The organism is Gemmobacter caeni, from assembly GCF_003054195.1.
In the GTDB taxonomy this organism is placed as follows: Bacteria; Pseudomonadota; Alphaproteobacteria; order Rhodobacterales; family Rhodobacteraceae; genus Gemmobacter; species Gemmobacter caeni.
The window spans coordinates 55,817-113,487 of sequence record NZ_QBKP01000015.1; the positions used below are offsets into that span (position 1 = coordinate 55,817).

The following is a 57,671-nucleotide window of genomic DNA, read 5'->3' on the forward strand; positions in this document are numbered from 1 at the left end:
GGTGGCGCTGGTCCTTCTGGTGCTGGCGGCTTGCCAGCCCGAGGCCGAAGCGCCACCGCGTCCCAGCATGTCGGTGGCCGACAAGGCCGATTGCATCGCGAAGGGCGGGCAGGTCGGTGTCGCGGGCCTTCTGGGCGGCGAGTTCTGCGTCAAGCGCGCGCCGGATGCAGGTAAGTCCTGCACAAGGGCCAGCGACTGCGCGGGTGACTGCCTGACGGCCAGCCGGACCTGTGCCCCCACGCTCAACCCCTTCGGCTGCCGGGATTATCTGGACGAGACCGGCCAGCCGCAAAGCATCTGCGTCGATTGACGCGAACCCATCAGGACGAGGACGAACATGGCGCGCAAGGCGGCAATCATTGGCGGCGGGGTGATCGGGGGCGGCTGGGCCGCGCGCTTCCTGCTGAACGGCTGGGATGTGGCGGTTTTCGACCCCGATCCGCAGGCGGAACGCAAGATCGGCGAGGTTCTGGCCAATGCCCGCGCCGCGCTGCCGGCGCTGTCGGATGTGCCGATTCCTGCCGAAGGGAAGCTGAGCTTTGCGGGCACCATCACCGAAGCGGTGGAAGGGGCCGAATATATTCAGGAATCGGTGTCCGAACGGCTTGAACTGAAGCACCGCGTCTTTGCGCAAATCCAGCAGTCCGCGCCCGAGACGCTGATCGGATCGTCCACCTCGGGCTTCAAACCCTCGGAATTGCAGGAACATGCGGCCAATCCCGGCACGATCTTCGTGGCGCATCCGTTCAACCCTGTCTATCTGCTGCCGCTGGCCGAAGTGGTGCCCAGCCCGAAGAACGCAGCCCGGGACATTGAACGCGCCAAGGAAATCCTGCGTGAGATCGGCATGTTCCCGCTGCATGTCCGCAAGGAGATCGACGCCCATATCGCCGACCGCTTTCTTGAAGCCGTCTGGCGTGAGGCACTGTGGCTGGTGAAGGACGGCGTAGCCACCACCGAGGAAATCGATGAGGCCATCCGAATGGGCTTTGGCCTGCGCTGGGGCCAGATGGGGCTTTTCGAAACCTATCGCGTTGCGGGCGGTGAAGCCGGGATGAAGCATTTCATGGCGCAGTTCGGGCCCTGCCTGCAATGGCCCTGGACCAAGCTGACGGATGTACCGGAATTCAATGACGAGCTCGTGGACCTGATCGCCGGCCAGTCCGATGCGCAATCCGGCCACCACACGATCCGCGAGCTGGAGCGCATCCGCGACAGCAACCTGATCGGCTTCCTGCGGGCGCTGAAGGATCGCAACTGGGGCGCGGGCAAGGTGCTGCGTGACCATGACGCCCGCCGCGCCGTGGCCTTCCACGATGCGGCGCCGACGGGTGCACCGCTGGTCATGGCACAGATGCAGGTGCTGCCCGGCTGGATCGACTATAACGGCCACATGACCGAAAGCCGCTATCTGTTCGCGGCCTCCGAAACTTCGGATGCCTTCCTGCGGCTGATCGGGGCCGGGATGGATTACGTTGCCGCCGGACACAGCTATTACACTGCCGAAACGCACATCATGCATCTGGGCGAATGCAAGCTGGGCGACCGGCTGACCGGCACGCTTCAGGTGCTGGGCGCCGATGAAAAGCGGCTGCATGTGTTCATCCGTATCCAGCGTGGCGACGAGGTGGTGGCGAGCCTTGAACAGATGCTGTTGCATGTGGACATGAAGGCCAACAAGACCTGCGCCGCCGCGCCCGAGGTGCTTGCGAAGCTGGAACCCATTACTCAGGCCCACAAGGCGCTGCCCCGGCCCGAGGCCGCCGGGCGCTTTGTCGGCCAGCGCAGGGCCTGACGGGCCGCTTCTTTCCTCAAGACCCGAAGGGCGAACAGATGGATTTCGGACTGACCGAAGAACAGCGCATGATCGTGGAAACGACCCGCGCCTTCGTCGAGAACGAGCTTTACCCGCATGAGGCCGAGGTGGAACGCACCGGCCATCTGCGGATGGACCTGATCCGCGAGCTTCAGGCCAAGGCGATCGAGGCCGGGCTTTATGCTGCCAATATGCCCGAGGAGGTCGGCGGCGCCGGTCTCGATACGCTGTCATGGCTGCTATACGAGCGTGAACTGGGCCGGGCGAACTATGCCCTGCACTGGACCTGCGTGGCGCGGCCCTCGAACATCCTGCTGGCGGGAAGCGCCGAACAGCGCGAGAAATACCTCTTTCCCTGTATCCGGGGGGAGAAGTGGGATTGCCTTGCAATGACCGAACCCGGTGCCGGGTCGGACCTGCGCGGCATGACCGCCAGTGCAAAGCGCGAGGGCGGCGACTGGGTACTGAACGGCACCAAACATTTCATCAGCCACGCCGATCTGGCCGATTTCGTCATCGTCTTCATGGCTTCGGGCGAGGAAGACACCCCGCGCGGCAAGAAGAAGCTGATCACCGCCTTCTTCGTCGATAAGGGCACACCGGGCTTCACCGTCCGCGATGGCTATCGCAATGTCAGCCACCGCGGTTACACCAATTCGGTGCTGGAATTCGACAATTGCCGTTTGCCGGATGCGGCGGTTCTGGGCGAGGTGCACAAGGGCTTCGAGGTGGCGAACACCTGGCTGGGCGCGACGCGGCTGCAAGTCGCCTCCACTTGCCTCGGTCGCGCCGACCGGGCGTTGCAGCACGCCATCAGCTATGCCGCCGAACGCAAGCAATTCGGCCAGCAGATCGGCAAGTTTCAAGGGATCAGCTTCAAGCTCGCCGATATGGCGATGGAGCTGAAGGCGGCGGAGCTCCTGACCCGCGAGGCAGCCTGGAAGTTTGACCAGGGCTCGGTGACCGAGGCCGACATGTCCATGGCCAAGCTGAAGGCGACCGAGGTGCTGGCGATGATCGCCGATGAGGCGATCCAGATTCACGGCGGCATGGGGCTGATGGATGAACTGCCACTGGAACGGATCTGGCGTGACGCCCGCGTCGAACGGATCTGGGAGGGCACCTCCGAGATTCAGCGGCATATCATTTCGCGCGAACTTCTGCGTGCGGTTGGCGGCTGAGACCACGGCAGGGGGGCTGTCTGCCCCCCTCGGCGCATGCGCGCCTCACCCCCCGAGGATATTTTCCGACAGAAAATGAGCCTGATCTTGCGCGTTAACCACTTCTTCATTGGATTCGGCCAGTGTGGCCTTGCGGAACAGGCGGGGACGCCGATGGCCGTGACAGGAAATGGCACCTCGTTTGCCAAGGGCGAGCGGGGTGCTTCCATTTTCTGTCAAAAAATATCCTCGGGGGACCGGGGGCAGACAGCCCCCGGCCTCGGGCACGGGGCGGGGGGCCGGGTATGACGCGCCTCCATCGCCTGTTGCGCCCGCGCTCCATTGCGGTTCTCGGTGCCGGATGGGCCGAGAATGTCATCGAGCAATGCCGCAAGATGGGGTTTGATGGCCCGGTCTGGCCGGTACACCCCAAACGCGAGACGATCGGCGGATTGAAAGCCTATCCCTCGCTCGCTGACCTGCCTGAACTGCCCGATGCCACCTTCATTGGCGTCAACCGTTTCGCCACGGTAGAGGTCGTGCGCGAACTTGCCGCCATGGGCGCCGGTGGCGCCATCTGCTTCGCCAGCGGCTGGGAAGAGGCGGGAGAGGCCGGTTTGCAGGCCGATCTGGTGACGGCCGCGGGGGACATGCCGATCCTCGGGCCGAACTGTTATGGCGTCATCAACTACCTTGACGGCGCGCTGCTGTGGCCCGACCAGCACGGCGGGCAGCGGGTGGAGCGGGGCGTCGCACTGCTTTCCCAATCGTCGAATATCGTCATCAACCTGACGATGCAGGCGCGCGCCCTTCCGGTGGCCTATGTTGCCTGTCTGGGCAATGCCGCGCAGGTGGGGCTGGCCGAACTGGCCGGGGCGCTGCTGGTCGATGAGCGGGTCACGGCGCTGGGCCTTTACATCGAGGGCATAGACGACGCCCCGGCTTTCGCTGCACTGGCAGAAGCGGCGCGGGTGGCGGGCAAGGGGATCGTTGCGGTGAAATCCGGCAAGACCGAAGCATCGCGCGCCGCTGCGGCCTCGCATACTGCCTCGCTGGCAGGGGGCGGGGCTGCCTCCAGCGCCTTCCTGCGGCAATGCGGCGTCGCCGAAGTGGCCAGCCTTCCCGCGCTGCTGGAGGTGTTGAAAGTATTCCACACCCACGGCCCCGGACTGGGTGAACGGCTCTGCTCGCTCTCCTGCTCGGGCGGTGAGGCAGGGCTGGTCGCCGATCTGGCCGATCCCGCCGGGATCACCTTTCCGCCGGTGCCCGAAACGACCCGCACCCGGCTGGCCGATATTCTCGGCCCGATTGTCACAATATCCAACCCGTTGGATTATCATACCTTCATTTGGGGGGACGGGCCGCGCACCACCGATGTGTTCAGCACGATGCTGTCCGCTTATGACGCTGGTATCTTCATCATCGACCCGCCACGCCCCGACCGCTGTGACCCATCCAGTTTCCGGCCCGCGCTTGAGGCCGTGGCGGCCGCGCAGGCGGCGACCGGCCGCCCGGCCTTCGCTGTCGCCTCACTGCCCGAGAATTTCGACGAGGCACTGGCGACGGATTTCATGGCGCGCGGCGTCGTGCCAATGATGGGCCTTGATACCGCGCTGGAGGCGCTGAAAGCGGCACAGGTTGCGCCGGGTCAGCCCGGCTGGCGCCCGGTCCCGGCGCTCGCCACAAGGGAGACCCGCCTGCTTGACGAGGCGGCGGCCAAGGCCCTGCTGGCGCAGGCGGGCGTTCCGGTGCCGCGCGCGGTCAGCGCGTCCCGGCTAGCCGATCTCGACACCAGCCAACTCACCGCGCCCTTCGCGCTGAAGGGCCTCGGCTTTGCCCACAAGACCGAGGCAGGGGCAGTGCGCCTTGGCCTCGCCGCGCTGGACGGCCAGGCCGAGATGCCCGGCGCTACCGGCTATCTGGCAGAAGAAATGGTGACCGGCGTTCTGGCCGAAATGCTGCTGGGCCTGCGCCGCGATCCGGTTTATGGGTTGACGCTGACCTTGGGCATGGGCGGCGTCACTGCCGAGGTGCTGGCTGATACCGCCACGCTGGTCTGGCCGGTTACCGCCGATCAGATCGACACGGCGCTCCGAGGCCTGCGGCTCTGGCCGTTGCTTGACGGCTATCGCGGTCGGCCGCGCCCCGATACCGCTGCCTTCATCGACATTGCGCTGCGCCTCGGCGCCTTTATGGCCGGCGATGACAGCATTGAGGAAATCGAAATCAACCCGGTGCTGCTGTGTGAAAGCGGGGCGGTGGCGGTGGACGCATTGATACGGAGGGCCGAATGACCGAAATGACCATGTTGACCGAGGGGCCGATCCGCACCCGGCGCGAGGGTGCGATCCTCGAAGTGACGCTCGACCGGCCGAAGGCCAATGCCATCGACCTTGCGACCAGCCGCATCATGGGCCTCGCCTTCCGCGCCTTCCGCGATGATGACAGCCTGCGCGTGGCGATTTTGCGTGCCGAGGGCGAGAAATTCTTCTGCCCCGGCTGGGATCTGAAGGCCGCCGCCGATGGCGATGCGGTGGATGGCGATTATGGCGTCGGCGGCTTCGGCGGGCTTCAGGAACTGCCGAACCTCAACAAGCCGGTGATTGCTGCGGTCAATGGCATCTGCTGCGGCGGCGGGCTGGAACTCGCGCTCTCCTGCGATCTGATCCTCGCCTCCGCCAACGCAACCTTCGCGCTGCCGGAAATCCGGTCGGGCACCGTGGCCGATGCCGCCTCGATCAAGCTGCCGAAACGTATTCCTTATCACGTCGCCATGGACCTCTTGCTGACCGGCCGCTGGTTCGACGCCGACGAGGCGCTGCGCTGGGGCCTGCTGCGCGAAATCACCACCTCGGAAGACCTGCTGCCGAAAGCCTGGGATCTGGCGCGGTTGCTCGAATCCGGCCCGCCGCTGGTCTATGCCGCCATCAAGGAGGTGGTCCGCGAGGCCGAGGCGCTGCGCTTTCAGGATGCGCTGAACCGCATCACCAAACGGCAATTCGTCACGGTGGACCGGCTTTATTCCTCCGAGGATCAACTGGAAGGCGCGCGCGCCTTTGCTGAAAAACGCGATCCGGTCTGGAAGGGGCGCTGACCGCCCCCTTTGCTTCTTGCAAAAATACTCAAAATTCCCCGGCGGCCGCCAGGCGCGCACCGCCGGGGGAGCGTCTTACAGCATCCCCGGCACCACCTGATCCGGCGGGCGGTGACCATCGGCGAAGGTTTTGATATTGATCAGAACCTTCTCGCCCATCTCGATCCGCCCCTCGACGGTGGCTGACCCCATATGCGGCAGCAGCACCACATTGTTCATCTCGCGCAGGCGCGGGTTCACCTCGTGGCCATGCTCGAACACGTCAAGCCCGGCACCGGCGATCTCGCCCGCCCGCAACCCGCGCGTCAGGGCATTTTCGTCGATCACCTCGCCGCGCGAGGTATTCACCACCACCGCCGTGGGTTTCAGCAGTTTCAGCCGCCGCGCGTTCAGCAGATGGAAGGTCGAGGGCGTATGCGGGCAGTTGACCGAGATGATGTCCATGCGGGCGATCATCTGGTCGAGGCTTTCCCAATAGGTCGCTTCCAGTTCCTGCTCGACCGAAGGGTGGACCTTGCGGCGGTTGTGATAGTGGATCTGCATGCCGAAGACACGGGCCCGCCGCGCCACGGCCTGTCCGATTCGCCCCATCCCGAGGATGCCAAGGCGACGCCCGCCGATCCGGCCCCCCAGATGCGCCATCGGTGACCAGCCGCTCCAGCGTCCGGCCTGCATTTCGGCCATGCCTTCGGGAATGCGGCGCACCACGCCCAGAATCAGCCCCATCACCATGTCGGCGGTATCTTCAGCCCCGACGCCGGGGGTGTTCGACACCAGAATCCCGCGCGAGCGGGCGGTGGCCACGTCAATGTGATCGACCCCGGCGCCGTAGTTCGCGATCAGTTTCAGCCGCTCGCCCGCCTGTCCCAGCAGGCCCGCGTCGATCTGGTCGGTCACGCAGGGCACCAGCACATCGCAGCGTTTCATCGCATCGGCCAGTTCATCGCGCGACATCCGAATGTCCGGGTCGCGCAATTCGACGTCGAACAGTTCCTTCATCCGGGTTTCGACGACCTCGGGCAGTCGTCGCGTCACGATGACGCTCAGGCGTTTGGCGGGCATGGATCCTCCCTCGACTTTCGAGACCGGCACTTCCAAATCGGTCTTCTTGCTGGCAAAGTGCCGACTTACGGGGCGGGCTACAAGCCCCGAGTAACAATGTTGCGTCGATATGCGCGAAACATGGGCAGATTATTCTGCCGGGGGCGGCCCGTCCGGTCCCGGTGGCACGAATGGCGGGCGGAACTGGACGATATGGATATGCGATCAGGTGGCGGCATGCGGCTGGCAGCGGCAGTATTGGTAACGGGATGGATGGTGCTGGGGCAGGCGGCCTGGGCGCAAAGTTCGACCGAGGGTGGACTTGAGCCGGTTGAAGGCAGCGACACTGTTGCGGAACCGGCGCCGCCCGAGCCACAGCCCGATGCGGTGCCTGCCGATGCCACGGTGCCGCAGGTCGCACTGCCGGGCCGGGGGCAGGTCACCAACCTGCCGTTGCCGCGCTATGTCACGCTCAAGACCGGCGAGGGCAATGCCCGGCGCGGGCCGGGGCTCAGCCATCGGATCGACTGGGTTTTCAAGCGGGCGGGCATGCCGCTGAAAGTCACCGCAGAATACGAGAACTGGCGTCGCGTCGAGGATCAGGAAGGCTTTGGTGGCTGGGTGCATTACTCCCTGCTGTCCGGGGTGCGGTCCGTGGTGATCGTGGCGGAGCTGGCCGATTTCCGCGCAGCGCCCGATCCGCAGGCCGAAGTGGTGGCGCGGGCCGAACGGGGCGTCGTGGCGCGGGTCCAGCAATGCGCGCCCGACTGGTGCAGGATCAGTGCCGAAGGCGAAAAGGGCTGGGTGATCAAGGCCGCGCTCTGGGGTGTGGACCCCGGCGAAATCATCGACTGACCGGACGCGCGGACCGCCTAAGGCTCAGGCGGCCATGCGCGCGGCGATCCGCTCTCCCGTGCGGCGGTAATGCGCGGCCAGCAGGGCCGGGGCCTCTTCCGCCCGCCGGGCCAGCGCCGCCTCGGCCAGTGCCGCATGTTCGCCCTGCACGTCGCGGGGCGCGGTATCGCCTGCCAGAACAGGCGCCCGGTATCGTTCTGTCGCGGCCGAAAGCTTGCGCGCGAAATCCAGTAACCAGCCTGATCCGCAGGCCACAATCAGCGACAGGTGAAACTCGGCATGGCGGGCCTCCAGCGTTTCGGGTTCGCCCCGTGCCGCCGCCAGACCCAGCGCATGCAGTGCGGCAACAACGCCCGCCTCCCAGGCGTCATCCCCGCGCAGGATCGACAGGCGCAGCGCCTCGGTTTCCACCAGAACCCGCGCCTCGATGGCCTCCCACATCTCGGGCAGCGATAGTGGCGCCACGATGAAGCCCTTCATCGAGGCCGACACCACCAGCCGTTCGGACTGCAACCTGTTCAGCGCCTCGCGCAGGGGCGAGAACCCCATGTCATAGCGCGCGCGCAGCGCCTCCAGCCGCAGGGGCTGACCCGGCGGCAGATGGCCGCGCATGATGTCGCGGCGCAGGCTGTCATAGGCGGTATCGGCGAGTGTCATGGCATCCTCCTGTCTGACATTGCTACGCTGCGGCAGTCTCCGCCACAACAAAATTTTCGAAAATTTATGTTTACATCGCAAATTTCATGCCGCAGTCTGTCGGCAGCCTTGAAGGAGGGGCTCCGCGATGAAGCACGAGAACCACCGCGAAGACGTGGCCGGTCGCGCCAATGTCGAAGACACGCCGGAACTGCTGGCCTATTACGACGATCTGAACCGTTTCAGCGCGGGCGCGCTTTGGACGGTGGCCAACAAGATCGAACCGTGGGAGCCGAAAAGCCAGTCGGTTCCGGTGGTCTGGCGCTACAATGATCTGCGGGACAAGGTTCTGCGCTCGGTCGATCTGGTGACGCCGGAAAAGGCGGGGCGCCGGGTGATCTATCTGCGCAATCCGGGGCGCGAAGATGTGGCTGCGGCGGTCGGCTGGCTTTACGCCGGGCTTCAGGTCATGCATCCGGGTGAACAGGCCAGCGCGCATCGCCATTCCGCCAGCGCGATCCGCTTCATCATGGAAGGGGCAGGGGCCTACACGGTGGTCGATGGCCACAAGATGACGCTGGGCGCCAATGACTTCGTGCTGACGCCCAATGGAACCTGGCACGAACATGGCGTCGCGGCCGAGGGCAGCCCCTGCATCTGGCAGGACGGGCTGGATATTCCCTTCGTCAATGCGATGGAGGCGAATTTCTACGAGGTCCACCCCGATCTTTCGCAGGCCGTGGGCTATGCTGTTGACGACATGACGAAAACCTGGGGAAATCCGGGCCTCACGCCCTATGGCGAGAGCTGGACCAAAAGCTACAGCCCCATGTTCAAATACGAATGGGCGCCGACCTACGAGGCGCTTCTGAAACGCGCGCAATGCACCGATGGCTCGCCCTTTGACGGGGTGATGATGGAATATGTGAACCCGGTCACCAATGGCCCGGTGATGCAGACCATGGGCGCCAGCATGCAGATGCTGCGTCCCGGCGAACACACGAAGGCGCATCGCCATACCGGCAGCTATCTTTACCACGTCGCCAAGGGGCGCGGGCATTCCATCATCAACGGCAAACGCTTCGACTGGCAGGAGCGCGACATCTTCTGCGTGCCCTCCTGGGCCTGGCACGAGCATGTCAATGCCTCGGCCTCTGACGATGCCTGCCTGTTCTGCCTGTCCGACATTCCGGTGATGCGGGCGCTCGGTCTCTACCGCGAACAGGCCTTCGGCGAAAACGGCGGCCATCAGCCGATACTGTGAGGAAAGAATGAAACTTGTGACCTACCGCGCCTCGGTCGAGGCGGCAGCCCGGCTGGGCGTGATCGACGACGGCTTCGTGGTGGATGCGGGCCGGCTTGGCCTGCCCGACAGCATGCTGGGCCTGATCGAGGCCGGCCCCGCCGCCACCGAGGCCCTGCGCGCGGCACTCCCCGCCGCGCCGTGGCAGGCGAAGCTGCCGCTGGCGAATGTGACCCTGCTGGCGCCGATCCCGCGGCCGAAGAAGAACATCTTCGGCATCGGCCTCAACTATGTCGAACATGTCGCCGAAAGCGCCAAGTCGCTGGACACGTCGAAGGATCTGCCGAAACAGCCGGTGATCTTCTCGAAACCGCCGACCACGGTCATCGCGCCGGGCGAGCCGATCCGCCACAATGGCAAGCTGACCCAGCAGCTTGACTGGGAGGTGGAGCTTGCCTGCATCATCGGCACCCGCGCCACCCGTGTGGCGCGCGCCGATGCCCTGTCGCATGTCTTTGGCTATTCGGTGATGATCGACGTTTCCGCCCGCGACAACCGTCGCGCCGGGCAATGGATCGTCTCAAAAGGCATGGACAGCTTCGCCCCCTTCGGCCCCTGCATCGTCACCGCCGACGAAATCCCCGATCCGCAGACATTGGACCTCTGGCTGACGGTGAACGGGGTTGAAAAGCAGCGCTCCAACACCCGGCACATGCTGTTCAAGGTCGATGAGCTGATCGCCGACATCAGTGCGGGCATCACGCTGGAGCCGGGTGACATCATCGCGACCGGCACGCCGGAAGGTGTGGGCGCAGGTCGCACGCCACAGGAATGGATGAAGCCCGGTGATACCATCGTGGCCACGGTGGAAGGCATCGGCACCCTGCGCCACCCGGTGATCGACGCAATCCACCTCTGATCCTTGCCCTTCTCATCTGTTCAAAAATATCCTCGGGGGGTCTCGGGGGCGGACAGCCCCCTGGCCGTTTTAACGGGAAGCACCACATGACCCTGAAAGTCGCCGTCGCACAACTTGCCTCCGATCCGCTGTCGGCGCTGAACGCCGCGGAAAAGGCCGCTGCCGCTGTCCGTGAGGCCGCGGGGCAGGGGGCTCGCCTGATCGTCTTTCCCGAAGCCTATCTGGGCGGCTACCCCAAGGGTGCCAGCTTCGGCGCGCCCATCGGGATGCGCAAACCCGAGGGGCGCGCGGCCTTCGCACGCTACCATGCGGCGGCCATCGACATTGACGGGCCGGAACTGGCGCTGCTGGCCGAAGCCTGCGCCGAGACCGGCGCCTTCGTCGTGGTCGGCGTGATCGAACGCGATGGCGCCACGCTTTACTGCACCGCCGTCTATCTGGACGGCGCGAAAGGCGTGGTCGGCAAGCATCGCAAGCTGATGCCCACCGCCGCCGAGCGGCTGGTCTGGGGCTTCGGCGACGGCTCCACCATGCCTGCTTTCAAGACCGATTTCGGCACCATCGGCGCGGTGATCTGCTGGGAAAACTATATGCCCGCCCTGCGGATGCATATGTATGACCAGGGCGTCACGCTTTACTGCGCCCCCACCGCCGACGACCGCGACACCTGGTTGCCGACCATGCGCCACATCGCGATGGAAGGCCGCTGCTTTGTGCTGACCGCCTGCCAGCACATCACCCGAGCCGCCTTCGGGCCGGACCATGAAAGCGCGCTGGGTGACGACCCCGATACGGTGATGATGCGCGGCGGATCGGCCATTGTCGGGCCGCTGGGGCAGGTGCTGGCCGGGCCGGATTTCAACGGCGAGACCATCCTTTACGCCGATCTCGACACCGCCGAAGTGATGCGCGCCAAGTTTGACTTCGACGTCACCGGCCATTACGCCCGTCCCGATGTGTTCCGGCTGGAGGTGGATACCCGCCCGAAACGCGCCGTGACAAAGGTGGAATGAATGCGCTTTGACCTCGACAAGATCGACACCGCCGTTGCCTATAAGCTGATGGCGGCGACGGTGGTGCCCCGGCCGATCGGCTGGGTTACGACATTGGACCGCGAAGGCCGGATCAACGCCGCGCCCTACAGCTTTTTCAACGTCATGGGGACCGAGCCGCCGGTGGTGGCGCTGGGTATCCTTGGCGACGCGCAGCGTGGCTTCAAGGACAGTGCGCGCAATATCCTCGACACCGGGGAGTTTGTGGTGAACCTCGTGCCCGAGGCGCTGGCGCCGCAGATGAATGTGACCGCCGTCGATGCGCCGCCGGGGGTGGACGAGCTTGAACTCGCGGGCCTCACCCCGGCGCTGTCCGCCCATGTGAAGCCGCCGCGCATTGCCGAAAGCCCGGTCAGCTTTGAATGCGTCAACCATTCAACCGTGGTGACCGGCCCGCATCAGGCGCTTGTGGTGGGTCGGGTGCTCGCCATCCATATCGCCGATGCCTTTGTAAAGGACGCCGCGCGCGGCCATGTCGACACGCCCGGCCTGAACCTCGTCGGCCGTGGCTTCGGCGCGACTTATATCCGCAGTCAGGACACGTTTGAAATGCCGCGCCCGACCTGGGCAACCTTCAAACGCTCGACATGACCTTTTGCGCGCCCAGCCAGCCCATGAGGATGGCGGGCGCGTTGGTATTGCCTGCGATCAGATTGGGGAAGCTGGAGGCGTCGATGACCCGCAGCGCCTCGACCCCCCGCACCCGAAGCAGCGGGTCCAGAACGCTGGTCGCCGCATCGCTGCCCATCCGACAGGTGCAGGAGGGGTGATAGACCGTGCCCGAACGTTTGCGGAAATCTTCGATCAGTGCCGCATCGGCGCGGACCTCCGGCCCGGGGCGCAGTTCCTCGGCGATCACCGCCGCCATGGCGGGCTGTGCCGCCAGATGCCGCAGGTATTTCACAGCCAGCAGCATCTCCGCCACATCGTGATCGGTGCTGAAGGCATTGGCGACGATTTCAGGATGGGCAAGCGGATCGGGCGATTTCAGCCGGATATGCCCGCGCGAGGTCGGACGGCAGTTCGACAGGCCCAGTGACAGGCCGGGGAAGGGATCGGGAGTCAGGATCGGGCGCTCACCGTCCCTTGGCAGCAGCGTGGAAAACGCCTGCATGTAAAGCTGCATGTTCGGGCGCGGCTCGGCGGCGCTGGTGCGAAAGAAACCGCCCGCATGGTTGATGGATTTCGCCAGTGGCCCGCCGCGCCCAAGGAAATACTGCATTCCTGCCCGCAGCTTGCCCCACCATGGGCGCAGCTCGTCATTATAGGTCGGCACCTTCATGCGGAAGGTGTAGTTGATGCCCTGATGGTCGCTCAGATGCGCGCCGACATTCGGGTTGTCATGCAGGACCGGGATGCCCAGCCCCTGCAACAATGCGCCCGGCCCGATGCCCGACAGTTGCAGAAGCTGCGGCGAGTTCACCGCGCCACCTGACAGGACGACCTCGCCTTTCGTCCGCAGGCTGCGGGTCGCATTGCCCTGCCGGTATTCCACCCCTACCGCGCGACGGTCCTCGAACAGCACCCGTGTCACCTGCGCCTTTGAGATGACCCGCAGGTTCGGCCGCTTCATGGCCGGGCGCAGGAAGGCCCGCGCCGCCGAATTGCGCCGCGCGCCCTTGATCGTCATCTGATAGACGCCGGCACCTTCCTGTGACAGGCCATTGAAATCGGGGGTGGTGGGCAGCCCCGCCTCGGCGCAGGCTTCCAGATAATTATGGACCAGCGGGTGCAGGCCCTTCCGGTTGGCGGAGATGAACAAGGGCCCGCCCCGGCCACGAAACACATCCGCCCCGGCCTCGTTATCCTCGATGGCGCGATAGGCGGGCAGGGCATCGGACCAGCCCCAACCTGGTGCTGCTTCCCCCCATTCCTCGTAATCGGCGTGATGCCCCCGGATCCAGACCATCGCATTGATCGAGGATGACCCCCCCAGCAGCCGCCCCCGCGGCCAGTGATCGCGCTGGCCCGCCAAACCTGGGTCAGGTTCGGTCTTGTAAAGCCAGTTCACGGCTGGATCATAGAAGAGCTTGCCATAACCCAATGGAAGCTGGACATAAAAACGCTGATCTGTTCCACCCGCTTCGATCAGTGTGACACGGTACTTGCCGGATTCTGTCAAGCGGTAAGCCAGCGCACAGCCCGCCGAGCCTGCCCCTACGATAATGAAATCGCTGTCGTCCATGGCGCCGTCACCCTGCCGTTTCAGGCAAGACTAACGGTTCGCCTGACGCCGGCCTTCCTTGTCTGCGACGTAAAATGTCGCAGAAGGATCAGGGTTCCACCAGGAATTCCGGTGCATGATGGACCGGGAAATTCACTGATCGCGCGATGAAACACACCTCCGGGATACGATGATGCAGGGCTTCGGCGCGGGCCAGATCGGTGCCCGCCGCAACGCGGATGCGGGGGCGCAGCGTTGCGGCGATAAACCGGCCGGCGCCGCCCGGCCCGACCTCGCCCTGGCCGACCGGATCATCCTCGTAGCCGGTCACAATAACCCCGGCTTCTGCCGCATAATGCAGATACCACAGCATATGGCACGCGCTCAGTGCGGACAGAAGCAGATCCTCCGGGTTCATTTTGCGCCGGTCACCGCCCAGAAGCGGATCGTTGGAACAATGCACCACCGGCTTGCCTGGCACCGCGATATCCCAGGTCCGGTCATAGCCGCGATAGGTGGCCGTCCCGGCACCGCGATTGCCGGTCCAGCGGATATGGCTGGTGTAGTCATGCGTCATGGTCGCTTCCCTCCCTGGTCGAATCGTGTATACATGTATACACAACGAAAGAACAGCCATGACCCTGATCGAAACCCTGCGCCGCGATATTCTCGCCGGAACGATCCCACCCGGCAGCCTGCTGATGCAGACCGAACTGGCCGCCCGCTTTGGCGTCAGCCGCATTCCGGTGCGCGATGCCTTGCAGGCGCTGGCGGCGGAGCGTCTGGTGACTGTGGTGCCGGGCAAGGGGGCGCGGGTGATCCGCCTCGGGCCGCAGGAACTGGCCGAGGTTTATGATCTGCGCATCCTGCTGGAATGTGATCTGATCCACCGCGCGGCGCGCCGCACCACAGAGGCGCAGCGCGATGAGGCTGCGCATGTGCTGGCCCGGTCAGACCTTGAAGCCGGGCGCCCGGGGTGGGAGGCGGGGGATCGCGCCTTCCACATGTCGCTTTATGCGCCCGCGGAACGCCCGCGCCAGATCGCGCTGGTCCACGAACTGCGTGACACCGCAGCGCTTCATCTGGCACAATATCAAGTACTTGCAGAAAATACCTCGCGCTGGCTGGACGACCATCACCAGATATTCAACGCATGGCAGGCCGGGCAGGCCGCCAGCGCCGCGGCCTTGCTTGCAGCGCATCTGACTGCCGCACGCGATCACCTGCTGCAGCTGGTTACCGCTCAGATGCGGTAGTAATCGCGATACCAGTCGACGAAGCGCCGCACCCCCTCGCGGATGTCGGTCCGTGGCAAGGGCCCGGTCAGCGCCTCGATCAGCGTCGCATCGGCCCAGGTTGCAGGGACGTCGCCGGGCTGCATCGGCATCAGGTTCTTCCGCGCTTCGGCTCCCGTCGCGGCCTCGATGGCTGCCACGAACTCCATCAACTGTACCGGCGCGCCGTTGCCGATATTCACTACGCGCCACGGAGCCACCGGCGACAGGCTGTCGAACGCGCCCGCGGCCTCAGTTCCCGGCACTGCCGCGATCAGCCGCTCGATCCCGATCACCAGATCGTCGATATAGGTGAAATCGCGCCGCATATCGCCATGGTTATAAACGTCAATGGCCTCGCCCGCGAGGATCGCCTTCACAAACTTGAACAGCGCCATATCGGGCCGCCCCCAGGGCCCGTAAACCGTGAAGAAGCGGAACATCGTGGTCGGCAGCCCGTAAAGATGGGCATAGCTGTGCGCCATTGCCTCGGTCGCCTTCTTGGTCGCGGCATAGAAGCTCATCTGATGGTCGGCCTTATGCGTTTCGGCATAGGGCATCTCGGTATTCGCGCCGAAAACCGAAGAGGTCGAGGCCAGCAGCAGATGCTGCGGCGGGAAAGCCCGCGCGGCCTCCAGAACCTCGAAAGTTCCGATGAGATTGGCATCAACATAGGATCGCGGTGCCTCGATGGAATAACGCACCCCGGCCTGCGCCGCGAGATGCACGATCACATCGGGGCGGAACTCCTCAACCAGGCCGCGCACCAGCCCAGGAGCCTCCAGCAGCCCTTCGACCGCCCGAAAGCCCTTATTCTGCCGCAACATCGCGTGGCGGCGCTCTTTCAGCGCCACATCATAATAATCGCTCATCCCGTCGAGGCCCAACACCTGCCAGCCCGCGTCGAGCAACCTCTGACTCAGGTGATAGCCGATGAATCCGGCCGATCCGGTGATGAAAATCTTGCCCGCCATGCCTTGCCCCTGCTTCTTGTCACAAATACTCCGGGGTCCGGGGCAGCGCCCCGGGGCCTCCGTCTCAGAACCGCGTCACCGCATAGGGCGCCATGTCCAGATCCGTCTGCCGCCCCGCTGCAATATCCGCCACGATCCGCGCCGTGATCGGGGCCAAAGTCAAGCCGATATGGCCATGACCATAGGCATGGATCACGTCATTGCCTGCGCGCGAGGGCGAAATCACCGGCAGGCTGTCCGGCATCGAAGGGCGGAAACCCATCCAGTCCCGGCTGGGCGTGCCCAGATCGGGGAAAATCGCGCGAGCGCCCTCCACCAGCCGGGCGATGCGATGGGGCGAAGGTGGTGCGGTCAGCCCTCCCAGTTCCACCGTGCCCGCCACCCGCAACCGCCCCGACATCGGACACAGGTAGAAGCCCCGCGTGGTGGGGCAGCTGGGGCGGGTCAGGCGCGGGCGCTCCATGTCCCATTCCACATGATAGCCACGTTCAGTATCCAGCGGCACCCGGTCGCCGGCCTGCGCGGCCAGTGCGCGGCTATGGGCTCCGGCGGCGATGACCACCTGTCGCGCATGCAGCCGCAGGCCCGGTCCCTGCACCAGAATCCCGTCGAACTGCCGTGAAAGGTTTTCGGCCCGGTGGTGCAGATGCGGCACTCCCAGCGCGGTCAGCCGTGCCGCCAGCCGCCGCATCATTTCGCCGGGGTCCGACAGGAAGGTGGCCTGCGGGAAATAGGCCGCGCCCCCCTCTACCACCGGCAGACCCGGCTCCATGGCGCTGAACGCCTCGGGGCGCAGCAGTTCCACCTCGATCCCCAGCGTGCGGCGGGCGGTCATGTCGCGCCCGGCAGCGCGGAAAGCGGCGGCAGTTTCGTAAAGGTAAAGGCAACCACGATGCTGCAACAGCGCGCTGCCGCCGATCTCGGCCGCGAAATCGCGCCAGCGCGCATTGGCGGACCCCACCAGCGCCGCAATTGCCTGCGCATTGCGCGCGGCTGCGCCGGGCAGGCTCTGCCGGGCAAAACGCAAAAGCCACGGTGCCAGAGCCGGCAGTGCGGCATGGCGGATCGCCAGTGGCGAATTGCGGTCAAACAGCAGGGCGGGGAGGTTTTTCAGCACATCGGGCGTGCCGACTGGCTGCACGGCGTAATCGGCGATGGTGCCCGCATTGCCGTAAGACGCGCCCATTCCCGGCGCACCGGGATCGACGATGACGACCTCGCGCCCCTCCTGCACCAGTTGCAGCGCCACGGCCATGCCGATGGAGCCCGCACCCAGGACGGCGATGTCGGTCGTGTGATGTTCGGTCATCTTCGCCCCGGAATGGCCGGGTGACGTAGGCGTCACCCGGCGCTTCCCTTACATGCAGGCGGCGTAAAGCGCACGGGTATTCTCGCGCGTCATCTCAATCGGATTGCCGCCGCAGGACGGGTCTTCCAGCGCCATTTCGGTCAGCTCGTCCAGTCGCGCGGCCTCGACGCCCATCGCGGTCAGGTTGGCCGGGATGTTGAGCTTGGTGCGCAGGTCCATCACGGCGGCGCGGAAGCCATCGAACCCGCCCGCGATGCCCAGATAGGCGGCGGCTTTCCCGATCCGGTCCTCGATGGCAGCCCGGTTGAAATCCAGCACCATCGGCATGACGACAGCATTCGTGGTGCCGTGATGGGTGTTGTAGACCGCGCCCACCGGATGCGACAGCGAGTGGATGGCGCCAAGCCCTTTCTGGAAGGCCACCGCGCCCATGGCGGCCGCGCTCATCATATGGGCACGGGCGTCCAGGTTGCCGGGATTTTTATAGACTTCCACAAGGTTTTCGAACACCAGCCGCATGCCTTCCAGCGCGATGCCCTGCGACATCGGGTGGTAGAACGGGCTGCAATAGGCCTCAAGGCAATGCGCCAGCGCATCCATGCCTGTGCCTGCGGTGATGAACTTCGGCATCCCCACGGTCAGCGCCGGGTCGCAGATCGTGACCGCCGGCATCAGCTTCGGATGGAAGATGATCTTCTTCTTGTGGGTCTGCGAATTGGTCAGCACGCCCGCGCGCCCGACCTCGGACCCGGTGCCGGCGGTGGTGGGCACCGCGATGATCGGGGCGATCTTGTCGGCATCGGCGCGGGTATACCAGTCGTCGATGTCTTCCAGATCCCAGACGCTCAGACCCGCGTCCTGATGCGCCATCAGGGCGATCATCTTGCCCAGATCCAGCGCCGAGCCGCCGCCAAAGCAGATCACGCCGTCATGGTTGCCTGCGAGATAGGTCTTGATCCCGGCGGCCATGTTGATTTCGTTCGGGTTCGGGTCCACGTCCGAAAACAGCGCCTCGCCCAGACCGGCGGCCTTGAGAATGCCAAGCGCCTCGGCGGTGATCGGCAGGCTGGCCAGCGCGCGGTCGGTCACCAGCAGGGGCCGGGTGATGCCCGCTGCCTTGCAATGATCGGCCAGTTCTGAAATCCGGCCCACGCCGAATTTCATGGCCGTCGGGTAAGACCAGTTCCGGTTCGGAACGTTATGGGTCATTTCGTCACCTTTTTCAGATGGTAGGATTTCGGCCGCGTGACCGAATAGAAGCCAAGGAAAGACAGCGAGCCACCGCGCCCGGTATCCTTGCAGCCGGTCCAGCACAGGGCCGGATCAAGGAAATCGCAGCGGTTCATGAAGATGGTGCCGGTTTCGATCTGCGCGCCGATCTCGGCGGCGGCTTCCGCATCTGCGGTCCAGATCGAGGCGGTCAGGCCATAAGGGGAATCGTTCATCAATTTGATGGCCTCGGCATCGTCCTTCACCGGCATGATGCCGACAACCGGGCCGAAGCTTTCCTCCATCATTACCCGCATGGAATGATCGACGTTCACGAGGATCTGCGGCGCGAGATAGGCGCCGCCGTCATCGGCGGGGAAGGCGGCCGGGTCGATCAGGGGCTTGGCCCCTGCTGCGATGGCCTCGGCCACCTGCGCGCGCACCGTGGCGGCGAAGCGCTTGTTCGCCATCGGCCCGAGCGTGCTGGCGGCATCGAACGGATTGCCAAGCTTCAGCCCGTCGACCCATTTCACCGCCTTTTCCACGAAGGCATCGTAAAGGCTTTCGTGGACATAGATGCGCTCGATCCCGCAGCAGCATTGCCCGGCGTTATACATTGCGCCGTCCATCAGGCTGTCCACTGCCGCATCCAGATCGGCGTCGGCGCGGACATAGCCGGGGTCTTTGCCGCCCAGTTCCAGCCCCGTCGCGGTAAAGGTGCCCGCCGCTGCCTTCTCGATGGCAGCACCCCCACCGACCGAGCCGGTGAAGTTGATGAAGTTGAACGCCCGCGCGCCGATCAGCGCCTCGGTGGTGGCGTGGTCCAGCACGACATTCTGGAACACATCTTCCGGTACGCCTGCGGCATGGAAGGCCTCGGCCAGACGCTCGCCGACCTTCAGGGTCTGGCTGGCATGTTTCAGCACCACACTGTTGCCGGCGATCAGCGCCGGGGCCAGCGTGTTGATGGTGGTGAGGTAGGGGTAGTTCCACGGCGCGATGATGAAGACCACGCCCACTGCCTCGCGCGCGAGGTAGCGGGTGAAGCGCTCACTGTCCTCGACCACCACGGGCGCAAGGGTCTTGGCCGCAATCTCGGCCATGTAGTTGGTGCGGTCGATCACGCCGCCCCATTCGCCACCGAACCGGGTCGGGCGGCCCATTTGCCAGGCCAGTTCCTCGACCAGAACGTCTTTCTTTTCCATCAGCTTGTCGACACCGGCCTTGACCAGCGCGATGCGATCCTCCAGCGGGCGCGCGGCCCAGGCCTTTTGCGCGGCCTTCGCCCGCGCGGTGGCGGCAAAGGCATCGTCCCGCGACAGTGGCTGGCGTTCCAGCCAGACCGAGCCGTCCACGGGCGAGATCAGTTGAATCGGTTTCATCCTCGTCGTCCTTCAAGCGCGCCCGCAGGCGCCGGTTGTCTCTTACGCCCGGTCAAAGCCGCGCTGGCGTTCCCAGTCGGTCACCACGCGGTTCTGTTCGTGCAATTCCCATTCGGCGGCGTGGACATAGTGGTCGACCACCTCGTCGCCAAAGGCCGCGCGCAGCATGGCCGACCCACGCAGCGCCGCCGCAGCCGCGCCCAGCGTGTTCGGGATCTCGCGCACATTGTCGGCGGCATACATGTCGCCCGTCATTTCGGGTTCCAGTTCCATCTTGCCCTCGATCCCCGCAAGGCCCGCCGCCAGCAGGGCGGCACAGGCAAGATAGGGGTTCAGATCGGCGCCGCCGATGCGACATTCCACCCGCACGGCCTTTGTATTCTCGCCGCAGACGCGGAATCCGGCGGTGCGGTTGTCGCGGCTCCAGACCGCCTTGGTCGGGGCGAACATGCCGACGACAAAGCGTTTGTAGCTGTTGACATAGGGGGCGAGGAAATAGGTCAGCTCCGCCGCATGGGCCAGTTGCCCGGCCATATACTGCTTCATCAGCGCGCTCATGCCATGCGCATCGGCCTCGTCGCGGAAGGCGGGCTTGCCGTCTTGCCACAGCGACTGGTGGACATGGCTGCTTGAACCCGCCTTGCGGTGGTCATATTTGGCCATGAAGGTGACGCTGGCGCCATGCTGAAGCGCGATCTGCTTCACCCCCAGTTTGATGATGGCGTGCATGTCCGAGGTATCGAGCGCGTCGGAATATTTCGCGTTGACCTCCTCTTGCCCGGCATCGGCCTCGCCCTTGGAACATTCGATCGGGATGCCCGCATTCCACAGCCCGTTGCGGATGTCGCGCATGATCGGTTCGTCTGCCGAGGTGCCCCAGATCGAGTAATCGACATTGTGGCGGGCCTTCGGTGTGGGAAGCGGAAAGCCGCGGTCGTGCAGATCGGCAAAGCTTTCGTCGAAAAGGAAGAACTCCAGTTCGGTCGCCATCATGGCGTCAAAGCCCATGGCCCTGGCGCGCTCCACCTGACGTTTCAGGATGGCGCGGGGCGAATGCGGCACCGGCTTGTGGGTGTGGTGGTCCAGCACGTCGCACATCACCATGGCCGTGCCCGGCGCCCAGGGCAGGCGGCGCAGCGTGGCCAGATCGGGCTTCATCACATAATCGCCATAGCCCGCCGCCCAGGAGGTGCTGCGATAGCCCGGCACGGTATACATCTCCATGTCCGTGGCGAGCAGATAGTTGCAGCAATGTGTCTCGTCATGGGCGCCGTCGATGAAATGTTGCGCGACGAAACGCTTGCCCATCAGGCGCCCCTGCATATCCACGATGCAGGTGGCAACGGTGTCGATTTCTCCGGCCGCGACGGCGGCTTTCAGGGCGTCGAAGGTGAGGTTGGCGGGCATGTCTGGCCTCGTATCTCAGAAAAGGGGGAGGGGGTTCAGGCGGGTGCGGAAGGCACCACCGCCGAACTCGGGCTTTCTGGGCCAGCAACAGTGGCGCAGCAGGGCCAAGGCCATCTCTCTCCTCCACCGGGTCACAAGGGACCGGAATTTGATCATATATAGTGCGGGCCGGGGGCGCGCAATGGCGCCCCCGGCCTGGTGTCAGTAGCGATAGGGCGGGCCTGCCTGCACCATGGTCTCGTTGTATTTCTTGATGATCTCGACGACCTTGGCCTTGGTTTCGCTTTCGGTCGCGACCTCGTCCCAGAACTTCACGGCGGCATCCTGAACGGTCTGCCATTCCGTATCGGGGATGGTGGTCAGCTTCAGCTTGCCCCCATTGATCCGCAGATCGGCCTCGCCCGCCCAATACCAGTGCTGGCGATAGTAGTGCGACTGCTCGAAACAGGTTTCCAGCAGCTTTTGCAGATGCGGCGGCACGGCATTCCAGCGGTCCATATTGGCGAAGAAATGCCCGATCCACGCGCCCGAGATATTGTTGGTCAGGAAGTAGTCGGTCACATTGGCCCAGCCCACCGTGTAAACTTCGGTGATGCCCGACCAGGCCAGACCGTCCAGCTCGCCGGTTTGCAGCGCAACTTCCACGTCTTCCCACGGCAGAGTCACCGGGACGACGCCGAATTGCGCAAGAAAGCGCCCGGCGGTCGGGAAGGTGAAGATGCGCAGGCCCTTGAGATCCTCAAGGCTGTTGATCGGTTTCTTGGTCGAGAAGTTGCAGGGGTCCCACGACCCGGCAGAAATATGCTTTACCCCGACGGCGGCATATTCCTCTTCCCAGATCTGCTTCAGACCGTATTTGTTGAACAGCGCCGGTACGTCGAGGCTGTAACGCAGCGCCATCGGGAAATAGCCACCGAACACGGTGACTTCGGTGGGCGAGGCCATGGAGTCGTCATCCGACTGCACACAGTCGATGGTGCCCGACTGCATGGCCTGAAACAGCTCTGCCGTGGGGACAAGCTGGTCTGAATAGTAAAGCTCGATCTCCATCTGGCCTTGCGCGATTTCGTTGAACGCGTCGACCGCCGGTTTCACCACATGCTCGCCCAGGGCAGCACCGGCATAGGTCTGCATGCGCCATTTGATCGGCGCCTGCGCGCGCCCCACCGAGGGGGCGGCAAGGGCCGCCGCGCCGCCAAGCGCGCCGGTGGTCAGGAACTTCCGTCTCGTCGTCATGGTGAACCTCCGTTGGGATTGTCAGGATGCGGGGGCGGTGCGGCCGCCCCTCGCCGGGTTGTTATTGGCCGTAGATCGTCTGTGGCAGCCACAGCGCGATCTGCGGAAAGATCATCACCAGCGCCAGCGCAATGGCCATCATCACCACGAAGGGCGTCACCGAACGGTAGATGTCCAGCATGGTAATCTCGCGCGGGGCGAAGGCCCGCATCAGGAACAGGTTGTAGCCGAAGGGGGGCGTCAGATAGGCGATCTGACAGGTGATGGTGTAAAGCACGCCATACCAGATCAGCACCTGATCGGGCGGCAGGCCCAGATCCAGCTGCGCCACCAGCGGCACATAAAGCGGCGCCACGATCACCAGCATGGCGGTATCGTCAAGGAACATCCCCATCAGCAGGAACGAAAGCTGCATCAGGATCAGGATGGTCCACGGGCCCATGTGCAGGCGGTCGACGAACAGGCCCTCAATGGCCTTCACCGCCCCCAGCCCGTCAAACACCGCGCCGAAGGACAGGGCCGCGAGGATGATCCACATGAACATGCAGGAAATGCCCAGCGTGTTGCGGGTGGCGACCTCGAACACCTGACGGGTGAAGCGGCGCTTGATCACGGCGGCCAGCGTGGTCGTGGCGACCCCGATGACCGAGCTTTCCACCAGCGAGGTATAGCCCTTCACGAAAGGCACCATCATGGCGGCGAAGATGAACAGCGGCAGCAGGCCGGCCCCGAGGAGGCGCATCTTCTCGGCGCTGGTGATGGCCGCGCGTTCCTCGGCATCGAGGGCCGGGCCAAGGCGCGGCGACAGGCGGCAGCGCAGTGCGATGTAAAGGATGAACAGCGCCGCCATCAGCAGCCCCGGCACGATCCCGGCAAGCCAGAGCTGGCTGACCGGCGCGCGGGCGATCATCGCGTAAAGCACCAGCACGACCGAGGGCGGGATCAGGATGCCAAGGCTCGATCCGGCCTGAATGACGCCGGTCACCATGCGCTTGTCATAGCCGCGCCGCAACAGTTCGGGCAGGGCAATGGTCGAGCCGATGGCCATGCCCGCCACCGAAAGCCCGTTCATCGCGGAAATCAGCACCATCAGCAGGATCGTCCCGATGGCAAGCCCGCCGGGCACCGGCCCGAACCAGACGTGGAACATCCGGTACAGGTCTTCTGCGAGCCGCGTTTCGCTCATGACATAGCCCATGAAGACGAACATCGGCAGCGTCAGCATCGGATACCATTTCATCAGCTTCATGGCGGCCGAAAAGCCCATTTGCTGCCCGCCGGTGCCCCAAAGCGCCAGCGAGGCTACCACGGCGACGAAGCCGATGATGCCGAAGACCCGCTGCCCGGTCATCATCAGGAGCAGCATGGTCGAGAACATCAGAAGGGCAATCATCTCCTGCGGCATCAGATCTCCTCCCCGCGCAGGGTGGCAATGTCGCGGATGAGATAAACGAGCGATTGCAGGAACATCAGGATGAAGCCCAGAAACATGGTGATCTTGATTGGCCAGAGATAGGGGCGCCAGGCGGTCGGCGACCGCTCCAGCCGGCCGATCTGCGGCAGAAGCGCGCCTTCAGGCCATTTCAGGGTCAGCGAATAGGCCAGGCTTTCCCAGGCCCCCCAGACCATGACGGCCAGATAGAACATCAGCGCCAGCACGGTGAAGGCATCAAAGGCGGCGCGGGTGCGGTCGTTCCAGCGCGAATAGGCAAGATCCATCCGCACATGGCTGCCCATCTGCATCGAATAGGGGCCACCCAGGATGTAATAGGCGACCATGATGAACTGAGCCATTTCCAGCGTCCACATCGAGGGTGTGAACGCGGCCTTGGAAATGGCCGACCATGCCAGAACAGCCATCAGCGCGAACAGCAGATACATGGCGAAGCGGCCGATGCCGTGGTTCAGCTTCTCGACCCCGTGCACGAAAGCGACGATCCAGCGCGGCAAGGCTCAGCCCTCCTTCTTCAGGTCGGTCAGGGCGGCGGCGATCACCGGCGCCAGCCGGTCGGCCATCGCCTGTTCCGCCTCGGGCGAGGCGATCAGGTCGTTGCGGATTTCCAGCATGGCATTCGCCAGGCCATAGGGCGTGGCATGCAGGCGCAGCGTATGGGTCACGTCATCGGCCGCCGAATAGGGCGCGTTCAGCCCGCAGGCCAGACCCGATGTCGCCTCGGCCCCGGCGAGGATGGCGCGGGCCAGCCGGTCGTCGGCATCATGGATCACACCGAATTCCACCGCGCGCTTCTGTCCGAAGTAAACCGGGGTGAAGCTATGGATGGTGACAAGGACGGGGCGGCGCCCCAGCGCGATCCGTTCGGCAATCAGCCCGTGCAGCGCGTCGTGAAACGGCACATAGATCGCCGCCGCCCGCGCCGCGCGCTGGGTCGGCGTGATCACCGCATTGCCCGGAACCTCGTGCACCTCGGATTTCGTGGGCATTGCGCCCGGCATGTCAGGCGCGCGGTTGCAATCATAGATCAGGCGGCTGACGGTGGCGGCAACGCTTGTTGCGCCAAGCCGCGCCGCCAGTGCCTGCATCAGCCCCAGCGCGCCAGGGTCCCAGGCGATATGCGCCTGCTGCTGTTCTGCCGTCAGACCCAGATCGCCCCAGGGCGCCGGAAAGGCATTTGCGGCATGTTCACAGACGAGGATCAGGTCGCTGCCCGCCTCGGTCTGCCCGGTGATCACCGGGGCGAAAAACGCCGGAGCCACGGCCCCGGTCTGCATGTCTGGCTGTGCAGTCATTGCTGCGAGTCATCCCTGTTGTTGCCTTCAGGGTTCACCGCCGACCCGGTTCTGTCAAGAATTTTTCTTCTGCGTAATTTCTGTTACAAATTTTTCCAAACGGGTGCAGAATGATCCCGAACCGGCAGCCGGAGGGCCGCGATGGACGAACAGATCACCATTGAGGACCGGATGCGCGCGGCGCTGCCCGATCTGACCCGCGCGGAACGGCAACTGGCCACCCATGTGCTGAAGAACTACCCTGTGGCCGCGCTGGGCTCGATCACCGCGCTGGCCAAGGCGGCAGAGGTCTCCACGCCTACGGTGGTGCGGCTCTGCCAGAAGCTGGGCTACAAGGGGTATCCCGACTATCAGTCCGCGCTGCGCGGCGAGGTGGAGGCCATGCTGATGTCGCCTATCGCCAAGCATGATCGCTGGGCGGGCGGTGTGCCGGATACCCATATCCTCAACCGTTTCGCTGATACGGTGGTCGGCAATCTGCAAGCCACGCTGGGCCAGATTGACCATGCGGAATTTGATGCGGCGGCCAGCCTGCTGGCCGATGGCGACCGCGCGATCTTTGCCATGGGTGGGCGGATCACCCATGCGCTTGCCGATTACTTTGTCACGCTGATGAAGGTGGTGCGCCCCGATGTGACGCTGCTTTCCGGCCTGTCGAATACCTGGCCGCCCGCGCTGCTGGACATGAAGCGCGGTGATGTGCTGCTGGTCTTCGACATTCGCCGCTATGAGAACACCGTGCTGCAACTTGTGGAACTGGCGGTCGAGCAGGGGGCCGAGGTCGTGCTGATCACCGACCGCTGGGTCAGCCCCGCCGCCGCCCATGCCCGCCACACGCTTGCAGCCCACATCGAGGCGCCAAGCGCATGGGACAGCATGGTGTCCATTACAGTTCTGGTCGAAACCCTGCTCGCCTCGGTGCAGACCCTGCGCTGGGACGCAACGGAGGCACGGCTGAAGCGGCTGGAAGGGCTTTACGACCGTTCCCGCTTCTTCCGCCGCCCGAGGTGAGCGGCAAAAATCTTCAGCAAGATTTTTACCGCCCCGTTCCCTGCGTCGCTACTGGTTGTCAGGCTGCGCGCGGACCGAGATCCGCCCCAGCCGGGTGATCCGGTAGGGCGCGCCGTTTTCCGAGCCGATCAGCCGCTTGCGGCGCAGGCTCTGGAATACCTGCAAGGTGCAATCGGCAAGGATCATGCCCTCGCGGGTCACGCAGAGCACGCTGTCGATCTTGCTGCCTGTGGCGCGGTCGTGTTCGATCCGGCCACCCTTGGCCAGCACATGCAGAACCCGTTGTTCGGGTCTGGAGATATTCATGGGATTGTCCGTCAGATAAGGCAAACCATCCGCGCGAGGCTTGGCCCGGCGGATCAGCTTCCCCTTGTCAGGCCAAGGGGTCAGCCCTTGCGCACAGTCTCTGACATAAACTCTCCATCATGCGCATGACGCGCGCGGCCAATATGGCCGCTTGAAGGGCGATCTTCAATAGCCGCGGGTAAGATCCACCTGATGCAGCAGGGGCTCGCCCGCTTCACCGCGCCGGATATTTTCCGCGACCACCCGCGCGGCGGAAGAGGCGCGGGTATCGGCGGCGATATGCGGCGTGACGGTAACGCCGGGGTGGCGGCGGAACGGGTGATCCTCGGGCAGCGGCTCGATGCGGAAGACATCCAGTGTTGCATGCCCCAGCGCGCCGCTATCCAGCGCGGCCAGCAGCGCGTCATCGTCGATCAGCGCGCCGCGACCGGGGTTCACGATCACCGCCCCTTGCGGCAGCCAGGCCAGACGCCGGGCATTCAGCAGGTTTTCGGTCTCAGCCGTGCGGGGCAGCAGCGTCACCACGATTTCGGCCTTGCGGAGCAGCGCCTCCAGCCCCGCCTCGCCGTGATGCGCGGGAATGTCGAGCCCGGTCTTGGCCGAGCGGCTCCAGCCCTCCACAGCGAAGTTCAGGGCTTTCAGCGCGCGGGCACAGGCGAGGCCCAGCTCGCCCAGGCCCAGCATTGCCACGACACGTTCCCGCGCCAGCGGCGGCACGATCTGTTGCCAGCCCGGGGCGCCCTTAATGTAGCGGTCCATCCCCAGATGGTGCCGCAGCACATGGCCGGTGACATATTCCACCATGCCCTCGGTCAGACCCGGATCGACCATGCGGCACAGGGGCTGCGTCAGTGTCCGGTTGCCGACGATCCGTTCGACCCCGGCCCAGAGATTCAGCACCGCGCGGCAGCGGGTGTAGGGGGTGAAATCCTGCAAGGCGCTGCCGGGGGCGTAGACGATATAGTCGACCTCTCCGGGCGTGGCCTCAGTCACCAGTGCCGCATCCAGCCCGGCCCCGGCGAAAGCCACCCGCAAATGCGGGGCATATTCCGGCCAGAGCGCCTCACCCGCCGCAAACAGCACCGTCACAGTCATCCGCTTTCCTTCCTCGCCTTGATCCGCCGTCAGCGCGGGCGGTGGACATGGGCGCTTTGCACCAGCCCGAAGCCCACCAGCAGCACCAGCATGGCCGACCCGCCGTAGGACAGCAAGGGCAGCGGCACCCCCACCACCGGCGCCATGCCCATCACCATCGACAGGTTCACCGCGATGTAGAAGAACAGGTTCGCCGCGCAGCCAAGGATCAGAAGCTGCGAGAAACGGTCGCGGTTTTGCAGGGCCGAGACGATGCAGAAGCCGATGATACCAGCGTAAAGCAGCAGCAGCGAAAAGGCGCCGACAAAGCCGAACTCTTCGGCCAGCGTGGTAAAGATGAAGTCGGTATGCTTTTCAGGCAGGAAGTTCAGCCGCGATTGCGTGCCCTGCATGAAGCCCTTGCCGGCCCAGCCGCCGGAGCCGAGAGCAATCTTGGCCTGAATGATGTTATAGCCCGCGCCCAGCGGATCGGCGGTCGGGTCGAGGAAGGTGTCGATCCTTGCATACTGGTAATCATGCAGGAACTGCCATGGGGTTCCGCGCAGGGCAAAGACGCCGTAGATCGCGCCGCCCACCAGCCCCGCAACCGCGCCGAAATACCACCAGCTGACGCCCGCACAGAACATCACCGCCGCGCCGACTGCCAGCAGCATGACCGAGGTGCCGAGGTTCGGCTGCATCAGCACCAGGATCGTCGGCATCACGATCAGCAGCACGGGCAGCAGCACCCACAGCGGACGCGAGACCTTCTTGGGATCGAGCCAGTCGTAATAGGCGGCCAGCGCCATCACGAGGGTGAATTTCATCATCTCGGACGGCTGCAACACCAGTGGTCCGAGGTTGATCCAGCGCTGCGCGCCCATGCCCACATGGCCGAAGAATTCCACCACGAGCAGCAGCCCGACAGAGACCAGATAGGCCAGCGCCGACATGTTGCGCCAGAACCAGACCGGGATGAAGGCGACGAAGAACATCAGCGCCATGCCCAGACCGAAGCGCTTCATCTGCGGCTCGGCCCACAGTTCCATTCTTCCGCCAGAGACGGAATAGAGCATCAGGAACCCGACTGCCGCCACGGCGGTCATCATCAGGATGACGGGCCAGTTCAGATGCAGCACCTTGCGCAGCCCGGTCGGGGCGGTCTTGATGCGGTATTCCAGAAAGCTCATGCCGGTCTCTCCGCCTCAGGCCCGCGACCGCGTGGTGCTGTCGGCGCCGAAATCGCGCAGCTTCATGTCCTTGAAGCGCGATTCGATCGTGCCGCGCTGCGTGGCGGGATAGGCGCTCAGCGGCGGGATGCCGCCGGTCAGGCAGAAAAGCAGCAGATCGCGGGCAATGGGCGCGGCCACAGCCGACCCGCCACCGCCATGTTCAACCACCACCGAAACCGCGACACGCGGGTTTTCGAAGGGGGCGTAGCAGACGAACAGCGCATGGTCGCGCCGGTTCCATGGCAGCTGATCGTTGCGCACCACGCCCGAGGCACGTTCCTGCGTCGAGATGTTGCGCACCTGCGCCGTGCCGGTCTTGCCCGCCATCAGCAGGGTTTCATCCGCAATGCGGGAGCCCTTGGCCGTGCCATGGGCGCCGTTCATCACCTCATACATCCCGCGCCGGACTGAAGCGAGGTGCTGGCTGCTCAGATCGAGTGGCGGCGCTTCGGGCAGGGGCACTTCCTGCGTGCCGATCATCCGCACCAGCCGTGGCTGGATGGCCCGGCCGCTGGCGATGCGCGCCGTCATCACCGCAAGTTGCAGCGGCGAGGTCAGCACATAGCCCTGACCGATAGAGGCGTTGATCGTGTCACCGATGCGCCAGTCCTGCTTGTAGCGTTCCTGCTTCCAGGCCTTGTCGGGCATCACCCCTTCGGTGATGGCGGACATGGGCAGATCGTGTCGTATGCCAAGACCCAGCTTGCGGCCCATCTCGGCGATCTTGTCGATGCCGACCTTCTGCGCGATGTCATAGAAGTAGACGTCACAGCTTTCAGCAAGGGCAGAATGCAGTGAAACGGTGCCGTGGCCCGAGCGTTTCCAGCAGTGGAACCGGCGGCTGCCGACCTCGTAATGGCCGGGGCAGTAGACACCCGTCTGGGGTGTGATCACACCCGCTTCCAGCGCCGCCAGCGCGGTGACCATCTTGAAGGTCGATCCGGGCGGATAGGCGCCCTGCACGGTCTTGTCGGCCAGCGGGCGATGGTCGTTTTCCAGCAGGACCGAATAATCCTTCTGGCTGATCCCGCGTACGAAAAGGTTTGGGTCGAAGGACGGCGCCGAGACACAGGCCAGAAGATCGCCGGTCTGCACGTCGATGGCCACCATGGCGGCGCTTTCATCGCCCAGCCGTGCCTGCGCAAAATTCTGCGCCTCGGCATCAATGGTCAGACGCAGGTCATCGCCGGGGTCGCCCTCCAGCCGCTCCAGTTCGCGCATCACCCGGCCGACGGAATTCACCTCGATCCGTTTCTGCCCGGCCCGCCCGCGCAACTCCGCCTCGGTCCAGCGTTCCACCCCGACCTTGCCGATCTGGAATTTCGGCAGCTGAAGCACGGGGTCCGGGTTCTCGATCCGCTCCAGATCCCGCTCGGACACCGGGCCGACATAACCCACCACATGCGCGAAATCCTGATCCAGCGGATAGACACGGCTGAGGCCGACTTCGGGCGTGACGCCGGGCAGCGAGGGCGAGTTGATGGCGATTTTCGAGAAATCTTCCCAGCTCAGCCGGTCAGCCACGATGATCGGCACGAAGGGAGACCGGCGCTCCACCTCCTTCAGGGTCTTTTCGATGTCGGCGGGCGGCAGGGCCACGATGGAGGCAAGCCGCTTCAGCACCATTTCCACATCGCCTGCATCTTCGCGGGTGATGACGACGCGGTAATTCTGTTCGTTTCCGGCGATCAGGCGGCCGTTGCGGTCGAAGATCTGACCGCGCGCGGGCGGGATCAGCCGGATGTTGACCCGGTTCTCCTCGGCCAGCAGGCGAAATTCCTCGGCCTGGTCGACCTGTAGATACCGCATCCGCGCGCCCAGAACGGCGACGAAGGCGGTCATGGCGCCGCCCATCAGGAAGGCGCGCCGACGCACGCCCCGCACGGAATCTTCGGTATCGCGTTGCGTCCGTTTCATAGCCGCCGTCCCATCGAATCGACCTCGCCCATCCCCGGCTTATGAACCCGCAGTGTGACATGCGACAGCCAGACGACCACGGGATAGGCAAGCACCGTCGCCACCGCCTGCGTCATGGCATAACCAAAGCCCGCCTGCGGCAGCAGGGTTACCGCAAAGACCAGATGATAGCCCAGAAACATGCCGAACATCAGCAGGCCGATGAAAATCCATTCCGTCGCAAAACTCAATTCACGGGTCAGTGCGATGCGGGACCGCAGGATTTCCGACCCGACCAGCACCAGGGCGGTCCACAGCCCCGGCGGCCGCAGCAGCAGCATGTCCTCGGTCAGCACGACCGCCACGATCAGCAGGGCGGGCATGTAATCGGGGCGGCGCTGCACCCAGGCGAGGATCAGGCACAGCAGAAGATCGGGGCCGGGCAGGCGGCCCGCCTCGGACCCGAGGGGCAGCAGGCGCAGGAAGATCAGGAACAGCGCCACCGCCACGAAGATCCCGCGATGCATCAGCACGTCGCGGCGCAGCGGATCAGCCATTGCTGTCCTCCCCCTCGGCAGGGGGCGGGTGGCCGATCTCGCCGGGCGTCACCGGCTCGGCCACCAGACCACCGGGATCGGTGATCGCCTCAAGGTCGTGGCTGCGCAGCACGCGCAGGAAATCCAGCCGCTCGTAATCGGCGGCCAGCAGGGCGCGCAGCCGCCGGTCCGGCCCCTGCGCGACCGACCCGACCAGCAGACCCGCCGGGAAAACCCCGCCATCGCCCGAGGTCACCACCCGGTCGCCGGGGCGCACCAGATCGGCCTTTTCCACAAATTCGAGCGGCGGGGCAGAGGAGTTGTCGCCCGACAGAAGCGCCTTCTGTCCCGACGGCTCCACCACCACCGGAATGCGCGAACTGGAATCGGTCAGCAGGATCACCCGCGCGCTGCGCCTGCCCACGCCCGATATGCGCCCGACCAGCCCGATGCCATCCATCGCGGCCCAGCCGTCGCGCACGCCGTCCCGCTCGCCCACGTTGATCAGCACGGATTGCCGGAACGGGCTGCCGCTGTCGGCCAGCACCACGCCGGTGATATGCGTCAGCTTCGGGTCCAGCCGCACCTGATTGAGGTCCAGAAGCTTCGCATTCTGCTGTTCCAGCCGCAGCGCCGCTTCTTTCCAGCCGCGCATCTGCTTCAGTTCCTGCCGAAGTTCCTGATTTTGCTCGTAAAGCTTGGTGTAGGACTGGAAGCCCTGCACCATTTGCACCGCCTTGGTCACCGGCAGCATCACCCAGTCGAAACTGGGCACCGTGCGATCCACCAAGGCGGTGCGGAAGCGTTCCACGCGCGGGCTGTCGATGCGCCACAGCAGGAACAACGCCAGCAAAAGCACCACCAGCGCGCCGATCAGGATGCGCCTGATCGGGCGGGCAAAATCTTCCGGGTTGGTCCGGTTCTTTGCCACGCGCGGCCCCTTTGCGATGCGCTGTGTCCTGCGGCTCAGCTATCGTAGTCGATGACGTGCCGCAGTTGTTTTTCGTATTCCAGCGCCTTGCCGGTGCCAAGCGCTACACAGTTGAGCGATTCATTGGCGACGGAAATCGACAGGCCGGTCTGTTCGCGCAGCGCCAGATCCAGATCGCCCAGCAGCGCACCACCGCCGGTCAGCATCACGCCGCGATCCACGATATCGGCCGCCAGATCGGGCGGGGTGGTTTCCAGCGCCTGCATCACCGCGTCGCAGATCTGCTGCACGGGTTCGGCCAACGCCTCGGCCACCTGGGCCTGGTTGATCTCGGTTTCTTTCGGCACGCCATTCAGCAGGTCGCGGCCGCGGATCTGCATCGAGGCGCCGCGCCCGTCATCGGGCATCCGCGCCGTGCCGATCGAGGTCTTGATGCGCTCCGCCGTGCTTTCGCCGATCAGCAGGTTCTGATGACGGCGCAGGTAGCTGATGATCGCCTCGTCCATCCGGTCGCCGCCCACACGGACGGAACGCGCATAAACGATGTCACCCAGCGACAGAACGGCCACTTCGGTCGTGCCGCCGCCGATGTCGACCACCATGCTGCCGGTCGGTTCGGTGATCGGCATCCCCGCGCCGATCGCCGCCGCGATAGGCTCGGCGATCAGGCCCGCGCGGCGCGCACCGGCTTGCAGCACCGAATTGCGGATCGCGCGCTTTTCCACCGGGGTCGCGCCATGCGGCACGCAGACGATGATCTTCGGTTTGGCGAAGGTCGTGCGCTTGTGAACCTTGCGGATGAAATGCTTGATCATTTCCTCCGCGCTGTCGAAATCGGCAATCACGCCGTCGCGCATCGGGCGGATGGCCTCGATGCTGCCCGGCGTCCGGCCCAGCATCAGCTTGGCATCCTCGCCCACGGCGAGAACCTGCTTCTTGCCGTCCTTCACATGGTACGCCACCACCGAGGGTTCGTTCAGCACGATGCCCTTGCCCCGGATATAGACAAGCGTATTCGCGGTGCCGAGGTCGATCGCCATATCCGACGAAAAGAGGCCGGTGAGTGACATGCTGGACTGCGTCCTTCGATGAGCAAAAACGGATCAGCCCGCGACTCAGGCCGTTTCCGGCGCGGGCGCCTTCATATAAAGACAGCACCCGACCGGCGAAAGCCCGGAGTCTGCGTGGACGGCACAATTCCGCGTGTTCTGTAAGGGCTTGCACTTATCGAACATTTCGCGCGGGTGGTGGCGGGTGGACTTTGGCTATCCTTGCAGACTTGCAATATTTGGTGCACCGGAATGAAAAAGGCCGCCCGGTGGGCGGCCCTTTCGCGGCTCAAAGTGCGCGTGGCGCCTTCTGCAACAGCGGCATCACATCCGCCATTTCCGGCCCGTTGGCCCGCCCGGTCAGCGCCTTGCGCAGCGGCATGAACAGCCCCTTGCCCTTGCGGCCCGTCGCCTCTTTCACCGCCGTGGTCCATTCCGACCAGGTGGTTTCGGTCCAGGGCTGGGCGGGCAGCAGGGTCAGCGCCTGCGCGACGAAATCGCGATCCTCGTCCTCGACCAGCGGCTCGGCGCCGTCGCGGAACAGTTCCCACCAGCCGGCCAGATCGTCCAGCACGGTGATGTTGTCCTTGGCCACGCGCCAGAAGGCCGCCAGCTTGTCCTCCGGCACCCCCAGCGCGCGGATGCGATCCGCCACCGCATCCAGCGGCAGCGCCTGCACATGGGCGCGGGTCAGCGGGAACAGGTCTTCCGCGTCGAATTTGGTCGGGGCGGAGCCGAAGCTTTCGACATCGAAGCCTTCTGCGATCTCGTCCAGCGAGCCTGCCAGAACCACGGGCTTCGACGATCCCAGCCGCGCCATCAGCGACAGCAGCGCCAGCGGCTCCACCCCCCGTGCGCGCAGGTCGCGCAGGGACAGCGTGCCAAGGCGCTTCGACAGTTCCTCGCCCTTGGCGCCGGTCAGCAGCGAATGGTGGGCGAAGGCCGGGGGCGTGCCGCCCATGGCCTGCATGATCTGGATCTGCGTCGCGGTATTGGTCACATGGTCGGCGCCGCGCACGATATGGGTCACGCCCATGTCGATGTCATCAACCGACGAAGCGAAGGTATAAAGCACCTGTCCATCGGCACGGATCAGCACCGGGTCAGACACGCTGGCTGCGTCGATCGAGATTGGGCCAAGGATACCGTCGGTCCATTCGATCCGCTCCTGATCCAGCAGGAAGCGCCAGTAACCATCGCGCCCTTCGGCGCGGAACTTCGCCTTCTCGTCGTCCGACAGCCGGTAGGACGCGCGGTCATAGACCGGTGGCTTGCCCATGTTCAGCAGCTTCTTGCGCTTCAGGTCCAGCTCGGTCGGGCTTTCGAAACATTCATAGAACCGGCCCTTCGCCTTCAGCGTTTCCGCCTCGGCGCGGTAACGCTCCAGCCGCAGCGACTGACGTTCCACCCGGTCCCAATGCAGGCCCAGCCATTCCAGATCGGCCATGATCGCATCAGCGTATTCCTGCTTCGAGCGTTCCTGGTCGGTGTCATCCAGCCGGAGGATGAACTGGCCGCCGGTCTTGCGGGCGATCAGATAGTTCATCAGCGCGGTGCGCAGATTGCCGACATGGATATAGCCGGTGGGCGAGGGCGCGAAGCGGGTAACGGTGGTCATTTTGTGCCTCCTGCAACCCGCGCCCTTTCGCATGCGGGCACGCATTTGTCCATATCGCGCAGGCGGGGGGGCGGGTATGCTGCCACGCCATGACCCATGCCAGCGCCAACACCATCGCCCCCGACCTCGCCCTGATCGAACAACTGGCCCATGAGGCCGTGATGAGCCTGCCCGAACCCTTTCGCAAGGCCGCGACCATGGTCCTGCTGCGGGTCGAGGATTTTCCGCCCGACGACATCCTTGATGCCATGAACATCGCCGATCCGTTCGAACTGACCGGGCTTTACGAGGGTATTCCCCTGACCGAGAAATCTGTCAGCGACCAGCCGGCGGGGCCGGATGTGATCTGGCTGTTCCGCCGCCCCATTCTGGATGAATGGATGGAGCGTGGCGACGTTTCGCTGGGCGAGTTGGTGACGCATGTCACGATCCATGAATTCGCCCATCACTTCGGCTGGTCGGATGATGACATCGCCGTGGTCGATCCATGGTGGGAATAACGCAGCCGTGAAGCGGTGAATCCTGCGGTCCGGGTTAGGCTGAGGCCTTGCAACACAGGAGAGAGTGACATGACCGCAGAAGCGACCACGCCGACCCTCACCCGCCGCGCGGCACTTTTCGCCGCAGCCGCCGTTCCCGCCATGGCGCTGGCGCCACGCGCGGCCCGCGCCGCCGCACCGATGCAGGGCGCCGCCCAGCCCGGTTTTCATCGTTTTCCCCTTGGCGAGATGGAGGTGACGACGCTGCTTGTCAGCACCCGTCCAATGGAAAATCCCAACGGCACCTTCGGCCTGAACGCCAGCCCCGAAGATTTCGCCGCCCTCGCGCAGGCGAATTTCCTGCCCGCCGACATGTCGGTGAACTTCTTCACCCCGACGCTGGTGAATACCGGGGCGGAACTGGTGCTGTTCGACACCGGCCTTGCGCCCGAAGCCATCACGGCCGCGCTGGCGGCGGCGGGCGTCACGCCCGATCAGGTGGACGTCGTGGTGCTGACCCATATGCATGGCGATCACATCGGCGGGCTTGCGGGCGAGGCGCCGACCTTCACCAATGCCCGCTACGTCACCGGCGCGGTGGAGCACAACCATTGGTCCGGCGCGGGTAACGAGGGGTTTGACACCAAGGTCAAACCGCTGAGCGACAAGATGACCATGCTCGATGACGGCGGCAGCGTCGCGCCCGGCATCAGCGCCATCGCGGCCTTCGGCCATTCACCGGGGCATATGGCCTATCGGCTGGAAAGCGGCGGCAAATCGCTGGTCATCACGGCGGATACGGTGAACCACTACGTCTTTTCCATGCAGCGCCCCGACTGGGAGGTGCGGTTCGACATGGACAAGTCGGCGGGCGCGGCGACCCGGCGCAAGCTTTTGGGAATGCTGGCCGCTGACCGCACGCCCTTTATCGGATATCACATGCCGTTTCCGGCTGTGGGCTATGTCGAGGCACAGGGCGAGGGCTTTCGCTTCGTTCCTGCAAGTTACCAGCAGATGCTGTAACGCAAAGGGGCGGCAGCGCCGCCCCCAATTTTCTTGATCAAGGAATTGCAAGAGTTTTCAGGAAAGCTCGTGGCGCTCAGCCCAGCTTTGCGGCCACATCGACCAGACGACGCGCCTGATGGCCGATGGCGGCTTTCGCATTGTCATCGAACTCTTTGCCCTGGGTATGGCTGTAGCCATAGGGGTTGCCGCCCGCCGCGAAGATCGCCTGATCGGTAAAGCCCGGCGGCACGATGATCGACCCCCAATGCGCGAAGGTGGTGTAAAGTCCGAGGATCGTCGCCTCCTGCCCGCCATGCGGGTTCTGCGCCGAGGTCATCGCGGTGACGGGCTTGCCTGCCAGCGCGCCCTTGAACCACAGACCGCCCAGCGTGTCGATGAAGGCGCGCATCTGCGACGGCGCCTGGCCAAAGCGGGTGGGGGCCGAAAACAGATAGGCATTGGCCCATTCCATGTCGTCGGGCGTCGCAACCGGGATGTCCTGCATCTTGTCCAGCGTGGCTTTCCACGCATCCTGCCCGTTCACCACTTCGGCCGGTGCGGTTTCCGCGACACGGCGCAGACGGACCTCGGCGCCCGCAGCCTCAGCTGCTTCGGCGGCGATGCGGGCCATCTGAAGGTTGGTCGAATAGGTCGAGTAAAATACGATTGCGAGCTTGACGGCGGTCATCCTGTCCTCCTGTCGGGTGCAGTTATGCAGCTAACATAGTGCGCAGGCGGCCCTGCGCCCATTCGGTGCGGCCGCAGGGCGGATGTTCGCTGATGCACGGAACCCGGTTCAGCCCGGATCGCGGAAGCGGTTGGCGATGGGGTAGCGGCGGTCCAGCCAGAAGGCGCGGGGGGTCAGCCGCACGCCGGGCGCCGACTGGAAGCGCTTGTATTCGCTGATATACAGCAGATGCTCCACCCGTTTCACAGTGGCGTGGTCATAACCCTGTGCCACAATCTCGGCCACCGAAAGTTCCTGATCGACCAGCCCCTCCAGGATCGCATCCAGCACCTCATAAGGGGGCAGACTGTCCTGATCCTTCTGGTCAGGGCGCAATTCGGCGCTGGGTGGTTTGATGATGACCCGTTCGGGGATCACCGCGCCCGCCGGACCCTTCATCCAGGGCCGATGGTTGTCATTGCGCCAGCGGCAGGTTTCGAACACGCGGGTCTTGTACATATCCTTGATCGGATTGTAGCCGCCGTTCATGTCGCCATAGATGGTGCAGTAGCCCACCGCCACTTCGGATTTGTTGCCGGTGGTCAGCAGCATCTCGCCAAACTTGTTCGACAGCGCCATCAGCATCAGCCCGCGCAGCCGGCTTTGCACGTTTTCCTCGGTGATGCCCGGTTCGGTGTCTGCAAACAGGTCGGCCAGCGCCTCGCCGACCGCCGCCTGCGCCCCGCCGATCGGCACGGTATCCAGCCGACAGCCCAGATTGCGCGCGACCTCACCCGCATCTTCCAGCGAATGCTCCGACGTATAGGCCGAGGGCAGCATGACGCAGCGCACATTCTCGGGCCCCAGCGCATCGGCGGCGATGGTGGCAACGATGGCGCTGTCAATGCCCCCCGACAGGCCCAACAACACCTTTCGGAAGCCGGTTTTCGCCATGTAATCCTGCAAACCCATGACGCAGGCGCGATAATCCGCCTCCCAGATCCGGGGGATTTCGGCGATCATGCCGGGCTCCGCGCGCCAGCCTTCCGGCCCGCGCGTGAAATCCACATGGGTCAGGCAGGTGTCGAATTGCGGCATCTGCACCGCGAGCGCACCGCCGGGATTCAGCACCATGCTCGACCCGTCGAAAACCTGATCGTCCTGGCCGCCCACCATATTGAGGTAGACCAGCGGCAGCCCGGTCTCGACCACGCGCGCCACCATCAGGTTCAGCCGCAGGTTCGGCTTGCCCCGGTGATAGGGCGAGCCATTGGGCACCAGCAGGATCTCTGCCCCGGTCTCGGCCAGCGTTTCGGCCACATCGGGGTGCCAGGCGTCCTCGCAGATCGGCGTGCCGATGCGGATCGGGCCGATCCGGTAGGGACCGGAGACATCGGCGGGTGAAAAGATGCGCTTTTCGTCGAAGACATCGCTGTTTGGCAGATGGTGCTTCAACACCTTCGCCACCACCTTGCCGCCCTGCAAAACCCACCAGGCATTGTGAAGCCTGTCGCCTACCCGCGCCGGGCCACCGATGCCGATGGCCGGGCCTTCGGCACAATCGGCGGCCAGCGCCAGGATCGCCGCCTCTGCCGCATCGGCAAAAACCCGCTTCAGGATCAGATCCTGAGTCTGATAGCCGGTGATGAACATTTCGGTCAGCGCCAGCATGTCGGCGCCTGCGGCCTTCGCCTCGGCCCAGGCGCTGCGGGCCTTGGCGGCATTGCCCGCGATATCGCCCACAACCGGGTTCAGTTGGGCAAGCGTCAGGCGAAAGCGGTCTGCGGCCATGGGCGGCTCTCCGTCTGGCAGCGGGAGCGGCGTCCCGAGGATTTGTCTTGCTTTCTAGCAGACTGACGGCCAAGGAAAAGGAGGAAGCGGCACAGGGATCCGGGGGGCGAGGATGCGGAAGCGGTTCGGGATGGGCATGGGCGCAGCGGGGCTGGCGATGGCACTGGCCTTGCCGGTCGCGGCGCAGAACACCTCCGATGTGCTGGTCAAGCAATATGATGACGGTTCGGTCTACGAGGGGCAGTTCCTCAACGGGCGGCAGCACGGGCAGGGCACCTACCGGCTGACCAATGGATTCGAATACAGCGGCGAATGGGTCGAAGGTGAGATCCGTGGCCGCGGCACTGCCCGCTATCCCAATGGCTCGGTCTACGAGGGGGATTTTCTCGGGGGCAAGCCCTTTGGCAAGGGCAAGATCACCTATGCCGACAACAGCACCTATGAAGGCGACTGGTCGGACGGCAAGATCACCGGCAAGGGTGTCGCACGCTATGCCGATGGCTCGGTCTACGAGGGCGATTTCGTTGATGCGGTGCATGAGGGGCAGGGCAAGCTGACCTCGGCCGAAGGGGCGGTTTACGAAGGCGGCTGGCTCAGGGGCATGAAGGATGGGCAGGGCAAGCTGACCTACCCGGACGGCACCGTCTATGACGGGGGTATGAAGGCGGGCAACCGCGACGGCAAGGGCAAGCTGACCATGCCCGACGGCCTGACTTATGAGGGCGATTGGGCCAAGGGACAGATCAATGGTCTGGGCAAGCTGACCCAGCCCAATGGCTCGGTTTACGAAGGCGCCTTCGTGGAGGGCGAGCGTCAGGGTCGTGGCAAGATGACCTACAAGGACGGCTCGGTCTACGAAGGTGGTTTCAGGGGCGATCAGCGTGATGGCAAGGGCGTGTTTCGCACCGCTGATGGCTACAGCTATGATGGTGACTGGGTCGCGGGCCGGATGGAAGGTGCGGGGCGCATGACCTATGCCGATGGCTCGGTCTATGAGGGTGCGTTCAAGGCCGACAAGCCCGAAGGACGCGGTCGCATCACCTATGCGGATGGTTCGGGCTATGAGGGCGACTGGGTCGCGGGCGAGATTGCGGGGCAGGGCCGGGCGACCTATGCCGATGGCGCAGTCTATGAAGGTGCCTATGCTGATGGGCAGGCGCAGGGCGAGGGTGTGCTGACCCGGCCTGACGGCTATCGCTACGAAGGTGACTGGGTGGCGGGCAAGCGCACCGGCGAGGGCATTGCGACCTATGCGGATGGCGCGACCTATACTGGCGGTTTTGTCGATGGTGCCCGGCAGGGCAAAGGCAAGATGACCATGGCCGATGGTTTCAGCTATGAGGGCGACTGGGTGGCGGGCGAGATGACCGGGCAGGGCATCGCGCGTTATGCCAATGGCGACGTCTATGAAGGCGCTTTCGTCAAAGGGCGGCGCGAGGGGCAAGGAATGTTGCGCTATGCCAATGGCCGTGAAAGCTCGGGCCAGTGGCTGAATGGGATTTTGGTGGCAGCACCGGAGCCCGCCCCGGCCGACGCCTCGACTGAGCCTGCGCCGGGTGACGCTGCCGCGCCAGCGGGCAACTGAGCCGCGCGCTTTCGGACTGGCGTGGGTGAGTGCAGCGTCAGCCATCTCTCGCCGCAATCTGACAAAGAGCAGCCAGAAGCCTTTGCCGTGAAAAGGGTTTTGCCACATGGCCGGCAAAGCCTTGCGCTGCATAAGCCTCGACCTGATGGCGCATGGCATTGGCGGTGATCGCCAGCGCAGGCACGGCGGGCCAGCCCGAGGCGCGCTCCGCCTCGCGGATCGCTCGCAAGGCGGTCACGCCATCTACGACCGGCATCGAAATATCCAGCAGAATCAGATCGAACCGCTTTTCCGATGCGCGGGCGATAGCCTGACGGCCGTCACAGACCAGCTCAACCGATATCCCGCAGGGGGCCAGCATTGCCGCAAGGATCTTGCGGTTGGTGGCATTATCATCTGCGGCAAGCACCTTCAAACCGGGCAGCAGGTCAAGCGGCAGATCTGGTGGTGCAGGCTCCGGCGGCACCATCGGCATATCCTCTGCCTCTGGCAGGGGGAGGGTCACGCGGATTCGGGTGCCGAAGCCGGGTTGCGACTGCGCGCTCACCTCGCCCCCCATCATCCCGACCAGTTTTTTGACGATGGCCATACCCAGCCCGGTGCCCCCGAAGCGGCGGGTGATGGTCGGATCGGCCTGCTGGAAATCCTCGAACATGCGGGCAAGCTGGTTTGCAGTCATACCGATGCCGGTATCAGTGACATCCAGCGTGACGGGTCGCCCCGGCGGGCAGGTCATCAGCACCCGGATCTCGCCGGTTTCGGTAAACTTGATCGCATTGCCCAGCAGGTTATGCAGGATCTGCGCCATACGATGCGGGTCGCCCAGTCGCAACCGCGCGGCATCGGCGCTGGCAAGGATGGCGAAGGACAGCCCCTTTTCCTGCGCGCGCAGGGAATAGAGCGCCTCGACCCGCGCCACCACATCCGCCGGACGAAAGGCCGAGGTTTCCAGTTCCATATGGCCCGCGTCGATCTTCGACAGGTCCAGAATGTCGTTCAGCACCCGCAGCAGCGTTTCACCGGATTCGCGGATCGTGGCCACCATGGCGCGCTGTTCGGGCGGGTCGATGAGAGGCTCCAGCAGTTCGGCCATGCCCAGAACCCCGTTCAGCGGTGTGCGGATCTCATGGCTCATGTTGGCCAGAAACAGGCTTTTCGCCGCGTTCGCGGCCTCGGCCTGCTGGCGGGCGCGTTCCAGATCGGCGGTGCGCAACCGCACTTCGGTTTCCAGATTGCGGGCCTGACCTTCCAGCGCGCAATTGGCCTCGTAAAGCTCGCGGCTTTTCTGTTCGAGCAGGGCCTCGGCCTCTTCTCGCGCGCGTCGTTCCCGGTCATAGCGACGGCGTGACACCTGATCGGGCGGTGGAAGCACGGTCATGGCGTGTCGTGGCGGATGGTGAATTCGGCCCGCGCCTGACCGGGGGTGGAAAGATCGCGTGTGGTGATGGTGGCGGGCCTGCCGAAATGATCGACACAGCCCTCGATCAGCCCGGCACAGAATGGCACCAGCGGGCGGGTGGAGCTGTAATCCATCCGCAACTCGCCTGGGCCGAGCCTTTCTGTGGCGAATGTCGGCAATTCGGCGCCGGGATAGATCTTGCGCACCTCCACATGCACCTCGCCCTCGATCGCCTCCAGCATGGCCAGCACATCGGGTTTGTCCTCGAAGAAGGCGGGATAATAGGTTTTGAAGGTGTTCATCATCCAGTGGCCGAAGCGGCGTTGCAGTTCCTCGCCCGGCAGGCCGGTCACGCGCGAGAAGGCGCCCACCAGCGCGACCAGATCGGCGCAGGGGTAATCCCCCACGGCGGAAAACGCACCGCCGGTGGACAGCGGCGTGTCGTCCAGAACCTCATCCACCACGGCCTCGCCCAGCAGGTTTTCGGCCATTTTCAGCAGTTCGACAAAAACGATTCCCTTCATCGCCGTCACCCTTTCGTGCGTTCCGCCCCAGTCCTGCATGGCAGAGGTTGACAAACCGCTAAGCCGCGCGCATTTCGCCGGGCTTTCCGAAGGGGCGATGGCGATGAAGGCTCTGACCACTGTGAGCGACCTGGCGGCGGCGGGGCTGGTGGAGCCCTCGGCGGCGCTGGATGCCGTGGCGGAGCGGTTTCGCATCCGGCTCAGCCCCGCAATGCGCGCGCAGGCCGGGTCGGCGGGTGTCGCGCGCCAATTCGTGCCGGATGTGGCGGAACTGCTGATCCGCCCGGAGGAGCGCGCCGACCCCATCGGTGACCGTGCCTTCAGCCCGGCGCCGGGCCTGACGCATCGCTACCCCGACCGGGTAATCCTTGCCGTCACCCAGACCTGCGAGGTCTATTGCCGCTTCTGTTTCCGGCGCGAGACGGTGGGCGCGGCGGGCGCATTGCCCGAGGCCGGTCTGAACGCGGCGCTGGCCTATATCGCCGCCACGCCCGCAATCCGCGAGGTCATCCTGACCGGCGGCGATCCGCTGTCCCTGTCAGCGCGGCGGCTGGGGGCCGTGCTCGACCGGCTGGAGGCGGTGCCGCATGTGGAAACCCTGCGCATTCACAGCCGGGTGCCGGTGGTCGCGCCGGAGCGGATGGATGCGGCCATGCTCGCGGTGCTGGACCGCGAGAAGCCCGTGCATCTGGTGATCCATACCAACCACCCCGATGAGTTGGGTGAGCCCGCGCGGGCCGTGCTGCGGCGGCTGAACCGCGCCGGGGTGGCGATGTTCTCGCAATCGGTGCTGCTGCGCGGCGTGAATGATGATACCGACACGCTGGAGGCGCTGTTCCGCGCCCTGATCCGCAACCGGGTAAAGCCTTACTACCTGCATCACTGCGATCTGGCCGAGGGCACCAGCCATTTCCGCACCACCATCGCCGAGGGCCGCGCGCTGATGGCCGAGCTGAAACGCCGCCTCTCGGGCCTCGCGCTGCCGTCCTATGTGCTGGATATTCCGGGCGGCGCGGGCAAGATCGCCCTGACGCCGGGCATGGCGGAGGAGGTCGCGCCGGGCGAATGGCGAGTGACGGACCGGCTGGGCGAGGTGCATCGCTATGACGACCCGGCGCGCGACTGACACCGCTTGCAGGCTGACCCGCGCCGCGCCACAACTATGGGGTGCAAGTGAGATCCACCATGCCCCGTATCCCCTCTGTCGCCGCGTTTCTGAAGCCTGACAACGGCTATGAGCCGACCGAGGCGGAACGGCGGCTGATTGCGGCATGTCAGAAGGGGGAGCATTGCATCCTCTCCGATGAGCGTCCGACCGGGCCGACCGACGCCAATGTCGTTCGTGCTGACCTGATCCGCCTGCTGATCCTCGGCGGCACCAAGGATTGCGGGCTGCATGAGAGCGGGGTCTGGCTGGAAGGCGGTTGGGTTACGGGGATGCTGGATTTGAGTCATTCGATCGGGCGGGGCAAGCTAGTTCTTGACGAGGCTATTTTTGAGAAGGCACCAGTCCTCTCTTACGCACAATTTGATCAGGTGAGTTTTGTGCGCAGCAAACTTCCGGGGCTTCATGCCGAGTGCCTGCAAGTCAAACATAACCTGAGCTTCGCTGGTGCTATGATAAGAGGTTGTATAAATCTTATGAACGCAGTTGTGGGCGGCCAGATTTCTTTGACTGGGGCCAATTTGGATGCTGGTGGCACCTATGCCGTGCTCAAGGCCCAGGGACTCCGGGCGGGAAGCCTGATCTTTAGGGATATCAGGGAGTCCAATGGCGCCATAGAACTCGTGTCGGCACATGTGAGCGATCTGGTTGACGAGCCTAAAAGTTGGAACCAGTTCGCGGGCAAGATACACTTGATCGGCTTTTCTTATGATCGGTTAGTAGATGTTTGGAAAACAAAAGAACGTCTGAATTGGCTGGCAAGTTTGAAAGGCGTTCACTTTTCTCCCCAACCCTACACCCAGCTTGCCAAGACCCTCGCTGCAATGGGCCATAACCGAGCGGCGCGGCGGGTGCTTTATGAGCGGGAGGAAATTCTGGGGCAGGAGCAGTTGCGTGAGGGTCGCAAAAAGCTGAGCGAACTCTGGCGCGGCAGCCGCGGCGACAGTGCGGCGGCGCAGGAGGTGCGGGCGGATATTGGTGAACACTGGTGCCGCATGCGGTTTTGGCAGGCCACGCATTGGCTAATCGGGCGCGTTGTCGGGCATGGCTACCTGCCGGAGCGAGCGCTGATCGTCTCGCTCAAGGTGCTGACCGTGGCGACGCTGGGCTATTTCATCGTCTGGCGGGCCGGGGGCATGGTGCCCAATTCGGATGTGGTGATGACCTCGGCGCAATGGGCGCAGGCCATGGCCGAGAACCCCGCCGCCCCCGCCCATGCCTGGGAGCATCTGGGGGCGGGGCAGCATTATGAGACCTTCAACGCCTTCGCCTATGCGGCCGATGTTTTCGTGCCGCTGTTCGATCTGGGGCAGGAAAGTGCATGGGCGGCGACCACCGCCAACTTCCTTGGCACGATGGCATGGGGGGCGAAATGGCTCCTGCAAGGCATGGGCTGGCTGGTCTCGGCGCTGGGGGTGGCGGCGATTACCGGGATCATGCAGAAGGACCGGGACTAGTGCATTTCCTCTTTTCTTTCCCGTCCCGGCCGTTATAGTCGCGCCCCATGAACACGGGCTTCCATATCATTTCCTATGCGCCGCTGTGCGCCTCGGCCGCCCGTGGCCTGCTTCTCCTTAGCTGCCTCTGAGCGTGCCTTCGGGTGCGACCGCTCGGAGGTGACCAGCACCCAGGGATCGAAGCACCAGAATTCTCAAGGACAAGCACATGACCGACAGCAGCGCACAACCCCGCGTCGTGATTTTTGATACCACCCTGCGCGATGGCGAGCAGTCGCCTGGCGCCACCATGACCCATGAGGAAAAGCTGGAAATTGCCGGCCTCTTGGACGAGATGGGCGTCGATGTGATCGAGGCGGGTTTTCCCATCGCCTCGGAAGGCGATTTCAACGCGGTGACGGAAATCGCGAAACGCGCGAAAAACAGCACGATCTGCGGGCTGAGCCGGGCGAATTTCAAGGACATTGACCGCTGCTGGGAGGCGGTGAAACATGCCGCCTCGCCGCGTATCCATACCTTCATCGGCACCTCGCCGCTGCACCGCGCCATCCCGAACCTGACCATGGATGAAATGGCCGAGCGCATCCATGAAACCGTCACCCATGCCCGTAACCTGTGCGACAACGTGCAATGGTCGGCGATGGACGCGACGCGGACGGAACATGATTACCTGTGCCGGGTGGTGGAGATCGCGATCCGCGCCGGCGCGACCACCATCAACATTCCCGATACCGTGGGCTATACCGCCCCGCGCGAAAGTGCCGATCTGATCCGCATGCTGCTGGAGCGTGTGCCGGGCGCCGACGAGGTGATCTTTTCGACCCACTGCCACAATGATCTGGGCATGGCGACGGCGAACAGTCTGGCCGCTGTGGAAGCGGGTGCGCGGCAGATTGAATGCACGATCAACGGTCTGGGTGAACGCGCCGGCAATGCCGCGCTGGAAGAAGTGGTGATGGCGCTGAAGGTCAGGAATGACATCATGCCCTATGCCACCGGCATCGATACGACCAAGATCATGCATATCTCGCGCCGTGTCTCGACCGTTTCGGGTTTCCCGGTGCAGTTCAACAAGGCGATCGTCGGCAAGAACGCCTTCCTGCACGAAAGCGGCATCCATCAGGATGGCGTGCTGAAGAATGTCGAGACCTTCGAGATCATGCGCCCCGAAAGCATCGGCCTGACCGCGAAGAACATCGCAATGGGCAAGCATTCGGGCCGCGCGGCGCTGCGCGCCAAGATGAAGGAACTGGGCGTCGATCTGGGTGACAACCAGCTGAATGACCTGTTCGTGCGCTTCAAGGCTTTGGCCGACCGCAAGAAAGAGGTCTATGACGACGACCTGCTGGCGTTGGTGAAAGACGCCGATACGCATGAGGCGCATGACACAATTCAGGTGAAACGTCTGCGCGTTGTCTGCGGCACCGACGGCCCGCAGGAGGCGGAGCTGACGCTGGTGATTGACGGGGCGGAGCACAGCATTGACGCCACCGGCGACGGGCCGGTCGATGCGGCGTTCAACGCGGTCAAGATGCTCTACCCTCACAAGGCGCGGTTGCAGCTGTACCAGGTGCATGCGGTGACCGAAGGCACCGATGCGCAGGCCACGGTCAGCGTGCGGATCGAAGAGGAAGGCCGGATCGCCACCGGTCAGTCCGCCGACACCGATACGGTGGTGGCCAGCGTCAAGGCCTATGTCAACGCGATCAACCGCCTGATCGAACGCCGGAAGAAATCCAACCCCGGCGATGATGTGAAAACGGTGGATTACCGCGACGCCGGCTGATCGGCAGGGCAGAGCAAGAAGGGGCGCCGGTGCAGAACCGGCGCCCTTTTTGCATCAGCCCAGAAGGTCGAAATGCCCGGCGGTCAGGTCCAGCCCTGCGCCGATCATCGCGATCAGTTTGCGTCCGCCCGCGCCGCTGCCGTTGGTATCGAAGAACAATCCACCCGTGCCGCTGTCATAGATCAGCCGGTCATCGGCATCGACCTTCGCGCCGGGCACGCCAATGATCCTGAAGGCATTTTCTTCCAGTTTACCGTGGAGAGACCGGAACGCGCTGCCCGCAAGCGCGATACTGTCGGCCCCGGTGTCGAAATCGGTGATGCGGTCGACATTTCCGGGTTTCAGCGCCGTATCGAAGACAAAGACATCCGCCCCGGAGCCGCCGGTCAGCACATCCTTGCCGGTGCCCCCTGTCAGCCGGTCATTCCCCGCCCCGCCCGTGAGCGTATCCGCCCCGCCAAGTCCGGACAGATGGTCGCCACGGCCGCCGCCCTCCAGCCGGTTGGCGGCAGCATTGCCGGTAATCCGGTCGGTGCCGCTGCCCCCTGTGACATGTTCGATCCCGCGCAGGATGTCGGTGCCGATGCCCTTGCCGCTGGCCTGCCCGTCCGCAGTGCCCGCGCCGAGGGTGACTGTCACCCCCGCCTTTACCCTGCCATAGGTCACCAGATCAGCCCCGGCGCCGCCGTCGAAAATGTCATTCCCGCCGGAAGAGCGGAAGGTATCCGCGCCGCCCAGACCCATCAGCCGGTCATCGCCCTTGCTGCCCGCCATCACATTGGCACTGCTGTCGCCGCGCGTGACCTTCATGCCGACCAGCGTCGCCATGCCGCCACTGACCTCGACCGCCAGTTCTGTCTTCGACAGGCCCGAAAGGGTGAAACTGCGCAGCCCCGCGCCGGTATCGTAGCGGAACAGGCCTTTGGCCGAAAAGGTGAAATCCTCGATCTGGCCATCTGTGCCGAAGGTATGGGCAGAGCCCAGTTCAAGCCGGTCGCCCGTGCCGAAACCGTCGATGCGAAAGCTGATGCCGGTGGCCCAGCCATCGCGGGCGCGCACGGTTTCGCTACCGTTCCCGGTGATGGTGACGCGGTCGTTTGCAGTGCCGTTCAGCAGCAGCATGCCGCCTGCCGAAACGCCAAGACGGCCCGCGCCGGTCAGATCGTCGTGCAGGTCGAGCGTGCCGCCGCGCGCCTCGATCACACCCTCGTTGCGCAACGTGCGGCCTGTGTCGAGCGTCAGGGTCTGGCCGGTGGTGGCGCGGATCGTGCCGCCTGCGGTATTGGCCAGTTTCAACTCGGCGGCGCCTTCCAGCGACCCGATGAAGCCGCCCCCAGTGATGGTATTGCCGTTGGTCAGCAGGGCCACGCTGGCGCCGCTGCCGGTCAGGCTGTCCTGTCCGGTCAGACCGTCCATCACAATGAGACCCTTGCCGGTCAGCGCGGCGCCCTTCGCGTGGATGGCCAGACGGGTGCCGCCCGCCTCGTCAAAGCGGATCTGGCCGGTGCTGCCGATTTCACCGCGCAGGGTGGTGGTGCCCATGACGCGGAACAGGCCCTGTAGCTTCAGCGCCCCGGCGCTGCCGTCCAGCCCCGCGCCGCTGTAACCAAGGATTTCGCCGCCATTAACCGTTGCCAGTGTGCCGCCCTGCACCGTCAGGCTGGCGGTGCCGCCCGCGAGTTCGACCCGCGCACCCGCCGCACGCAGCGTGCCGCCCTGATTGGCGATCACGGCGGCCATGTCGCGCCCGGCGTCATTCACCCCCACCGCAAGCTGCAAAAGGCCGCCTTTCAGCGCCTCTGCCAGCCCGTCATTGCGGAAGGCGGTCAGCCCTTCCAGCCGCAGCGTCTGACCTTTCAGATCGGCGCTGATCCGGCCTGCGTCCGCATTGGTCAGCGACAGGCCATAGCGGAAATAGCCGGCCGCACCCGATCCGGCCCAGAGGCTGCCGATGGTGCCCGCGCCGTGCAGCCAGTTGTTGATATTCTCCAGCGTGGCCTCACCGCCCTGCGTCGCCCCCCGGATCTCGCCGCCGGGTGTGCCGGTTTCGGCCAGCCGTACCTCGCCCTTGCCTGCCAGCCGCGCCGTGTCCTCGATCAGCAGGCGCTGAGTGCGGGCGGTGTCGAAATGCAGATCGCCCTTGTTGTCGATCTGGCCGGTGAGTGTGCCGCCGCCCTGCACGCGGATATCGCCCAGCAGGGTCACGGCCCCGCGCGCCGTGCTGCCATCCAGCACTGCATTGGCGTTCATCAGATGGACTTCGCCGCCCGCGCGCCCCTCCAGCGTGCCGCCCTCGACTGTCATGGTCTGGCCGTTGCCCTGAAGCTCTGCCCGCGCTGCGGTGCCGGTGGCGAGAATGCGGCCCCCCTTGTTGTCCAGCACCTGCGCTTCATCGGCATAATCCGTCGCCACATCGCCTGATCCGGCGGCGATGCGCAGGGTCGCCCCGGTCTCGGCTCGCAGCAGCCCGGCGTTGCGGAAAGTCTCCAGCCCTTGCAAGGTCAGGGGCGCGCCCGCCACATCCGCCGCGATGATGCCATCGGTGCCGTTTTCCAGTGACAGGCGGATTGCCACAGACTGACCCATGCCGATGGCGGCCTGCTGCCGGCCGATCTGGCCCGCGCCGTGGATCAGATTGTCCTCGTTCACCAGAAGGCCCGTTTTCGCGCTGTCTGCCCCCTGAACCAGCGCATTGCGATACTGGGTGCCGGACTCCACGTCGAAGGCCAGTTCCACCGCGCCCCCGCCGCGCAGCGTCAGGTCTGTCGCTGCCAGCTGGCCTGAGTAGCCGTCCACCTGGATCGTGCCCCGGTTCACGATCTCGCCCGCGAGTTCCAGCATCTGCGTGGCGCGAACCTGCCCGCCCGCGTCGATGGTCAGCGCGCCCGCGACCGAGCCGCCGTCCAGCGTGGTATGGAAATTCGCGGTCTCGATCCGCCCGCCGCCGGTCGTTGCCAGATGACCCCCGGCGATGCGTCCGTCATGCAGTCGCAGCACAGAGCCTGCGCCATCGGCCCGCAGTTCTGCCCCGGCGGTCTGTTCCAGCAGCGGCACTTGCAGATACAGTGTGCCGCCCCCGCTGGCCCGCATGATACCGGCATTCGTCGTCGGGTTCGCCCCGGTCACATCGGCGCTGTAAAGATGCAGCCGCACCCCTGCGACATTGGCATCGACCAGGCCGCCGGTGGCATTATGCAGAACCAGATTGCCGCCCGGATCGCCAAGGTTCTTGTTGTAGCCGATGGTGCCCGCGCCTTCGATGGTGCTGAAATTCTCCAGCACCGCGAGACCGTCATCCCCATCCATCCCGGTCAGTTGCGTGGACAGGCTGTTCGAGGTGCCGCCTTCCAGCCGCGACCCCAGCACCAGCCGCCCTGCGCCGGTCAGCGTGGTGGTGCCATCGCCCAGCCTCAGGGCCGAGGAATTGTTGTTCTGCGCGTCATCTGAAAGAATGCGGATGGTGCCCGCATTGTCGATGCTGCCGCCCAGCACCGTCATGTAGTCAGTCAGCAGGGACCAGCTTCCGGCATTGCTGACATCGCCGTGGATGGTCAGGTTCGAACTGTAGCCTTCCAGCGCGGCGCCCGTGAGGATGTCGAGATTGCGGATGTTCAGCGACTCGCCCGCCAGTGTGGTCTCGACAATCTGCGCAAGGCTGCCCGCGCCCGCGCCGCCCAGGCGCACATCTGTTTCGTCGTCCGGAACCGTCGCCACATCGAAATTGGTTCCGACGATTTCCTGTTCCTCGTCCAGCAGAACGGCTGTCCAGGACAGTCCGCGCACGCCCGTGAATACAGCCATCCCACCCTCCCGCCGAATGCTGATCATCCGGTAAATTCCGCCGATGCTGACATAGGGCGGGGATTCCGGCAATCGCCGTTTCGGAGGGGCGGGCCGGCCCGTCCGGGCTGGACATTTCCGCTCGGTCGGCGCTGACTGGCGCCGCGAACGGACAGGGACGGGACGATGGCGCAGGCGCGGTTTGTGGAGGGCAATCTGTTTGCCCATGTGGCGGTGATGTCGCTGACCTCGTCGGTCGGGCTGATGGCCATTTTCGTCGTCGATCTGATCAACATGGTCTACATCTCCTGGCTGCGCGATCCCGAGGCGACGGCGGCTGTGGGCTATGGCGGGGCGGTGCTGTTTTTCACCACTGCCTTCGGCATCGGCCTGTCGATCGGTGTCTCGGCGCTGACCGCGCAGGCAGTGGGCGCGCGCGACCCGGTGCTGGCGCGGGACAGGGCGACGCAGGGCCTGGTGCTGGGGGCGCTGTTCGGCATCGTCTTTTCGGCCGTTGTCTGGTTTTTGCTGCCGCAGATCGTGGACCTCCTGGGGGCGACGGGCCGCACGGCGGAACTGACGCTATGGTTCCTGCAACTGGTGACGCCCGGGCAGCCGCTGCTGATGATCGGGATGATCGGCGCGGCGATCCTGCGCGCGCATGGCGAGGCGCGGGCGTCGATGATGGTCACGGTCTGGGGTGCGGTCGTGCTGGCGGCGCTGGACCCGGTGCTGATCCTGTGGGCTGATCTGGGGCTGACCGGCGCCGCCATTGCGGGCTGGGGATCGCGCATCGCGATGGTGGTCATGGCGCTTTGGCCGATCTGGCGGCGGCATGGTGGCTTCAGCCCGGTTTCGGCGCCCAGCCTGCGCGGGGCGGTCGCGCCGCTGTCGGCCATCTCCGGCCCCGCGATCCTGACCCAGCTTGCCACCCCTGTGGGGCAGGCGCTGGTGACGCGGATGGTCGCGGGCTATGGCGAGGCCGCCGTGGCGGGCATGGCCATCGCGGGGCGGCTGACGCCGGTCGCCTTCGGCATGATCTTTGCTCTTGCGGGGGCCATCGGCCCGATCATCGGCCAGAATCTTGGTGCGCGCCGGATGGACCGCGTGCGTCGTGCCTTCTTTGACGCCATCCGGTTCACTGGCCTTGTGATCCTTGGCATGTCGGCACTGCTGTTTCTGCTGCGCGCGCCCATCGCCGCGTTGTTCCATGCTGAGGGGCTGACCCGCGAACTGGTCTTCCTGTTCTGCGGTCCGCTGAGCCTGCTGTTCTTCTTCAATGGCTTGATCTTCGTGGCGAATGCCGCCTGCAACAATCTGGGCGCTGCGTTTCAGGCGACGCTCATCAACTGGGGGCGGCATACCTTGGGCACGGTGCCCTTTGCCTGGTGGCTGGGGCAGAGCTATGGCCCGCAAGGGGTGCTGATCGGGCAGGCGGTCGGCGGCATCGTTTTCGGGGTGCTGGCTGTCTGGCTTGCTTTGCGCGTGATTGACCGGCGTATGCTGGCCATGTCGGAAATGGTTGGCATACCGTCGGATACGAAATTTCCCTTGCCTCCGACGGGGCGGCTGGGCTAGCAGTGAACTTGTCAGGATCGGGAGAATCCGGCGGGGGTCACTCACCTCGGAGCCGGTGCCGAAGGAGCAACCGCCCCGGTAAACTCTCAGGCGACAGGACCGTCTTGGCAGAAGACTCTGGAGAGTGGCGCGCGACGCGCCCGCCGAAGGGATAACGATCTCAGGCGTCCGAAGCCGGCATGGCAAGGGCAGGGACAGAGGGGGCACCGCACGACAGGGGTTGGCCTGTCGACAGGTGCCGGACCTATGCGATGACCGGCGGAAGAGGAGGCGCGCGTGAGCGACCTTTTGCGGCTGGGTCTCAATGACCTGCATGAGGAACTGGGCGGCAAGATGGTGCCCTTCGCGGGCTATTCCATGCCCGTGCAATACCCGATGGGGGTGCTGAAGGAACATCTTCACACCCGCGCGGCTGCGGGGCTGTTCGATGTCAGCCACATGGGACAGGTGATCCTGCGGCCCAAAGGCAGCTACGAGGCCACCGCGCTGGATTTCGAGCGGCTGATGCCGGTCGATGTGGCCGGGCTGGCCGAGGGGCGGCAGCGCTATGGCCTGTTCACCAATGACGCGGGCGGCATTCTGGATGACCTGATGTTCGCCAATCGCGGCGATCATCTGTTCGTCGTGGTGAACGCCGCCTGCAAGGCCGCCGACATCGCGCATATGCAGGCGCATCTTTCCGCCACCACCGAGGTTCTGCCGGTGACCGACCGCGCGCTGCTGGCGCTGCAAGGCCCGGCGGCGGAGGCCGCGCTGGCGCGGCTGGTGCCGCAGGTGGCTGCGATGCGCTTCATGGATGTGGCGCAGGTGCCGACGGTGTTCGGCGAGCTGTGGATCAGCCGCTCGGGCTATACCGGCGAGGATGGCTATGAAATCTCGGTGCCAGATGGCGGGGCCGAGGGGCTGGCCCGCGCGCTCCTGGCGATGGCGGAGGTTGCGCCCATCGGGCTTGGCGCGCGCGACAGCCTGCGGCTTGAGGCCGGACTTTGCCTTTATGGGCATGACATTGACGAGACGACTTCGCCCGTCGAGGCCGGTCTGACCTGGGCGATCCAGAAGGCCCGTCGCACGGGCGGCGCCCGCGAAGGCGGCTTCCCCGGTGCCGCGCGCATCCTGCGTGAACTGGCCGAAGGTCCGGCCCGCCGCCGCGTCGGCCTGCGCCCCGAGGGCCGCGCGCCGATGCGCGAGGGGGTCGAGCTTTACGCAGGCGAGACCGCCGTGGGCCGCATCACCTCGGGCGGGTTCGGGCCTTCAGTCGAGGCTCCGATTGCCATGGGCTATGTCACGGCGGACCACGCCGCCACCGGAACCGCCCTCGCGGGCGAATTGCGCGGCAAGCGCCAGCCGGTGACGGTGGCCGACATGCCGTTCCAACCTACCACCTACAAACGCTGAAACAGGGCTAAGACAATGAAATATACCAAGGAACACGAGTGGCTGCGCGTCGAGGGCGATGTTGTGGTGGTCGGCATCACTGAACACGCGGCCGAGGCGCTGGGCGATGTGGTTTTTGTCGAACTGCCCGAGCCGGAAACGCAAGTCGGCGCCGGGGATGAGGTTTGTGTGATCGAAAGCGTCAAGGCAGCCTCGGACATCCTCGCCCCGGTCGAGGGCGAGATTGTCGCCGTGAACGAGAAACTCGCCGACAACCCCGGTCTGGTGAACGAAGACCCGCTGGGGGAAGCGTGGTTCTTCAAGATGAAGCTCGATGATCTGAGCGTGCTCGACGATTTCATGGACGAGGACGAATACAAGGAACTGATCGGCTGAGGCCGGTTGGCTGAAGACGGCAAGGGCGGGGGCGCCGCCCCTGCACCACCACGTTATTTCGGACCGAAAATGGGAGCGCGGCGGCATGGTCCGTCGCGGGATGTGACATGACCTTCACACCGACCGACTACAACCCTTACGATTTCGCCAACCGCCGTCATATCGGCCCGTCTCCGGCCGAGATGACGGATATGCTGAAGGCCGTGGGCGTGCCCACGCTGGAGGCGCTGATCGACGAAACCATCCCCGCCTCAATCCGGCAGGAAACGCCCCTGGGCTGGGCGCCCTTGTCCGAGCATGAGCTTCTGGCGAAGCTCCGCGGGGTGGCGGCCAAGAACCGGGTGATGACCAGCCTTATCGGGCAGGGCTATTACGGCACCGTGACCCCGCCCGCGATCCAGCGCAACATTCTGGAAAACCCGGCCTGGTATACCGCCTATACCCCCTATCAGCCCGAAATCGCGCAGGGCAGGCTTGAGGCGCTGCTGAACTATCAGACCATGGTGGCCGATCTGACCGGGCTGCCAGTGGCGAACGCAAGCCTCTTGGACGAGGCGACGGCGGCGGCCGAGGCCATGGCCATGGCCGAGCGCGTGGCGAAATCGAAGGCCCGCGCCTTCTTCGTCGACACGCATTGCCACCCGCAGACCATTGAAGTGATCCGCACCCGCGCGCTGCCGCTCGGGATCGAGGTCATCGTGGCAGACCCCGAGTTCCTTGAGCCGGAAAAGGTGTTCGGCGCGATCTTCCAGTATCCGGGCACCTGGGGCAATGTCCGCGATCTGGAACCCTGGATCGACCGTTTGCACGCCGCGAAGGCGGTGGCCGTGGTGGCGACCGACCTGCTGGCGCTGATGATGCTGAAAGCGCCGGGCGAGATGGGGGCCGACATCGCCGTGGGCTCCGCGCAACGCTTCGGCGTGCCGATGGGCTATGGCGGGCCGCATGCCGCCTTCATGTCCTGTAAGGACGACATGAAACGCGCCATGCCGGGGCGGATCGTCGGTGTCTCCATCGATGCGCGGGGCAACAAGGCCTATCGGTTGAGCCTCCAGACCCGCGAACAGCATATCCGGCGGGAAAAGGCGACGTCGAATGTCTGTACGGCGCAGGCGCTGCTGGCGGTGATGGCCAGCATGTATGCGGTGTTCCACGGGCCGGTGGGCCTGCGCGCCATTGCCGAACGGGTGCATTCCTATACCGTGCGGCTGGCCAGTGCCCTGCGCGAGGCGGGGGCGGTGCTGCCGCAGAAGCATTTCTTCGACACGATCACGGTGAATGTGGGCGTGGGGCAGGCCGGTATTCTGGCCGCCGCGCGGCTTGAGGGGCTGAACTTCCGCAAGGTGGGCAATGACCACGTTGGCATCAGCCTGGACGAGACCACCAACGAGGACGTTCTGGCCCGTGTGCTGCGCGCCTTTGGCATCCATACCGCGCCGCCGGTCAGCGCCGACCTCGGCTTCCCCGAGGCGATGCTGCGGACATCCGAGGTGCTGACCCATCCGGTCTTCCACATGAACCGCGCGGAATCCGAGATGATGCGCTACATGCGGCGTCTCAGCGACCGTGACCTCGCGCTGGACCGGGCGATGATCCCGCTGGGGTCGTGCACGATGAAACTGAACGCGGCGGCCGAGATGATGCCGATCACCTGGCCCGAGTTTTCCAGCCTGCACCCCTTCGTGCCGGCGGATCAGGCGGCGGGCTATCACGAGGCGATTTCCGACCTGTCGGAGAAGCTGTGCGAGATCACCGGCTATGACGCCTTCTCGATGCAGCCCAACAGCGGTGCGCAGGGCGAGTATGCCGGGCTTCTGACCATTCAGGCCTATCACCGGGCAAGGGGCGAAGAGCATCGCGATGTCTGCCTGATCCCGGTATCGGCCCATGGCACCAACCCGGCCTCTGCGCAGATGGCGGGGATGAAGGTGGTGGTGGTGAAATCCTCGGCCAATGGCGACGTGGACGTCGAGGATTTCCGCGCCCGCGCCGCCGAGGCGGGCGACCGTCTGGCGGCCTGCATGATCACCTATCCCTCCACCCATGGCGTGTTCGAGGAAACCGTGCGCGAGATCTGCAAGATCACGCATGAGCACGGCGGGCAGGTCTATATCGACGGCGCCAACATGAATGCCATGGTGGGTCTGGTGAAGCCGGGCGAGGTGGGCGGCGACGTCAGCCACCTGAACCTGCACAAGACCTTTGCCATCCCGCATGGTGGCGGCGGGCCGGGCATGGGGCCGATCGGCGTGAAGGCGCATCTGGCGCCCTATCTGCCGGGGCACCCCGAGACGGGAGGCGCCGAGGGGCCGGTTTCGGCGGCGCCCTACGGCTCAGCAAGCATCCTGCTGATTTCATGGGCCTATTGCCTGATGATGGGCGGTGCAGGGCTGACGCAGGCGACGCGCGTGGCGATCCTGAACGCGAATTACATCGCGGCCCGGCTGAAGGGTGCCTATGAGGTGCTGTTCATGGGCAACCGGGGGCGTGTGGCGCATGAATGCATCCTCGACACCCGGCCTTTCGCGGAAGCGGGCGTGACGGTGGATGACATCGCCAAGCGTCTGATTGATAACGGTTTCCACGCACCGACGATGAGCTGGCCGGTGGCGGGCACGCTGATGGTGGAGCCGACGGAGAGCGAGACCAAGGCCGAGATCGACCGTTTCATTACCGCGCTGCTGGCGATCCGCGCCGAGATCAAGGCGGTGGAGGCGGGCGAGATTTCCGCCGAGGACAGCCCGCTACGCCATGCGCCGCATACGGTGGAAGATCTGGTCGCCGACTGGGAACGGAAATACCCGCGCGAGCAGGGCTGCTTCCCGCCCGGGGCCTTCCGGGTGGACAAATACTGGCCGCCGGTCGGGCGGGTGGATAACGTCTATGGTGACCGCAATCTGATCTGCATCTGCCCGCCGGTTGAAAGCTACATGGCGGCGGAATGAAGGCGCCCGGCCGCCCGGCTTTTGCGCGGGGCGACCGGTGTTTTCTGAGTATTTGGGCAAGAAGCAAATGCAGGGCTGGACGCGGAAGCGTCTGGCCTTTAGCTGCATCCGGGTCGGTCTTGGGGGTGTGATGCGGCAGGGGGAAAGCGGGTTCGCGGCGGGGCTGATGGCGGCGCTGCCGATTGTGCTGGGATATTTTCCCATTGCCTTTTCTTTTGGTGTGGCCGGAACGCGGGCGGGGCTTGGCTTTGCCGAGGTGATGGCCTTCAGTGATCATGTATTCCGGCGCGGCGCAGTTTCTGGCCGTGGCGCTGGTTTCGGGCGGGGCGCCGCTGCTGGTGTCAGTATTCACGCTGGTGGCGATGGGCTTGCGCCATCTGGCCTATGGTCCGGCCCTTATGGCGGCGGCGGGGCATGAACAGGCGACGCGGCGCGCCTGGGCCTGGGCCTTCGGGCTGACGGACGAGGTGTTTGGCACTGCGCTGGGCGCGCTGTCGCGCGGGCGGCGGTTTTCGGAGCCGTTCATGTTCGGGCTGGGGCTGGCGGCCTATGCCGCCTGGGTTTCGGG

Annotated in this window: 49 protein-coding genes and 1 riboswitch (1 of these 50 cut by a window edge); of the genes, 23 read left to right on the top strand and 26 right to left on the bottom strand. The window is 64.9% G+C overall.

What is annotated here, in order from left to right; translation table 11 throughout:
- The first annotated feature begins 1 nt into the window (after position 1).
- From C8N34_RS19260 to C8N34_RS19285, 5 genes are all read left to right on the top strand, one after another.
- On the top strand, positions 2–310 hold the full coding sequence (locus C8N34_RS19260) for a hypothetical protein (RefSeq protein ID WP_054302678.1): 309 nt from the start codon (positions 2–4) through the stop codon (positions 308–310).
- A 27-nt stretch (positions 311–337) separates the two neighbouring features.
- Complete coding sequence (locus tag C8N34_RS19265) at positions 338–1,795, top strand: carnitine 3-dehydrogenase (RefSeq protein ID WP_108130136.1); 1,458 nt, start codon at positions 338–340, stop codon at positions 1,793–1,795.
- 38 nt (positions 1,796–1,833) lie between these two features.
- On the top strand, positions 1,834–2,997 hold the full coding sequence (locus C8N34_RS19270; RefSeq protein ID WP_108130137.1) for an acyl-CoA dehydrogenase family protein: 1,164 nt from the start codon (positions 1,834–1,836) through the stop codon (positions 2,995–2,997).
- Between the two features lie 284 nt (positions 2,998–3,281).
- The gene (locus C8N34_RS19280) at positions 3,282–5,270 is read left to right on the top strand and encodes an acetate--CoA ligase family protein (RefSeq protein WP_108130139.1); all 1,989 of its coding nucleotides are present in this window, start codon (positions 3,282–3,284) and stop codon (positions 5,268–5,270) included.
- Positions 5,267–6,070: a carnitinyl-CoA dehydratase gene (locus C8N34_RS19285; RefSeq protein ID WP_054301107.1), complete on the top strand. Its 804-nt coding sequence runs from the start codon at positions 5,267–5,269 to the stop codon at positions 6,068–6,070. The genes C8N34_RS19280 and C8N34_RS19285 overlap by 4 nt, the downstream gene beginning before the upstream one ends.
- A gap of 75 nt (positions 6,071–6,145) precedes the next feature.
- On the opposite strand, the gene C8N34_RS19290 is transcribed toward C8N34_RS19285, so the two are convergent.
- The gene (locus C8N34_RS19290; RefSeq protein ID WP_054301108.1) at positions 6,146–7,132 is read right to left on the bottom strand and encodes a 2-hydroxyacid dehydrogenase; all 987 of its coding nucleotides are present in this window, start codon (positions 7,130–7,132) and stop codon (positions 6,146–6,148) included.
- A 198-nt stretch (positions 7,133–7,330) separates the two neighbouring features.
- Between C8N34_RS19290 and C8N34_RS19295 the strand changes: the two genes are divergently transcribed.
- Complete coding sequence (locus C8N34_RS19295; protein ID WP_054301135.1) at positions 7,331–7,966, top strand: SH3 domain-containing protein; 636 nt, start codon at positions 7,331–7,333, stop codon at positions 7,964–7,966.
- A 24-nt stretch (positions 7,967–7,990) separates the two neighbouring features.
- Here the strand turns inward: C8N34_RS19295 and C8N34_RS19300 are convergent, their stop codons facing one another.
- Entirely contained in the window at positions 7,991–8,623 is a 633-nt protein-coding gene (locus tag C8N34_RS19300; protein WP_108130140.1) for a GntR family transcriptional regulator, read from the bottom strand.
- Positions 8,624–8,750: 127 nt separating this feature from the next.
- Between C8N34_RS19300 and C8N34_RS19305 the strand changes: the two genes are divergently transcribed.
- The 4 genes from C8N34_RS19305 (at position 8,751) to C8N34_RS19320 (ending at position 12,407) form a co-directional block, all read left to right on the top strand.
- A complete protein-coding gene (locus tag C8N34_RS19305) occupies positions 8,751–9,866 on the top strand; it encodes a cupin domain-containing protein (protein ID WP_108130141.1) in 1,116 nt (371 codons plus the stop codon).
- 7 nt (positions 9,867–9,873) lie between these two features.
- The gene (locus C8N34_RS19310) at positions 9,874–10,764 is read left to right on the top strand and encodes a fumarylacetoacetate hydrolase family protein (protein WP_108130142.1); all 891 of its coding nucleotides are present in this window, start codon (positions 9,874–9,876) and stop codon (positions 10,762–10,764) included.
- 86 nt (positions 10,765–10,850) lie between these two features.
- A complete protein-coding gene (locus C8N34_RS19315) occupies positions 10,851–11,777 on the top strand; it encodes a carbon-nitrogen hydrolase family protein (RefSeq protein WP_108130143.1) in 927 nt (308 codons plus the stop codon).
- Positions 11,778–12,407 (top strand): flavin reductase family protein, encoded by a 630-nt coding sequence (locus C8N34_RS19320; RefSeq protein WP_054301112.1) that lies wholly within the window; start codon positions 11,778–11,780, stop codon positions 12,405–12,407. It abuts the gene before it with no gap.
- Here C8N34_RS19320 and C8N34_RS19325 read toward each other — a convergent pair.
- Both C8N34_RS19325 and C8N34_RS19330 read right to left on the bottom strand, forming a co-directional pair.
- The gene (locus C8N34_RS19325) at positions 12,391–14,001 is read right to left on the bottom strand and encodes a GMC family oxidoreductase (RefSeq protein WP_108130144.1); all 1,611 of its coding nucleotides are present in this window, start codon (positions 13,999–14,001) and stop codon (positions 12,391–12,393) included. The genes C8N34_RS19320 and C8N34_RS19325 overlap by 17 nt on opposite strands.
- 88 nt (positions 14,002–14,089) lie before the next feature.
- Positions 14,090–14,557 carry an OsmC family protein gene (locus tag C8N34_RS19330; RefSeq protein ID WP_108130145.1) on the bottom strand — a complete coding sequence of 156 codons (468 nt, stop codon included), beginning with the start codon at positions 14,555–14,557 and terminating at the stop codon, positions 14,090–14,092.
- Positions 14,558–14,615: 58 nt separating this feature from the next.
- On the opposite strand from C8N34_RS19330, the gene C8N34_RS19335 reads away from it, so the two are divergent.
- Positions 14,616–15,236, top strand: a complete 621-nt coding sequence (locus C8N34_RS19335) for a GntR family transcriptional regulator (RefSeq protein ID WP_158640741.1) — start codon at positions 14,616–14,618, stop codon at positions 15,234–15,236.
- Here the strand turns inward: C8N34_RS19335 and C8N34_RS19340 are convergent.
- From C8N34_RS19340 to C8N34_RS19380, 9 genes are all read right to left on the bottom strand, one after another.
- Positions 15,224–16,228, bottom strand: coding sequence for an NAD-dependent epimerase/dehydratase family protein (locus tag C8N34_RS19340; RefSeq protein ID WP_108130147.1), 1,005 nt, complete (start codon positions 16,226–16,228; stop codon positions 15,224–15,226). The genes C8N34_RS19335 and C8N34_RS19340 overlap by 13 nt on opposite strands.
- Positions 16,229–16,292: 64 nt before the next feature.
- Complete coding sequence (locus tag C8N34_RS19345; protein ID WP_108130148.1) at positions 16,293–17,537, bottom strand: NAD(P)/FAD-dependent oxidoreductase; 1,245 nt, start codon at positions 17,535–17,537, stop codon at positions 16,293–16,295.
- A 48-nt stretch (positions 17,538–17,585) separates the two neighbouring features.
- On the bottom strand, positions 17,586–18,746 hold the full coding sequence (locus tag C8N34_RS19350) for an iron-containing alcohol dehydrogenase (protein WP_108130149.1): 1,161 nt from the start codon (positions 18,744–18,746) through the stop codon (positions 17,586–17,588).
- Positions 18,743–20,128, bottom strand: coding sequence for an aldehyde dehydrogenase family protein (locus C8N34_RS19355; protein WP_108130150.1), 1,386 nt, complete (start codon positions 20,126–20,128; stop codon positions 18,743–18,745). Before C8N34_RS19355 ends, C8N34_RS19350 begins: the two co-directional genes overlap by 4 nt.
- A 42-nt stretch (positions 20,129–20,170) precedes the next feature.
- A complete protein-coding gene (locus C8N34_RS19360) occupies positions 20,171–21,535 on the bottom strand; it encodes a glutamine synthetase family protein (protein WP_108130151.1) in 1,365 nt (454 codons plus the stop codon).
- A 201-nt stretch (positions 21,536–21,736) separates the two neighbouring features.
- Positions 21,737–22,771 carry a TRAP transporter substrate-binding protein gene (locus C8N34_RS19365; protein WP_108130152.1) on the bottom strand — a complete coding sequence of 345 codons (1,035 nt, stop codon included), beginning with the start codon at positions 22,769–22,771 and terminating at the stop codon, positions 21,737–21,739.
- A gap of 61 nt (positions 22,772–22,832) precedes the next feature.
- On the bottom strand, positions 22,833–24,176 hold the full coding sequence (locus tag C8N34_RS19370; RefSeq protein WP_108130153.1) for a TRAP transporter large permease: 1,344 nt from the start codon (positions 24,174–24,176) through the stop codon (positions 22,833–22,835).
- On the bottom strand, positions 24,176–24,721 hold the full coding sequence (locus C8N34_RS19375; RefSeq protein WP_054301123.1) for a TRAP transporter small permease subunit: 546 nt from the start codon (positions 24,719–24,721) through the stop codon (positions 24,176–24,178). Before C8N34_RS19375 ends, C8N34_RS19370 begins: the two co-directional genes overlap by 1 nt.
- A 3-nt stretch (positions 24,722–24,724) precedes the next feature.
- A complete protein-coding gene (locus C8N34_RS19380; protein ID WP_242013848.1) occupies positions 24,725–25,519 on the bottom strand; it encodes an N-formylglutamate amidohydrolase in 795 nt (264 codons plus the stop codon).
- 141 nt (positions 25,520–25,660) lie between these two features.
- Here C8N34_RS19380 and C8N34_RS19385 point away from each other — a divergent pair, with 141 nt between their 5' ends.
- A complete protein-coding gene (locus tag C8N34_RS19385) occupies positions 25,661–26,530 on the top strand; it encodes a MurR/RpiR family transcriptional regulator (RefSeq protein ID WP_108130155.1) in 870 nt (289 codons plus the stop codon).
- Between the two features lie 48 nt (positions 26,531–26,578).
- Here the strand turns inward: C8N34_RS19385 and C8N34_RS19390 are convergent, their stop codons facing one another.
- The 8 genes from C8N34_RS19390 to gltX form a co-directional block, all read right to left on the bottom strand.
- On the bottom strand, positions 26,579–26,836 hold the full coding sequence (locus C8N34_RS19390; RefSeq protein ID WP_054301126.1) for a YjhX family toxin: 258 nt from the start codon (positions 26,834–26,836) through the stop codon (positions 26,579–26,581).
- A gap of 165 nt (positions 26,837–27,001) precedes the next feature.
- Positions 27,002–27,931: a 2-hydroxyacid dehydrogenase gene (locus C8N34_RS19395; protein ID WP_108130156.1), complete on the bottom strand. Its 930-nt coding sequence runs from the start codon at positions 27,929–27,931 to the stop codon at positions 27,002–27,004.
- Positions 27,932–27,960: 29 nt separating this feature from the next.
- Complete coding sequence (gene rodA, locus C8N34_RS19400; protein ID WP_054301128.1) at positions 27,961–29,100, bottom strand: rod shape-determining protein RodA; 1,140 nt, start codon at positions 29,098–29,100, stop codon at positions 27,961–27,963.
- Positions 29,101–29,115: 15 nt separating this feature from the next.
- The gene (gene mrdA, locus C8N34_RS19405) at positions 29,116–31,059 is read right to left on the bottom strand and encodes a penicillin-binding protein 2 (protein WP_108130157.1); all 1,944 of its coding nucleotides are present in this window, start codon (positions 31,057–31,059) and stop codon (positions 29,116–29,118) included.
- Positions 31,056–31,595, bottom strand: coding sequence for a hypothetical protein (locus C8N34_RS19410; RefSeq protein ID WP_054301130.1), 540 nt, complete (start codon positions 31,593–31,595; stop codon positions 31,056–31,058). Before C8N34_RS19410 ends, mrdA begins: the two co-directional genes overlap by 4 nt.
- Positions 31,588–32,505, bottom strand: a complete 918-nt coding sequence (mreC, locus tag C8N34_RS19415) for a rod shape-determining protein MreC (protein WP_108130158.1) — start codon at positions 32,503–32,505, stop codon at positions 31,588–31,590. Before mreC ends, C8N34_RS19410 begins: the two co-directional genes overlap by 8 nt.
- 35 nt (positions 32,506–32,540) lie before the next feature.
- Positions 32,541–33,575, bottom strand: a complete 1,035-nt coding sequence (locus tag C8N34_RS19420; RefSeq protein ID WP_054301132.1) for a rod shape-determining protein — start codon at positions 33,573–33,575, stop codon at positions 32,541–32,543.
- 268 nt (positions 33,576–33,843) lie between these two features.
- Positions 33,844–35,172 carry a glutamate--tRNA ligase gene (gene gltX / locus C8N34_RS19425; RefSeq protein ID WP_108130159.1) on the bottom strand — a complete coding sequence of 443 codons (1,329 nt, stop codon included), beginning with the start codon at positions 35,170–35,172 and terminating at the stop codon, positions 33,844–33,846.
- Between the two features lie 89 nt (positions 35,173–35,261).
- Between gltX and C8N34_RS19430 the strand changes: the two genes are divergently transcribed.
- Both C8N34_RS19430 and C8N34_RS19435 read left to right on the top strand, forming a co-directional pair.
- Positions 35,262–35,672, top strand: a complete 411-nt coding sequence (locus C8N34_RS19430) for a metallopeptidase family protein (protein WP_108130160.1) — start codon at positions 35,262–35,264, stop codon at positions 35,670–35,672.
- A gap of 69 nt (positions 35,673–35,741) precedes the next feature.
- Positions 35,742–36,674: an MBL fold metallo-hydrolase gene (locus tag C8N34_RS19435; protein ID WP_108130161.1), complete on the top strand. Its 933-nt coding sequence runs from the start codon at positions 35,742–35,744 to the stop codon at positions 36,672–36,674.
- A gap of 76 nt (positions 36,675–36,750) precedes the next feature.
- Here C8N34_RS19435 and wrbA read toward each other — a convergent pair whose 3' ends face one another.
- Positions 36,751–37,344 (bottom strand): NAD(P)H:quinone oxidoreductase type IV, encoded by a 594-nt coding sequence (gene wrbA, locus C8N34_RS19440; protein WP_054303161.1) that lies wholly within the window; start codon positions 37,342–37,344, stop codon positions 36,751–36,753.
- Between the two features lie 108 nt (positions 37,345–37,452).
- Entirely contained in the window at positions 37,453–39,114 is a 1,662-nt protein-coding gene (locus C8N34_RS19445; RefSeq protein ID WP_108130162.1) for an NAD+ synthase, read from the bottom strand.
- 112 nt (positions 39,115–39,226) lie between these two features.
- Here C8N34_RS19445 and C8N34_RS19450 point away from each other — a divergent pair, with 112 nt between their 5' ends.
- Positions 39,227–40,699, top strand: coding sequence for an MORN repeat-containing protein (locus C8N34_RS19450; RefSeq protein ID WP_054303163.1), 1,473 nt, complete (start codon positions 39,227–39,229; stop codon positions 40,697–40,699).
- A gap of 37 nt (positions 40,700–40,736) precedes the next feature.
- Here the strand turns inward: C8N34_RS19450 and C8N34_RS19455 are convergent, their stop codons facing one another.
- Both C8N34_RS19455 and C8N34_RS19460 read right to left on the bottom strand, forming a co-directional pair.
- Complete coding sequence (locus C8N34_RS19455; protein ID WP_108130163.1) at positions 40,737–42,077, bottom strand: ATP-binding protein; 1,341 nt, start codon at positions 42,075–42,077, stop codon at positions 40,737–40,739.
- Complete coding sequence (locus tag C8N34_RS19460) at positions 42,074–42,622, bottom strand: heme NO-binding domain-containing protein (protein WP_108130164.1); 549 nt, start codon at positions 42,620–42,622, stop codon at positions 42,074–42,076. Before C8N34_RS19460 ends, C8N34_RS19455 begins: the two co-directional genes overlap by 4 nt.
- A 97-nt stretch (positions 42,623–42,719) precedes the next feature.
- Here C8N34_RS19460 and C8N34_RS19465 point away from each other — a divergent pair, with 97 nt between their 5' ends.
- The 3 genes from C8N34_RS19465 to C8N34_RS19475 all read left to right on the top strand — a co-directional run bounded on the left by C8N34_RS19465 (position 42,720) and on the right by C8N34_RS19475 (position 47,030).
- Positions 42,720–43,748, top strand: coding sequence for a lysine-2,3-aminomutase-like protein (locus C8N34_RS19465; protein WP_108130176.1), 1,029 nt, complete (start codon positions 42,720–42,722; stop codon positions 43,746–43,748).
- A gap of 59 nt (positions 43,749–43,807) precedes the next feature.
- Positions 43,808–45,244 (top strand): hypothetical protein, encoded by a 1,437-nt coding sequence (locus tag C8N34_RS19470; protein ID WP_108130165.1) that lies wholly within the window; start codon positions 43,808–43,810, stop codon positions 45,242–45,244.
- 208 nt (positions 45,245–45,452) lie between these two features.
- Positions 45,453–47,030, top strand: a complete 1,578-nt coding sequence (locus C8N34_RS19475) for a 2-isopropylmalate synthase (protein ID WP_108130166.1) — start codon at positions 45,453–45,455, stop codon at positions 47,028–47,030.
- A gap of 54 nt (positions 47,031–47,084) precedes the next feature.
- Here C8N34_RS19475 and C8N34_RS27185 read toward each other — a convergent pair whose 3' ends face one another.
- A complete protein-coding gene (locus tag C8N34_RS27185) occupies positions 47,085–50,831 on the bottom strand; it encodes a calcium-binding protein (protein ID WP_158640740.1) in 3,747 nt (1,248 codons plus the stop codon).
- Between the two features lie 165 nt (positions 50,832–50,996).
- Here C8N34_RS27185 and C8N34_RS19485 point away from each other — a divergent pair, with 165 nt between their 5' ends.
- From C8N34_RS19485 to C8N34_RS19505, 5 genes are all read left to right on the top strand, one after another.
- Positions 50,997–52,388, top strand: a complete 1,392-nt coding sequence (locus C8N34_RS19485; protein ID WP_108130177.1) for an MATE family efflux transporter — start codon at positions 50,997–50,999, stop codon at positions 52,386–52,388.
- A gap of 8 nt (positions 52,389–52,396) precedes the next feature.
- A riboswitch (glycine riboswitch) is annotated at positions 52,397–52,499 on the top strand.
- A 165-nt stretch (positions 52,500–52,664) separates the two neighbouring features.
- Positions 52,665–53,783 carry a glycine cleavage system aminomethyltransferase GcvT gene (gene gcvT, locus C8N34_RS19490; RefSeq protein WP_108130168.1) on the top strand — a complete coding sequence of 373 codons (1,119 nt, stop codon included), beginning with the start codon at positions 52,665–52,667 and terminating at the stop codon, positions 53,781–53,783.
- A gap of 15 nt (positions 53,784–53,798) precedes the next feature.
- Entirely contained in the window at positions 53,799–54,158 is a 360-nt protein-coding gene (gene gcvH, locus C8N34_RS19495) for a glycine cleavage system protein GcvH (protein ID WP_054303172.1), read from the top strand.
- A 107-nt stretch (positions 54,159–54,265) separates the two neighbouring features.
- Positions 54,266–57,103: an aminomethyl-transferring glycine dehydrogenase gene (gene gcvP / locus C8N34_RS19500; protein WP_108130169.1), complete on the top strand. Its 2,838-nt coding sequence runs from the start codon at positions 54,266–54,268 to the stop codon at positions 57,101–57,103.
- 275 nt (positions 57,104–57,378) lie between these two features.
- Positions 57,379–57,671, top strand: the 5' portion of a protein-coding gene (locus C8N34_RS19505; RefSeq protein ID WP_242013850.1) for an AzlC family ABC transporter permease. 253 nt of this gene lie beyond the right edge of the window; 293 of the gene's 546 nt are visible here — the first part of the coding sequence; its start codon is at positions 57,379–57,381; the stop codon falls past the right edge of the window.

Bases quoted from the DNA above. Each gene is read 5' to 3' on its own strand.
- gltX (WP_108130159.1), bottom strand. From the start codon at position 35,172: ATGACCACCGTTACCCGCTTCGCGCCCTCGCCCACCGGCTATATCCAT.
- C8N34_RS19315 (WP_108130143.1), top strand. From the start codon at position 10,851: ATGACCCTGAAAGTCGCCGTCGCACAACTTGCCTCCGATCCGCTGTCG.
- C8N34_RS19420 (WP_054301132.1), bottom strand. From the start codon at position 33,575: ATGTCACTCACCGGCCTCTTTTCGTCGGATATGGCGATCGACCTCGGC.
- C8N34_RS19265 (WP_108130136.1), top strand. From the start codon at position 338: ATGGCGCGCAAGGCGGCAATCATTGGCGGCGGGGTGATCGGGGGCGGC.
- C8N34_RS19385 (WP_108130155.1), top strand. From the start codon at position 25,661: ATGGACGAACAGATCACCATTGAGGACCGGATGCGCGCGGCGCTGCCC.
- wrbA (WP_054303161.1), bottom strand. From the start codon at position 37,344: ATGACCGCCGTCAAGCTCGCAATCGTATTTTACTCGACCTATTCGACC.
- C8N34_RS19370 (WP_108130153.1), bottom strand. From the start codon at position 24,176: ATGCCGCAGGAGATGATTGCCCTTCTGATGTTCTCGACCATGCTGCTC.
- C8N34_RS19450 (WP_054303163.1), top strand. From the start codon at position 39,227: ATGCGGAAGCGGTTCGGGATGGGCATGGGCGCAGCGGGGCTGGCGATG.
- C8N34_RS19390 (WP_054301126.1), bottom strand. From the start codon at position 26,836: ATGAATATCTCCAGACCCGAACAACGGGTTCTGCATGTGCTGGCCAAG.
- C8N34_RS19360 (WP_108130151.1), bottom strand. From the start codon at position 21,535: ATGCCCGCCAACCTCACCTTCGACGCCCTGAAAGCCGCCGTCGCGGCC.
- C8N34_RS19345 (WP_108130148.1), bottom strand. From the start codon at position 17,537: ATGACCGAACATCACACGACCGACATCGCCGTCCTGGGTGCGGGCTCC.
- C8N34_RS19340 (WP_108130147.1), bottom strand. From the start codon at position 16,228: ATGGCGGGCAAGATTTTCATCACCGGATCGGCCGGATTCATCGGCTAT.
- C8N34_RS19285 (WP_054301107.1), top strand. From the start codon at position 5,267: ATGACCGAAATGACCATGTTGACCGAGGGGCCGATCCGCACCCGGCGC.
- C8N34_RS19330 (WP_108130145.1), bottom strand. From the start codon at position 14,557: ATGACGCATGACTACACCAGCCATATCCGCTGGACCGGCAATCGCGGT.
- C8N34_RS19305 (WP_108130141.1), top strand. From the start codon at position 8,751: ATGAAGCACGAGAACCACCGCGAAGACGTGGCCGGTCGCGCCAATGTC.
- C8N34_RS19460 (WP_108130164.1), bottom strand. From the start codon at position 42,622: ATGAAGGGAATCGTTTTTGTCGAACTGCTGAAAATGGCCGAAAACCTG.
- C8N34_RS19435 (WP_108130161.1), top strand. From the start codon at position 35,742: ATGACCGCAGAAGCGACCACGCCGACCCTCACCCGCCGCGCGGCACTT.
- rodA (WP_054301128.1), bottom strand. From the start codon at position 29,100: ATGAGCTTTCTGGAATACCGCATCAAGACCGCCCCGACCGGGCTGCGC.
- C8N34_RS19355 (WP_108130150.1), bottom strand. From the start codon at position 20,128: ATGAAACCGATTCAACTGATCTCGCCCGTGGACGGCTCGGTCTGGCTG.
- C8N34_RS19335 (WP_158640741.1), top strand. From the start codon at position 14,616: ATGACCCTGATCGAAACCCTGCGCCGCGATATTCTCGCCGGAACGATC.
- C8N34_RS19395 (WP_108130156.1), bottom strand. From the start codon at position 27,931: ATGACTGTGACGGTGCTGTTTGCGGCGGGTGAGGCGCTCTGGCCGGAA.
- C8N34_RS19310 (WP_108130142.1), top strand. From the start codon at position 9,874: ATGAAACTTGTGACCTACCGCGCCTCGGTCGAGGCGGCAGCCCGGCTG.
- C8N34_RS19485 (WP_108130177.1), top strand. From the start codon at position 50,997: ATGGCGCAGGCGCGGTTTGTGGAGGGCAATCTGTTTGCCCATGTGGCG.
- C8N34_RS19410 (WP_054301130.1), bottom strand. From the start codon at position 31,595: ATGGCTGATCCGCTGCGCCGCGACGTGCTGATGCATCGCGGGATCTTC.
- C8N34_RS19270 (WP_108130137.1), top strand. From the start codon at position 1,834: ATGGATTTCGGACTGACCGAAGAACAGCGCATGATCGTGGAAACGACC.
- C8N34_RS27185 (WP_158640740.1), bottom strand. From the start codon at position 50,831: ATGGCTGTATTCACGGGCGTGCGCGGACTGTCCTGGACAGCCGTTCTG.
- C8N34_RS19350 (WP_108130149.1), bottom strand. From the start codon at position 18,746: ATGACCCATAACGTTCCGAACCGGAACTGGTCTTACCCGACGGCCATG.
- mrdA (WP_108130157.1), bottom strand. From the start codon at position 31,059: ATGAAACGGACGCAACGCGATACCGAAGATTCCGTGCGGGGCGTGCGT.
- C8N34_RS19430 (WP_108130160.1), top strand. From the start codon at position 35,262: ATGACCCATGCCAGCGCCAACACCATCGCCCCCGACCTCGCCCTGATC.
- C8N34_RS19295 (WP_054301135.1), top strand. From the start codon at position 7,331: ATGCGATCAGGTGGCGGCATGCGGCTGGCAGCGGCAGTATTGGTAACG.
- C8N34_RS19445 (WP_108130162.1), bottom strand. From the start codon at position 39,114: ATGGCCGCAGACCGCTTTCGCCTGACGCTTGCCCAACTGAACCCGGTT.
- C8N34_RS19325 (WP_108130144.1), bottom strand. From the start codon at position 14,001: ATGGACGACAGCGATTTCATTATCGTAGGGGCAGGCTCGGCGGGCTGT.
- C8N34_RS19320 (WP_054301112.1), top strand. From the start codon at position 11,778: ATGCGCTTTGACCTCGACAAGATCGACACCGCCGTTGCCTATAAGCTG.
- C8N34_RS19365 (WP_108130152.1), bottom strand. From the start codon at position 22,771: ATGACGACGAGACGGAAGTTCCTGACCACCGGCGCGCTTGGCGGCGCG.
- gcvH (WP_054303172.1), top strand. From the start codon at position 53,799: ATGAAATATACCAAGGAACACGAGTGGCTGCGCGTCGAGGGCGATGTT.
- gcvP (WP_108130169.1), top strand. From the start codon at position 54,266: ATGACCTTCACACCGACCGACTACAACCCTTACGATTTCGCCAACCGC.
- C8N34_RS19470 (WP_108130165.1), top strand. From the start codon at position 43,808: ATGCCCCGTATCCCCTCTGTCGCCGCGTTTCTGAAGCCTGACAACGGC.
- C8N34_RS19380 (WP_242013848.1), bottom strand. From the start codon at position 25,519: ATGACTGCACAGCCAGACATGCAGACCGGGGCCGTGGCTCCGGCGTTT.
- C8N34_RS19465 (WP_108130176.1), top strand. From the start codon at position 42,720: ATGGCGATGAAGGCTCTGACCACTGTGAGCGACCTGGCGGCGGCGGGG.
- C8N34_RS19455 (WP_108130163.1), bottom strand. From the start codon at position 42,077: ATGACCGTGCTTCCACCGCCCGATCAGGTGTCACGCCGTCGCTATGAC.
- C8N34_RS19475 (WP_108130166.1), top strand. From the start codon at position 45,453: ATGACCGACAGCAGCGCACAACCCCGCGTCGTGATTTTTGATACCACC.
- C8N34_RS19280 (WP_108130139.1), top strand. From the start codon at position 3,282: ATGACGCGCCTCCATCGCCTGTTGCGCCCGCGCTCCATTGCGGTTCTC.
- C8N34_RS19290 (WP_054301108.1), bottom strand. From the start codon at position 7,132: ATGCCCGCCAAACGCCTGAGCGTCATCGTGACGCGACGACTGCCCGAG.
- C8N34_RS19300 (WP_108130140.1), bottom strand. From the start codon at position 8,623: ATGACACTCGCCGATACCGCCTATGACAGCCTGCGCCGCGACATCATG.